Annotated in this window: 48 protein-coding genes (2 of these 48 cut by a window edge); 19 read left to right on the top strand and 29 right to left on the bottom strand. The window is 54.9% G+C overall.

Annotated elements, in window-relative coordinates; genetic code table 11:
* On the top strand, positions 1–652 hold the end of the coding sequence (gene sbcC, locus OGY35_RS13640; protein WP_286632546.1) for an exonuclease subunit SbcC. It extends 2,492 nt beyond the left edge of the window; the window shows 652 of its 3,144 coding nt (coding positions 2,493–3,144); its start codon lies beyond the left edge, outside the window; it ends in the stop codon at positions 650–652.
* Positions 653–727: 75 nt separating this feature from the next.
* On the opposite strand, the gene mak is transcribed toward sbcC, so the two are convergent.
* Positions 728–1,636 (bottom strand): fructokinase, encoded by a 909-nt coding sequence (gene mak / locus OGY35_RS13635; protein WP_152405685.1) that lies wholly within the window; start codon positions 1,634–1,636, stop codon positions 728–730.
* A gap of 126 nt (positions 1,637–1,762) precedes the next feature.
* Here mak and rdgC point away from each other — a divergent pair, with 126 nt between their 5' ends.
* Complete coding sequence (rdgC, locus tag OGY35_RS13630; RefSeq protein ID WP_042324859.1) at positions 1,763–2,674, top strand: recombination-associated protein RdgC; 912 nt, start codon at positions 1,763–1,765, stop codon at positions 2,672–2,674.
* Positions 2,675–2,709: 35 nt separating this feature from the next.
* On the opposite strand, the gene ppnP is transcribed toward rdgC, so the two are convergent.
* The 5 genes from ppnP to OGY35_RS13605 form a co-directional block, all read right to left on the bottom strand.
* Positions 2,710–2,994: a pyrimidine/purine nucleoside phosphorylase gene (gene ppnP, locus OGY35_RS13625; RefSeq protein ID WP_046476127.1), complete on the bottom strand. Its 285-nt coding sequence runs from the start codon at positions 2,992–2,994 to the stop codon at positions 2,710–2,712.
* Between the two features lie 70 nt (positions 2,995–3,064).
* Positions 3,065–3,742: an AroM family protein gene (locus tag OGY35_RS13620; RefSeq protein ID WP_152405686.1), complete on the bottom strand. Its 678-nt coding sequence runs from the start codon at positions 3,740–3,742 to the stop codon at positions 3,065–3,067.
* Between the two features lie 252 nt (positions 3,743–3,994).
* Positions 3,995–4,186, bottom strand: a complete 192-nt coding sequence (yaiA, locus tag OGY35_RS13615; protein WP_152405687.1) for a protein YaiA — start codon at positions 4,184–4,186, stop codon at positions 3,995–3,997.
* A 25-nt stretch (positions 4,187–4,211) separates the two neighbouring features.
* A complete protein-coding gene (gene aroL / locus OGY35_RS13610) occupies positions 4,212–4,757 on the bottom strand; it encodes a shikimate kinase AroL (RefSeq protein WP_286632545.1) in 546 nt (181 codons plus the stop codon).
* Positions 4,758–4,939: 182 nt separating this feature from the next.
* On the bottom strand, positions 4,940–5,398 hold the full coding sequence (locus tag OGY35_RS13605; protein WP_152405689.1) for a YaiI/YqxD family protein: 459 nt from the start codon (positions 5,396–5,398) through the stop codon (positions 4,940–4,942).
* Positions 5,399–5,546: 148 nt separating this feature from the next.
* Between OGY35_RS13605 and proC the strand changes: the two genes are divergently transcribed.
* A complete protein-coding gene (gene proC, locus OGY35_RS13600; RefSeq protein ID WP_152405690.1) occupies positions 5,547–6,356 on the top strand; it encodes a pyrroline-5-carboxylate reductase in 810 nt (269 codons plus the stop codon).
* Between the two features lie 15 nt (positions 6,357–6,371).
* Here proC and adrA read toward each other — a convergent pair whose 3' ends face one another.
* The 6 genes from adrA to OGY35_RS13570 form a co-directional block, all read right to left on the bottom strand.
* Positions 6,372–7,472, bottom strand: a complete 1,101-nt coding sequence (gene adrA, locus OGY35_RS13595) for a diguanylate cyclase AdrA (protein ID WP_152405691.1) — start codon at positions 7,470–7,472, stop codon at positions 6,372–6,374.
* 118 nt (positions 7,473–7,590) lie between these two features.
* Complete coding sequence (gene psiF / locus OGY35_RS13590; protein WP_046476107.1) at positions 7,591–7,911, bottom strand: phosphate starvation-inducible protein PsiF; 321 nt, start codon at positions 7,909–7,911, stop codon at positions 7,591–7,593.
* A gap of 128 nt (positions 7,912–8,039) precedes the next feature.
* The gene (gene phoA, locus OGY35_RS13585) at positions 8,040–9,455 is read right to left on the bottom strand and encodes an alkaline phosphatase (protein ID WP_286632544.1); all 1,416 of its coding nucleotides are present in this window, start codon (positions 9,453–9,455) and stop codon (positions 8,040–8,042) included.
* A 99-nt stretch (positions 9,456–9,554) separates the two neighbouring features.
* Entirely contained in the window at positions 9,555–9,815 is a 261-nt protein-coding gene (gene iraP, locus OGY35_RS13580; protein ID WP_152405694.1) for an anti-adapter protein IraP, read from the bottom strand.
* Between the two features lie 252 nt (positions 9,816–10,067).
* Positions 10,068–11,273, bottom strand: coding sequence for a multidrug efflux MFS transporter (locus OGY35_RS13575; RefSeq protein WP_286632543.1), 1,206 nt, complete (start codon positions 11,271–11,273; stop codon positions 10,068–10,070).
* Positions 11,274–11,441: 168 nt separating this feature from the next.
* Positions 11,442–12,098, bottom strand: coding sequence for an extensin-like domain-containing protein (locus OGY35_RS13570; protein ID WP_286632721.1), 657 nt, complete (start codon positions 12,096–12,098; stop codon positions 11,442–11,444).
* Positions 12,099–12,229: 131 nt separating this feature from the next.
* Here OGY35_RS13570 and ddlA point away from each other — a divergent pair, with 131 nt between their 5' ends.
* Positions 12,230–13,324 (top strand): D-alanine--D-alanine ligase, encoded by a 1,095-nt coding sequence (gene ddlA, locus OGY35_RS13565; RefSeq protein ID WP_286632542.1) that lies wholly within the window; start codon positions 12,230–12,232, stop codon positions 13,322–13,324.
* Between the two features lie 45 nt (positions 13,325–13,369).
* On the opposite strand, the gene OGY35_RS13560 is transcribed toward ddlA, so the two are convergent.
* Positions 13,370–13,576: a DUF2754 family protein gene (locus OGY35_RS13560; RefSeq protein WP_046476092.1), complete on the bottom strand. Its 207-nt coding sequence runs from the start codon at positions 13,574–13,576 to the stop codon at positions 13,370–13,372.
* A 256-nt stretch (positions 13,577–13,832) separates the two neighbouring features.
* Here OGY35_RS13560 and OGY35_RS13555 point away from each other — a divergent pair, with 256 nt between their 5' ends.
* Positions 13,833–14,141 carry a YaiY family protein gene (locus tag OGY35_RS13555; RefSeq protein ID WP_152405697.1) on the top strand — a complete coding sequence of 103 codons (309 nt, stop codon included), beginning with the start codon at positions 13,833–13,835 and terminating at the stop codon, positions 14,139–14,141.
* An 11-nt stretch (positions 14,142–14,152) separates the two neighbouring features.
* Here OGY35_RS13555 and OGY35_RS13550 read toward each other — a convergent pair whose 3' ends face one another.
* The 3 genes from OGY35_RS13550 to OGY35_RS13540 form a co-directional block, all read right to left on the bottom strand.
* A complete protein-coding gene (locus OGY35_RS13550; protein ID WP_286632541.1) occupies positions 14,153–15,247 on the bottom strand; it encodes a DUF1615 domain-containing protein in 1,095 nt (364 codons plus the stop codon).
* Between the two features lie 14 nt (positions 15,248–15,261).
* On the bottom strand, positions 15,262–16,482 hold the full coding sequence (gene sbmA / locus OGY35_RS13545) for a peptide antibiotic transporter SbmA (protein WP_286632540.1): 1,221 nt from the start codon (positions 16,480–16,482) through the stop codon (positions 15,262–15,264).
* A 117-nt stretch (positions 16,483–16,599) separates the two neighbouring features.
* Positions 16,600–17,133, bottom strand: coding sequence for an isochorismatase family protein (locus OGY35_RS13540; protein ID WP_286632539.1), 534 nt, complete (start codon positions 17,131–17,133; stop codon positions 16,600–16,602).
* Between the two features lie 328 nt (positions 17,134–17,461).
* Here OGY35_RS13540 and ampH point away from each other — a divergent pair, with 328 nt between their 5' ends.
* Positions 17,462–18,619 (top strand): D-alanyl-D-alanine-carboxypeptidase/endopeptidase AmpH, encoded by a 1,158-nt coding sequence (gene ampH / locus OGY35_RS13535; RefSeq protein WP_286632538.1) that lies wholly within the window; start codon positions 17,462–17,464, stop codon positions 18,617–18,619.
* Here ampH and iprA read toward each other — a convergent pair whose 3' ends face one another.
* Entirely contained in the window at positions 18,620–19,243 is a 624-nt protein-coding gene (gene iprA / locus OGY35_RS13530; protein ID WP_286632537.1) for a hydrogen peroxide resistance inhibitor IprA, read from the bottom strand. It lies immediately after the preceding gene.
* A gap of 88 nt (positions 19,244–19,331) precedes the next feature.
* Complete coding sequence (gene ehaB / locus OGY35_RS13525; protein ID WP_286632536.1) at positions 19,332–22,253, bottom strand: autotransporter adhesin EhaB; 2,922 nt, start codon at positions 22,251–22,253, stop codon at positions 19,332–19,334.
* Between the two features lie 510 nt (positions 22,254–22,763).
* On the opposite strand from ehaB, the gene hemB reads away from it, so the two are divergent.
* Both hemB and olsF read left to right on the top strand, forming a co-directional pair.
* Complete coding sequence (hemB, locus tag OGY35_RS13520) at positions 22,764–23,738, top strand: porphobilinogen synthase (RefSeq protein ID WP_178823375.1); 975 nt, start codon at positions 22,764–22,766, stop codon at positions 23,736–23,738.
* Positions 23,739–23,859: 121 nt separating this feature from the next.
* Positions 23,860–25,560 (top strand): bifunctional ornithine lipid synthase OlsF, encoded by a 1,701-nt coding sequence (gene olsF, locus OGY35_RS13515; protein WP_286632535.1) that lies wholly within the window; start codon positions 23,860–23,862, stop codon positions 25,558–25,560.
* A 178-nt stretch (positions 25,561–25,738) separates the two neighbouring features.
* Here olsF and tauD read toward each other — a convergent pair whose 3' ends face one another.
* The 4 genes from tauD to tauA are packed head-to-tail and all read right to left on the bottom strand — an operon-like array spanning position 25,739 to position 29,152.
* Positions 25,739–26,590, bottom strand: a complete 852-nt coding sequence (gene tauD, locus OGY35_RS13510) for a taurine dioxygenase (protein ID WP_286632534.1) — start codon at positions 26,588–26,590, stop codon at positions 25,739–25,741.
* Positions 26,587–27,414: a taurine ABC transporter permease TauC gene (gene tauC, locus OGY35_RS13505; protein WP_042324634.1), complete on the bottom strand. Its 828-nt coding sequence runs from the start codon at positions 27,412–27,414 to the stop codon at positions 26,587–26,589. Before tauC ends, tauD begins: the two co-directional genes overlap by 4 nt.
* Positions 27,411–28,178, bottom strand: coding sequence for a taurine ABC transporter ATP-binding subunit (tauB, locus tag OGY35_RS13500; protein ID WP_152405707.1), 768 nt, complete (start codon positions 28,176–28,178; stop codon positions 27,411–27,413). The genes tauC and tauB overlap by 4 nt, the downstream gene beginning before the upstream one ends.
* 11 nt (positions 28,179–28,189) lie before the next feature.
* Positions 28,190–29,152 (bottom strand): taurine ABC transporter substrate-binding protein, encoded by a 963-nt coding sequence (gene tauA / locus OGY35_RS13495; RefSeq protein WP_286632533.1) that lies wholly within the window; start codon positions 29,150–29,152, stop codon positions 28,190–28,192.
* 1,021 nt (positions 29,153–30,173) lie between these two features.
* Here tauA and OGY35_RS13490 point away from each other — a divergent pair.
* The 6 genes from OGY35_RS13490 to fbpC all read left to right on the top strand — a co-directional run bounded on the left by OGY35_RS13490 (position 30,174) and on the right by fbpC (position 38,037).
* Positions 30,174–30,803, top strand: coding sequence for a response regulator transcription factor (locus tag OGY35_RS13490; RefSeq protein ID WP_152405710.1), 630 nt, complete (start codon positions 30,174–30,176; stop codon positions 30,801–30,803).
* A complete protein-coding gene (locus OGY35_RS13485; RefSeq protein WP_286632532.1) occupies positions 30,803–32,344 on the top strand; it encodes an MASE1 domain-containing sensor histidine kinase in 1,542 nt (513 codons plus the stop codon). The genes OGY35_RS13490 and OGY35_RS13485 overlap by 1 nt, the downstream gene beginning before the upstream one ends.
* Before the next feature lie 60 nt (positions 32,345–32,404).
* On the top strand, positions 32,405–33,733 hold the full coding sequence (gene uhpC, locus OGY35_RS13480) for an MFS transporter family glucose-6-phosphate receptor UhpC (protein WP_286632720.1): 1,329 nt from the start codon (positions 32,405–32,407) through the stop codon (positions 33,731–33,733).
* Positions 33,730–34,761, top strand: coding sequence for an ABC transporter substrate-binding protein (locus tag OGY35_RS13475; RefSeq protein ID WP_152405713.1), 1,032 nt, complete (start codon positions 33,730–33,732; stop codon positions 34,759–34,761). The genes uhpC and OGY35_RS13475 overlap by 4 nt, the downstream gene beginning before the upstream one ends.
* A gap of 139 nt (positions 34,762–34,900) precedes the next feature.
* Positions 34,901–36,979, top strand: a complete 2,079-nt coding sequence (locus tag OGY35_RS13470) for an ABC transporter permease (RefSeq protein ID WP_286632531.1) — start codon at positions 34,901–34,903, stop codon at positions 36,977–36,979.
* 11 nt (positions 36,980–36,990) lie between these two features.
* Complete coding sequence (gene fbpC, locus OGY35_RS13465) at positions 36,991–38,037, top strand: ferric ABC transporter ATP-binding protein (protein WP_152405715.1); 1,047 nt, start codon at positions 36,991–36,993, stop codon at positions 38,035–38,037.
* 1,038 nt (positions 38,038–39,075) lie between these two features.
* Here fbpC and OGY35_RS13460 read toward each other — a convergent pair.
* Positions 39,076–43,254 carry an autotransporter outer membrane beta-barrel domain-containing protein gene (locus OGY35_RS13460; RefSeq protein ID WP_286632530.1) on the bottom strand — a complete coding sequence of 1,393 codons (4,179 nt, stop codon included), beginning with the start codon at positions 43,252–43,254 and terminating at the stop codon, positions 39,076–39,078.
* A gap of 698 nt (positions 43,255–43,952) precedes the next feature.
* Between OGY35_RS13460 and OGY35_RS13455 the strand changes: the two genes are divergently transcribed.
* The 4 genes from OGY35_RS13455 (at position 43,953) to OGY35_RS13440 (ending at position 50,007) form a co-directional block, all read left to right on the top strand.
* A complete protein-coding gene (locus tag OGY35_RS13455; RefSeq protein WP_286632529.1) occupies positions 43,953–44,729 on the top strand; it encodes an MBL fold metallo-hydrolase in 777 nt (258 codons plus the stop codon).
* A 19-nt stretch (positions 44,730–44,748) separates the two neighbouring features.
* Positions 44,749–45,705, top strand: coding sequence for a GlxA family transcriptional regulator (locus OGY35_RS13450; protein ID WP_286632528.1), 957 nt, complete (start codon positions 44,749–44,751; stop codon positions 45,703–45,705).
* A gap of 34 nt (positions 45,706–45,739) precedes the next feature.
* A complete protein-coding gene (locus OGY35_RS13445; RefSeq protein WP_286632527.1) occupies positions 45,740–46,819 on the top strand; it encodes a LacI family DNA-binding transcriptional regulator in 1,080 nt (359 codons plus the stop codon).
* Between the two features lie 110 nt (positions 46,820–46,929).
* Entirely contained in the window at positions 46,930–50,007 is a 3,078-nt protein-coding gene (locus tag OGY35_RS13440; protein WP_286632526.1) for a beta-galactosidase, read from the top strand.
* A gap of 121 nt (positions 50,008–50,128) precedes the next feature.
* On the opposite strand, the gene OGY35_RS13435 is transcribed toward OGY35_RS13440, so the two are convergent.
* The 6 genes from OGY35_RS13435 to OGY35_RS13410 form a co-directional block, all read right to left on the bottom strand.
* Entirely contained in the window at positions 50,129–50,461 is a 333-nt protein-coding gene (locus tag OGY35_RS13435; protein ID WP_286632719.1) for a type II toxin-antitoxin system RelE/ParE family toxin, read from the bottom strand.
* A 1-nt stretch (position 50,462) separates the two neighbouring features.
* Entirely contained in the window at positions 50,463–52,349 is a 1,887-nt protein-coding gene (prpE, locus tag OGY35_RS13430) for a propionate--CoA ligase (RefSeq protein WP_286632525.1), read from the bottom strand.
* 39 nt (positions 52,350–52,388) lie between these two features.
* The gene (locus OGY35_RS13425) at positions 52,389–53,840 is read right to left on the bottom strand and encodes a bifunctional 2-methylcitrate dehydratase/aconitate hydratase (RefSeq protein ID WP_286632524.1); all 1,452 of its coding nucleotides are present in this window, start codon (positions 53,838–53,840) and stop codon (positions 52,389–52,391) included.
* Between the two features lie 36 nt (positions 53,841–53,876).
* Complete coding sequence (gene prpC / locus OGY35_RS13420) at positions 53,877–55,046, bottom strand: bifunctional 2-methylcitrate synthase/citrate synthase (protein WP_286632523.1); 1,170 nt, start codon at positions 55,044–55,046, stop codon at positions 53,877–53,879.
* 200 nt (positions 55,047–55,246) lie between these two features.
* Complete coding sequence (prpB, locus tag OGY35_RS13415) at positions 55,247–56,128, bottom strand: methylisocitrate lyase (RefSeq protein WP_152405728.1); 882 nt, start codon at positions 56,126–56,128, stop codon at positions 55,247–55,249.
* A 505-nt stretch (positions 56,129–56,633) separates the two neighbouring features.
* Complete coding sequence (locus tag OGY35_RS13410) at positions 56,634–56,990, bottom strand: hypothetical protein (protein ID WP_286632522.1); 357 nt, start codon at positions 56,988–56,990, stop codon at positions 56,634–56,636.
* 427 nt (positions 56,991–57,417) lie between these two features.
* Here OGY35_RS13410 and OGY35_RS13405 point away from each other — a divergent pair, with 427 nt between their 5' ends.
* A protein-coding gene (locus OGY35_RS13405) for an HlyD family secretion protein (protein ID WP_286632521.1) crosses the window boundary here: on the top strand, positions 57,418–57,671 show its 5' end (the start). 1,000 nt of this gene lie beyond the right edge of the window; the window shows 254 of its 1,254 coding nt (coding positions 1–254); the start codon lies at positions 57,418–57,420; the stop codon falls past the right edge of the window.

Raw genomic sequence — 57,671 nt, 5'->3', positions numbered from 1 at the left:
GGCGCAGCTAAATGACCGGGTGCGAGACAATGCCACACGTCAGGGTGAAATACGCCAACAGCTAAAACAAGATAGCGATAATCGCCAACAGCAGCAGACGTTGATGCAAAAAATCGACAACGCGATGCAACAGGTTGAGGACTGGGGCTATCTGAATGCGCTGATCGGCTCTAAAGAGGGCGATAAATTCCGCAAATTCGCCCAGGGGCTGACCCTGGATAACCTGGTGTGGCTGGCGAACAACCAGTTGACCCGCCTCCATGGACGCTATCTGCTGCAGCGCAAAGCCAGTGAAGCGCTGGAACTGGAGGTGGTCGACACCTGGCAGGCCGACGCCGTGCGTGATACCCGTACCCTTTCCGGTGGCGAGAGCTTCCTGGTCAGCCTGGCGCTGGCGCTGGCACTCTCCGATCTGGTCAGCCACAAAACGCGCATTGACTCGCTGTTCCTTGACGAAGGCTTCGGCACACTCGACAGTGAAACGCTGGATACCGCCCTCGATGCGCTGGATGCGCTCAATGCCAGCGGAAAAACCATCGGCGTGATTAGCCATGTGGAAGCGATGAAAGAACGTATTCCGGTGCAGATTAAGGTGAAGAAAATCAACGGGCTGGGCTACAGCAAACTCGACAAAATGTTTGCAGTGGAATAGTGGGTGACGCCATGTCTGCGGGTGCCGCAGGCCGGATAAGGCGCACTGCCGTCGCCCTCCGGCCTCCCCCTGCCACTATTTCTGTGGCCACAGCCACGCGGCGCCACGCACGCCGCTGGAGTCGCCGTGCAGGGCTTTGCGCACCGGCGTTTCGCACTCCCCGCCGAACACAAACTGTTTAATCAGCGGCGGAATCGTTTTGTACAGGCGATCAATGTTGCTCATCCCGCCGCCGAGGACGAAAACATCGGGGTCGAGAATATTCACTACATGGGCCAGCGATTTCGCCAGACGCCGTTCATAGCGGCTGAGCGCCAGTTCGGCCAGCGCGTTTTGCGCCTCCACCAGGCGGATAATCTCACTGCCTTTAAGCGGATTGCCGCTCAGGCGATGGTAATCGGTGGCGAACCCGGTGCCGGAAATAAACGTCTCAATGCATCCCTGTTTTCCACAGTAACAGGGGACTTCTTCACGATAGCGAAGCTCATCCTCATCCATCCACGGCAAAGGATTGTGCCCCCACTCGCCCGCCGTACCGTTGCCGCCGATGTGCGCCCGACCGTTGAGCGCCACGCCTGCGCCGCAACCGGTACCAATGATCACCGCAAAAACCGTCTGCGCCCCGGCAGCGGCGCCATCGACCGCCTCAGAAACCGCCAGACAGTTCGCGTCATTCGCCAGACGTACGTCACGTTGCAGACGTGCGCTGAGGTCTTTATCAAACGGCTGACCGTTCAGCCACGTGGAGTTGGCATTCTTCACCACACCGGTATAGGGCGAAATGGAACCGGGGATGCCGATCCCCACCGTGCCCGTTTGCCCGGTGGCTTTTTCCGCCATCGCCACCAGCGTGGCAATGGTTTCGATGGTTTGCTGATAGTCGTTTCGCGGCGTCGGCAGACGATGGCGGAACCGTTGCTCCCCGGCCTCACTGAGCGCGATGACTTCCGTTTTGGTGCCGCCTAAATCAATCCCAATACGCACACGGTGTTCCTCATTTTTTAGGGAATATCAACAGAGTAGAGCGAGGCATTGGGAATGGCAATGCAAGCCCGCCGACAATTCGTTACTATACGCGCTGAATTTAACGACAAGGCCGTGGAAATTATCATGCTGTGGTTCAAAAATTTAATGGTTTACCGTCTTAGCCGCGATATTTCATTGCGTGCCGAGGAGATGGAAAAACAGCTAGCCTCGATGACGTTTACCCCTTGCGGTAGCCAGGATATGGCAAAAACGGGCTGGGTGCCGCCAATGGGATCGCACAGCGATGCGTTGACGCATACCAACAACGGCCAGATTTTGATTTGCGCGCGTAAAGAAGAGAAGATCCTGCCCTCTCCGGTGATCAAACAGGCGCTGGAAGCGAAGATCGCCAAACTGGAAGCCGAGCAGGCGCGCAAACTGAAGAAAACCGAGAAAGACTCGCTGAAGGATGAAGTGCTGCATTCGCTGCTGCCACGCGCCTTTAGCCGCTTTAGTCAGACCATGATGTGGATCGACACCGTGAACGGGTTGATCATGGTGGACTGCGCAAGCGCGAAAAAAGCGGAAGATACGCTGGCGCTGCTGCGTAAGAGCCTCGGTTCTCTGCCAGTGGTTCCGCTGGCGCTGGAAAACCCGATTGAGCTGACGCTTACCGAATGGGTGCGTTCCGGCACCGTGGCTCAGGGCTTCCAGTTACTCGACGAAGCCGAACTGAAAGCGATGCTGGAAGACGGCGGCGTGATCCGGGCGAAAAAACAGGATCTGGTGAGCGACGAAATAGCCGTCCACATTGAAGCCGGTAAAGTGGTGACCAAGCTGGCGCTCGACTGGCAGCAGCGTATTCAGTTTATGATCTGCGATGACGGTTCGATCAAGCGTCTGAAATTCAGCGACGAACTGCGCGATCAAAACGAAGATATCGACCGGGAAGATTTCGCCCAGCGTTTTGACGCGGACTTTATCCTGATGACCGGTGAACTGGCGGCGTTGATTCAGAATCTGGTAGAAGGGTTAGGCGGCGAAGCGCAGCGCTAAACAATTTTCCCTCTCCACACGGAGAGGGAAAATCATTACAGATAGCGGCAAAGATATGAGGTCGGTTCGGCGACCTGTAAGTGAAACTCGCTATGACCCGGGACGTTGAACACCTCTCCTGCGGCATACACCTTCCATTCGGTAGCATCCGGCAACAACACATTCAACGCGCCGCTCACCACCGTCATCTCTTCAGGCTCTGCGGTGCCGAAGGTGTATTCCCCTTCCAGCATCACGCCCACACTGGCACGGCCAGTACTGCTGCTGGTAAAGCCGATTGATTTTACTTTGCCGGAAAAGTATTCGTTACTTTGAAGCATAAACGGGCCCTGTCTCGTTGGTAAATTGACAACCAATATAGGGGTCAGCCCTTTGGCCTGTCACGTAAAATTAAACCAGCAGTTCTGAAGCCAGCCGCGCGATCAGCACATTAGAGAGCAGCACCGGAACATCCAGCGATTTTTGCAGGACATCGCGGTGGTGCTGATGAAAACCAAGGCAGTCGAGCATAATGACATCCGCCCCTTGCTCCAGCAGCGCTTTGCCGGCATCAATCAATTGCTGCGTGCTTCCATGTACCGGATTTGCCAAAGAATAGACAGGAGGAGACTGCAAAACCTGCCATTTCTCCGTCTGGGCCGCCATCAGCTCTTCCACCGGCACAATCACCCCCACCTGATGCCCATCGACAATCGAGGCCACCAGCGGCGGAATAATGCGCAGCGGCTCCAGCAGAATACTGTTACGCGCCGTCATGCTGTTAATTGAAGCTGTACTCATCAACAGAATGACATCGTAGCCCTGGTTATCCAGCACTTCGACGACGCTTTGCAGGTCGCGTTCCACTTTCTGGCGCGAGACATAAGCCAGTTGATTATCGTTAAGCAGAGTGAGCAGCGGCTCCTCGCCGGAATCGATTGCGTACTCAGCCAGAACGTCATCACGGCTCATTTTTCCCAGCAGGCTGTGATGGGTGATATGTTGTTCGTCGATGTACTCGGTCAGAAGCGGTAAAACTTCACTCATGGGTACAACACCGATTGTGAGGATAGCCAACGACGCACTCATTTTTTCCACCTTCTTTTTTACTTCGTCGTTTATTCCCGGGTAAATGCGCTGCACCACTGCCGACACTTACCTTTGCAAATGCAAAAAAGCGTAGCAGGTGCAGCACAAATCGCTGTGTAAAGATTCCAGATAATTCCAGTAATAGGTTGTTATTGTTTGATGTTAGTTTTCAGGTACAACGATTCTTCGGTGAAAAATGTGATGCTGGTAGGGTTTGCACTCACTCAGATTCCATTCCGAGCCGTTCAGTCATCAGGTTTTATCGGGATCTTCGTAACGGGCTTTCGCATCCATCGCTTCCTGCGCGCTGGGATGCTCGCTGATTAACGAATCCGGTTTCGGGTGATCGGCGCGCAGCTGATACCAGGTGACCGTCTGCCCCGGCGTCCCTTTCTCAATGGTGACAATATACGCTTTACGTGGATAAGGCGGTTTGGTTGGCATAGTGCTTCCTTCTGTCGAATGAAGTTTAAGTATAGACCCCGCCTTGTCTGCGCAGCGCGCACTGCGCCAGCCTGAGCTGAATTTCAGAAATCACCTGGCTGGGTGATTTTGCTGCATCAATGATGAAATGGGCCGCCTCGCGATACAACATGTCCCGCTGTTGCAGTACCTCCTGCACCTCTTCGCTCAGGGGTTTACCGGTCAGCGTGGGACGCAGCTCCTCTTCAGGCGACGCCTCAAGACGATTAACCAGCGTTGGGACCGGCGCGCTTAAATAAATGACGATGCCGTTATCACGCATAAAATGGCGGTTATAGTCGGTGAGAATAATTCCTCCCCCCGTCGCGACGACCGTCGACGGCGCGGTCACCGCCTCCAGCGCAGCCGTTTCTCTGGCGCGAAATCCCGGCCAGCCTTCACGCTCGACGATTTCCGCCACGGTCATTTGTACCTGCGACTGCAGCCATTGATCGGTATCCACAAACCGACAGCCAATTGCCGTAGCCAGCGCCATGCCAACCGTTGTTTTTCCACAGCCGCGTGGGCCAACAAGATAAAGCGGTTGCGTCATAGTGGGCGTTCCCCAGAAAGCCGCAAAGCTGCGGGATCAGATGTCATTAAAGGAATAATCATACCATCAAACTAGTACGGCGTTAAATGTAAAGAATTCATTCCACTCAAAGTAGAAATATCAATGCATGCCCTACTATATCAAGAAATGGCGCTGAGGAAAGTGTAAAAAATAAATTACATTCACGCTTTTCTGCGCTGAACTTCCAGCCACCACTTTTCCAGCTCCGCCGCAAAATGCTGGCGATCGCGCGCAGAGAGGCTATCCGGCCCCCCCGTCTGGATCCCGCTGGCGCGCAACGTATCCATAAAATCGCGCATCGTCAAACGTTCACGAATGGTCGATTCGGTGTAGCGTTCACCACGCGGATTGAGCGCAGATGCGCCTTTCGCCAGCACCTCAGCGGCCAGCGGGATATCGGCAGTGATGACCAGATCGCCTGCCGCGCACTGACGCACAATCTCGTTGTCCGCCACGTCAAAGCCCGCAGGAACGCGCAGCGTACGGATATACGGTGACGGTGGCACGCGCAGGCTCTGGTTCGCTACCAGAGTCAGCGACATTTGCATGCGCCCGGCAGCACGATAGAGGATCTCTTTAATTACGTTCGGACACGCATCCGCATCCACCCATATGGTCATACTGTCTCCCGTTTCTTGTGCAATCGGCTATTGTCTCGTGCTTTTGCGCTGCGGCAAAGTGCTGTTTATCCTTCATGCGTCTTTCAATCCGCGCTAAGCTAGGCTTTATCAAACAAAACAACAACTATCACCCATAGGGAGTGACGAGATGGAGAAGAAAATCGGTTTTATCGGCTGCGGTAATATGGGGAAAGCGATCCTCGGCGGCCTGATTGCCAGCGGTCAGGTGCTTCCCGGCCAGATCTGGGTCTACACCCCTTCCCCCGATAAAGTCGCCGCGCTGCACGACCAGTACGGTATCAACGCCGCGCAGTCCGCTCAGGAAGTGGCCCAGGTGGCGGATATTGTTTTCGGCGCCGTGAAGCCGGGCATCATGATCAAAGTACTCAGCGAAGTCACCTCCAGCCTCAATAAAGAGTCGCTGGTGGTCTCTATTGCAGCAGGCGTAACCCTCGATCAACTCGCCCGCGCGCTGGGGCATGACCGGAAAATCGTACGTGCAATGCCGAATACGCCATCGTTGGTTAATGCCGGGATGACGTCGGTGACGCCAAACGCGCTGGTTACCCCGGAAGATACCGCTGACGTGTTGAACATTTTCCGCTGCTTTGGCGAAGCCGAAGTCATTGCCGAGCCGATGATTCACCCGGTGGTTGGCGTCAGCGGCTCCGCCCCGGCGTATGTTTTTATGTTTATCGAAGCAATGGCCGATGCCGCTGTACTGGGCGGGATGCCGCGCGCGCAGGCTTACAAATTTGCCGCTCAGGCGGTCATGGGTTCGGCAAAGATGGTGCTGGAAACCGGCGAGCATCCTGGCGTACTGAAAGATATGGTTTGTTCGCCTGGCGGCACGACGATTGAAGCCGTCCGCGTACTGGAAGAGCGAGGATTTCGCGCGGCAGTAATTGAAGCGATGGCGAAGTGTATGGAGAAGTCAGAGAAACTCAGTAAGTCCTGAGTGAACAACCGGACGTCAGGCCGCCACTTCGGTGCGGTTACGTCCGGCATTCTTTGCTTTGTAGAGCGCCAGATCGGCTGATTTCAGCCATTCCCGATAGTGACCGAACTGCGGGGTTAACGGTGCAACGCCGACGCTGATATGCAAAATAACCTGCGGCGCGCAGGCCAGGCGTAGCCCTTGTAACCCCTCATGAACCCGCGACATCGCCGCTATGGCGCTCTCCGCTGGCGTACCGCACATGATCACCGCAAATTCATCGCCACCAAAACGCCCGATCACATCGCTCCCGCGCAGGGTCATTCTCAACTGCTGGGTCAGCGCCAGAATGGCTTCGTCGCCAACGTCATGTCCCCAGGTATCGTTAATGCTCTTAAAGTGGTCGATATCGATGATCAGCAGCGTGGCATCCCGATGCTGGCGACGACTGTGCTCAAATTCATTGCGCAGTAATATTTCCCAGTGCCGCCGGTTGTAGACCCCCGTCATGCCGTCACAGGTGCTCATCACCTGCAACCGACGCTTGTGCTGCGCCAGTTTTGTCGCGGCCTGATAGCTGACCCAGGAGAATAACAGCGGGTATATCACCATGACCGGCAGCGTCAGCCCTCCTTCCAGTGGTGCGCTTCTTAAGGCCAGAGAGACGCCCGTCAGCTGCAGCGTGACCAAACAAGCGATCACCATCAGGGCAAGCCCGGTGATAAACAGTCGCGCGCCGCCTGCGCCCATCAGATTCATGCACATGATCATCAACAGCGCGGTGGAGGGCAGCGCATTGGCCCCCATCAGACCTATCCACATTCCGGCGAGGACCGCATCCGTTTTTAAATTGGCAAATTCCCGACTCAGCGGATCGACGGCCCTGCTGGCGATTTGCCAGGCCAGGTGTGGCCAGACGAACGCCCATCCCACCAGCAACAGCCACCAGACGCCGGATACGGGATTCGCGACCAGCGCTGCGGCGACAGGGAAAAACATCCCCCCCAACGCCACTGCACGCGGCACTCTCACTCGCCGGGCGAATCGCAGTCCAGAGCGTTGATGGTCATTTTGCTGCGATGAAAAAGACTCTTCATCCAGGTCGACCGCTTTTTTGTAAAAGTTTTCGTCATTCATTATTTTTTGGGAACATTCTGAAACAATTTTCCCAAATTATAGAGACGGGTGTGGCGGGGAAAGTATGATATTTCGGGTGAGCGTTTTTCTTTGCTCACCCGTTAGCACTACGTCGGCGCTACGCCGCTTTCTTCAGGCAGGCACTCATAAACTTACTGCGGTCGTCACCTTTCAGCGATTGTTCCGTCGCCTGGACGTTGCATTCGCGCATTTTTTGCTGTTGCGGCGTCAGGCTTTTTTCACCGGGAGCTGACTGACTGTTTTTAAGGCAATCGCTCATGTATGTCTTACGGGCATCGCCTTTCAACGTCTTCGCCGTCGCCTGTTGATTACAGGTGGTCATGCGCTGCTGCTGCGGCGTTAATGTTTTCTCCGCCGCACCAACGGTCGTTAAAAAGATCAACCCAAACAATAGGGTAACCAGTAATGTTATTTTCATAGCACCATCCTTTTTTGAGTATTCACTCGACTATCTCCCGCAGGTAAACGCGGGGATATTCAGATAAGTCTGGCTGCTAACAATAAAAAAACCACCCGACAGCAAACGTTATCCTGTCGGGGGCTGGATTATTTCAGGCCTAACGCCGCTTTCATGGTATAGAACAGATCGGTTTGATCGGTCAGCCCGACCACGTTGGCCGCATGAGGACCGTAGGCCGCAATGCGCAGCTGGCTGCCCGTATGCTCCTGAGATTCCTCTTCGGAGTTACCGTAGCTGATTACCATCACGGCGCCATCTTTGGTGTTTAACGCCTGGGTCAGACCCGGCGCTTTTGTCTCCGGCGCGACGATCTGGCTGGCGTGGGCGTGATCGGCGGTGACGATCACCAGCGTGTTACCCTCTTTCTTCGCAAAGGCCAGCGCGCGCTGTACGGCTTCGTCCAGATCCACCGTCTCGCCAATCTGTCCGCAAGGATTGGCGGCGTGATCCTGTTTATCGATAGAGGCTCCTTCCACCTGCAGGAAGAATCCTTTCTCATTTTTACTGAGCAACTCAATGGCTTTGTCGGTCATTTGTGCCAGCGTCGGCACGGTATCGTCGCGTTTTGGATTCGGCGCACAGGTCACGGCGGGCTTATCAATATTGCCGTGATAAGACGCTTTGGGGCCTTCCCAGCGCACAGGCATGTTGCCGTCAGAGAACAGTCCCAGCAGCGGTTTGTCCTGGCTGGCTTCGCCGATTGCCGCCAGTGAGGCCGCGTCGCCGACCAGTTGGTAACCCCGGGCCAGAGCCTGTTCACGCAGCGTTTTTCCCTGCCATTCGCCCGCCGTCGCAGTTTCGGCGAACGTTTTCGCGCCGCCGCCCAGCGTCACATCCGCACGGGCATTCAGCAGTTGTTCGGTTATTGAGCCTTTGCCACCTTTTTCCAGCGCATTCGTCGGGCATTTCTCGCTCGTTACGCTCGGGCCATAGCATTTACGTGACGTGACGTGCGCCACCAGCGCGGCAGGCGTGGCATCCTGCAACTCTGCGGTTGAGACGTTACCCGTCGCCAGCCCCGCCGCTTTCGCCATTTCCAGCAGCGTCGTGTGATCTTTTTCGTGAATATCGACGCCCAGCGCGCCGTTATAAGTTTTCACGCCGGTTGTCCATGCGGTTGCCGACGCAGCAGAATCTGTCACGTAATCCGGCTTACCGGTTTTTTTATTCAGCGCATAATGGGTGTATTGACCGGTCAGCGGTAAGGCATCAATCCCTTTAAAATAACCACCTGCACCTTCAGCATAATTTCGCGCAGCGGTAATTTCTGAATCACCCATACCATCGCCAATCAATAAAATAATATTTTTTGCGGGTTTATCATTCAGTGATTCGCGCAATGCTTGTGTTTGATCGGCCGATAATCGGCGTGCTCCGCCTGGCGTTGTAATATCACCCTGCGCGGCACGGTTTTCCAGTACCGACATTGATGATGTTTCAGAATGACTAACGGGGATATACAGCAGCGGTAACAATGCAAGAGCGATAGCGCTTTGTTTCACTTTATTTTCTCCATGTACTTAATACACTTAAAATAAAAAACAAAGCGACTATAGGTCTCTGACATGACAGGTATATGACAGCGTAGAAGCTGAATAAAACTAGTAACGAGGATGCCTCAACAACTTCTGTACATACTGGCGCAGCAGCTCCGTATCGTTATCCGGAACGCTGGCATCGGGCTTTACGCCATCAAGTGCGCCCTCAACCTGATGAATCAACAGTTGCTGCTCGTTCTGAGCCATATTGCGCAGCATCGCTGTAACGATAATCTCTAATGCTTCTACCTGAGCAACCAGTTCTTTTGACTCTTCCTCTTTCTGGGCAAGCTTAAGCAACAACTCAGCTATTAGATTTTTCATGACCGCATTTCCTTATCTAAAGAAGGCTGACGGTATCACTATGAATCCATGCTGCCTAGAGGCTGAAAGTAGTATTTTTATAAGAAAGGAAAGACTTTGCGTAAATAATCACAGAATACGGTGAGCGAAACGTTTCTCGCAGAAAAACAGAACCCGAAATTAAAAGTCATGAATAAAATAGTCACCCCCGGCCATAAGTTAAAGTTATGATAAAAAAACGATCGGTTTCACTTAAGTCATTTTTTAATCGCTTTACACCTGCTTACGGATATTTCGCCGCTGGCGCAGGACAAGGGCTAACTGACAAATGTTAATCATCACAATGACCGCAGTGGCAATAAATACCCAACGAAATCCCGCCATTGCCGACACCGTTGCCCCCATTAGCGGACCCGCGACATTGCCAAGATACATAAACGATTGGTTATAACCAAAAATACGCCCGGTTATTTGGTCGCTGGAGTATTTGACCAGCAGCGTCTGGACGGCAGGCAGCATTGCGCCATCGGCAAAACCGAGCAGAAAACGTAATACACCAAGCTGGAAAGGCGTCGTGACCCACGACATGGCAAAGAACAGCACGACCGCACAAATCAGCGTCGCCATCAAGATCCTTTCGGTGCCGATGCGATCCCCAAGCTTACCAAGCCGGGGCGCAGAAATCAGTGCCGACACCCCAGGCACCGAGGCGATTAACCCACTCAAAAAGGCAATATTGTTACTGTCCGGGGCCATCGACTTAATAAATAGCGCCAGAATCGGGCTGATTGAACCATTGCACAACTGAATCACCAGCGTGGTGAAAAACAGACTGACAACCAACGCCGGATATGGCAGCGAAGCAAATACGGCTTTCCCGCTCAACCGCTCGCTCTTTTTCAGCGTCGGGCGGACACCTTCTTTAATCAAAAAGAGGGTGACCAGAAAGCTGACGACCAGCAGTATTGCGGTGATAAAAAAGACCGGACGTAATCCCACATGATCGGCAATAAAACCGCCCATCAGCGGTCCGCCAATCACACCGCTGATTTGCGCAGTCGCCAGAGTACTGAGTGCCCATCCGCTACGTTCACGAGGCACCTGAGACACCACCAGCGCCATCGCATTTGGAATATAACCGGACGTTAAGCCCATGATGCCGCGCAGCAGAAAAAGCTGCCAGACGTTGGTGGCAAAGGCTTGCAGCAGTATCGCAATGGCCATGCCAAGCGAAGCGCGCAGCAGCATCAGCTTGCGACCTTTGCGGTCTGCCAGGCTCCCCCAGAGCGGAGAGACTATCGCGGAGATTAAGAATGTGACACTGAAAGTCAGACCAGACCACATCGAGAGCGCTTCATGGGAGGTCACCCCGAGCTGCGAAATATACAGCGGCAAAAATGGCAGGATTTGACTGATTGCCAGACCGGTAAAAAAGCAGCCGAACCAGACGGAAATGAGATTAACTTTCCAGGATTCCATAAACGCTCATCGTGATAAATAGCAGAAAACGCCGGTTAGTTTAACAATCTCCGCGTCTGTCAGGGGATCCAGAGGTGCGCTGTCGCGCAATTTACTATTTTATCTTCCCGTTCACCATTTTTGTGAAATACATCACATTAAAACCCAACAAACCACAGGGCTTTATGCTTAGCGACAGAGGCCAACTCCCCGCATTCCCAGATGAAAATGGTTGGCGTGGGCGGCGTTGTAGTCCGGTCCTAAGCCGTTGCCATAGTACTGACAGCTCACGCTGAGCAGTGCCCGCAGCCACGGTGCGCTTTCCTCCTGCTTCCAGCCGCGCAGAACGGTGAAGTGCCGGCCGTCGGCAAGGCTAAAACCGCTGATATCCAGGGCCTGCGCGCTGGCGTGCTCGCTACGACGCGCGTCAGGACGATGGTAAATATTACGACAGGCGAAGCTGCCGAGATGCTCGATCCGGGTCAGCCGGCTCATCATCAGACGTTCCGTCAACGGCACAGCCTGTTGCCCGACATACAGCGCAGAACTCAGCGCTAACGGACAGGAAGCAAGGAAGCTGCTGCTCAGTTTGACGGCGCCGAAATCCCGCACCCGTACCACGTCGGTTAAGGGGCAGTCGCCGGTACTGTCGGCCACGGGCTGTGACGTAATCAGCTTCTGCTGGTTTGCCTGCAGCAACAGCGCCTGGCAACGTGCTGGCGTCAGACGCTTAAGCTTAAATTGAGTGAGCCAGTTTGGCGGGTCAGATAACTCAAAAGGGGTGAGCGGGTTGTAATAAGACGGCAGATAGCGATATCCCACGCCGCACGCCACGCCCAGAAGCATCATCAACAGCCAGCCTTTTCCTTTCACGCACCCTCCCGTGCAATTCTCCTTAACATTATGGCAGAAGCCCGCGAATCCCTCGTTTTGTCGTGGTAATGTATACGCTTTGCGTTCGGGGGAATGGGTTTAAGATGGCAAAGTTGCGGGTAGGAATCGTATTTGGTGGTAAATCAGCGGAGCATGAAGTGTCATTGCAATCGGCAAAAAATATTGTCGATGCCATCGACAAGACCCGCTTTGATGTCGTGTTGTTAGGCATTGATAAACAAGGGCAGTGGCACGTCAGCGATGCCAGCAATTACCTGCTCAATGCGAACGATCCGGCGCATATTGCGCTGCGTCCTTCTGCGACCAGCCTGGCACAGGTTCCAGGCAGACACGAGCAGCAGTTGATTGATGCGCAGAATGGTCAGCCGCTGCCAACCGTGGACGTGATTTTCCCGATTGTACACGGCACGCTGGGTGAAGATGGTTCATTACAGGGGATGCTGCGCGTGGCGAATCTGCCCTTCGTCGGTTCCGACGTACTGGGCTCTGCGGCGTGCATGGATAAAGACGTCACCAAACGTTTGTTGCGGGATGCCGGACTGAGTATCGCGCCGTTTATTACGCTGACGCGCGCCAACCGCAATACGATAAGTTTTGCAGAGGTGGAAGCCCGTCTTGGCCTGCCGCTGTTCGTTAAGCCGGCTAATCAGGGATCGTCCGTCGGCGTCAGTAAGGTCACCAGCGAAGCGCAGTACGCGCAGGCCGTCGCTCTGGCGTTCGAGTTCGATCACAAAGTGGTGGTAGAACAAGGGATCCAAGGGCGTGAGATCGAGTGCGCGGTATTGGGCAACGATCATCCGCAGGCCAGCACCTGTGGCGAGATCGTGCTCAACAGTGATTTCTATGCCTACGACACCAAATACATTGATGATAACGGCGCGAAAGTGGTGGTCCCTGCGGCGATTGAGCCTCAGATCAACGACAAAATCCGTGAGATTGCCATTCAGGCGTATCAGACGCTGGGCTGCGCTGGCATGGCGCGCGTCGATGTCTTCTTAACTGCCGATAATGAGGTGGTGATTAATGAGATCAACACCCTGCCAGGCTTTACCAACATCAGTATGTATCCGAAACTCTGGCAGGCCAGCGGTTTAGGTTACACCGATTTGATCACCCGTTTGATCGAACTGGCGCTGGAACGCCACGCTGCAGATAATGCGCTGAAAACGACGATGTAATCAGCGCTGTCCCGGTAAGCCTGATGGCGACTTTACTCATCAGGCTTATGCCGCTTCATCCTCCACGCGACGACGAATAATCAATCCTGCCAACCAGAAGCTGATGACCCAGGTCACCAGACCCACGGCATAGGTTTGCCAGCCTTTAGCTTCAAAGCCCAGCAGCCCAACAACACCGTTCAGAATGAAAATCAGTCCGATAGCAAAGGCATAGTAATGCCAGTCACGGCGTATTTTTACAGGCAGGTTCATGGCAACTCCCGAGCGAAAAAAAGCATCATTGCATATTACGGGAAACCGGTCTGTGTCGTATGCGGAATTTCTTAAATGTTGCAAAATTTAATTTAAGGTAACCAATTTGTGACAACCAACAAGAATCTGCAATCCAGGATTCATCCCAGACTGAAATTACCATCATTCTGATATTGACAAACGCGATGACCTGTCAGACTCACGGTAAGTTACTGGCATGGTGTCAGAGATGCAGAATTACTCGCGGAGGTCATTTATGGCTGATTTCACTCTCTCAAAATCCTTGTTTAACGGGAAACATCGAGAAACCGCCTCTACGCCAGGCAACATTGCTTACGCCGTGTTTGTTCTGTTCTGTTTTTGGGTCGGGGCGCAGATCCTGAACCTGCTGGTTCATGCACCGGGCGTATATGAGCACCTGATGCAGGTACAAGAGACGGGACGCCCGCGCGTGGAGATTGGGCTGGGCGTCGGGACCATCTTTGGTCTGGTGCCGTTTCTGGTCGGCAGTCTGATTTTCGGTGTCATCGCCGCCATCCTGCGCTGGCGCTACCGCCGCCAGTAATGGCCCGGCGATTACTGCCCCATACACGTCGCCCGACGATCGTCGACCCGTTTTGCAAACCAGGCCGTGGTGAGATTACGGGTGATTTTCGGGCTTTCCAGCTGAATACCTGGCAGCATTTCACGCGGTAACGCTTTCCCCGTTTTTGTCTCAGCAAGCTTAAACACGTTTTCGTAAAGCGCCGTTTCTTCAAATGCGAGACTGTCGCCTTTCTCCAGCTGCCGGCGGATCTCGTTCTCACTGAGACTCAGTTTGCCCGCCAGTTTACGCACCGCCAGCTCCGTTTTACCGGCTTCTTTACTGCCGTAAGCAATCAGATCACCATCCAGCGCCAGTTTGACGCCGCTGGCTTTACTGACCGCATTCTGAAATGCGGCGTTACGACTGGCATACCATCCGGCGTTGAAGTCGGCAAAGCGGAAAATCGGCGCACTGTAGTTGGCCGGGTAATTGAGCAGATGATAGGTTCCGAACCAGAGTCCACCGCGACGGCTGAACACTTCCTGGCGTACCGTTCCCTCCATTTTCCACGGATACCCTTTGCTGTGCTGCTCGGCAAACGCAATGCTGACCTGCATCGGGCCGCCGGTGTGTACCGGATTGAGTGAACCAAACAGCGTCTGCCCCATTGGCACCATATTGATAAAATCATCAAAAATGGCACTGAGCTGTTTTTCCGTTTTTACCGTATCCAGCCGCTCGCTGTAGCTTTTCCCGTTCGGGGACGTGATTTTCAGCGCGGTATGCACGAGGAAAACCGGGATGTGCATCCGCTCGGCTCGTCGGTCTATTTCCCGCCAGGCAATTTTGCTCAATCCCGGAACGGCCGGATCGGCCTGATAGCTGGACTCCTGCTGCGCGACCGCCAGCACCGAACAGATATTTTCCACCGTGGGCGCCAGCTTCTGGCTTTCAAAGGTTTTGGCAATATCCTGCGCCCAGCCGTCCCGATCCTTCACGCTGGCCGGCATTTTCTGGCGCACCACGCTTGCGACGTCTACCGGTTTCTCGCCTTTCTTCAGCGGTTGCGAGGGCTGACTGCTACATCCGGCCAGCACCAGCCCGGCCAGCAATGACAATGGGAAAAGACGAGACACCGCCGACATAACGTTTCCTTTTGTTAACCAAGAGTGTGGGTGACAGCCTGAATATCCTGCTCGTCCAGTTCGCGCTCAAAGCTGCGCAGACGTTTATAGATAGACATCAGTTCGACCAGCGTCGTCCACGAGTTGATCAGGTACTGGAACGCGCCCCGCACCTGGCTAAAGACGTTGTTAATTTGCGTCATCAGACCCAGGGTAATCGTACCGGCAACAATCGACGGAAACAGCAGGAACAAACCGAAAACGTTGTCCACCTGCAGATAGAGAATGCGCGCGATATTAAAATACATGTAGTGAAAATAGAGGCGGAAATAGTTCTGGCGCACCGCACTGAACAGCTCACGAACCGTCGGCGGCGTGGCGCGGTTGGCATCGTCTTCCCCGTATACCAGCTCTTTACGATAGGCTGCTTCCACTCGCTGATTTTTAAATTCCAGTCCCGGAAGTTTGAACCCGACCGCCGCCAGCATACCGGTGCCCATCAGCGACCAGACGATCGCCGCAATCACCAAGCCGTAAGGCACATGGCCGACAATCGGCAGCTCAGGCACGTGCGGAGAAAGCGCAACCAGCACCGGCAGGAAGGCGATCAGCGTCATGATGGCATTGATAAAGCCCACGCCCATGCTTTCCAGCGTTGAAGCAAAACGCATGGTGTCTTCCTGCACACGCTGCGCTGCCCCCTCGATATGGCGCAGATGCTGCCACTGCGCCATATAATATTCGTTCATCGCCGTACGCCAGCGGAACACATAGTGGCTGACAAAAAAGTTGTTCAGTACGCTAATCACCACGGCAATCAGCGCGATGCCAAGGAAGATCCCCAGTTCGTTATAGAACTGGCTCATGGTGACTTTATGCGGCGCGCTGAGGGCGGTCTGGATCAGATCGTAGAATGGCGCGTACCAGGCGTTGACGGCCACCCCCACTTCGACCAGAAACCAGGTGACGAAGATAATCAGCGAGGTGCCAAGAATCGACCAGTACTGCCAGCGATGCGGACTGTAGAAAAACCAGAACAGCGCAAATACCCCGACACAAAGCACATAGTAGGCATAAAAAATCAGGTAACTCAGCGACCAGAAGCGGGCAGCGCTAATAGGTACAGTGCCTGCGGCGCCAGTCAGTCGCGCAATCCAGTCCCCCCCTCCAGCCTGCCAGAAAATAACCGCAACTAATGCCCAAATAAAAGCCGAAAGGAAAAAAGGACCCGGCTTTGGGAAAAAAGACTTAAACATGATGCTCTCCTGCTAACTTCTTATCGTTATGACAACTGCTGTGTTTTTCCACCGCGCGGGTTGAAAATAAACGGTCACAACAGGCGAAACCGCCCATTGTGACCAACATGGTGGCGCTTAGTTCGTTTTCCAGTCCTGAATAATTGTTTCGACGGGTTTCACCCACACCGGATTGTCCGGTACGATCAGATTGCGCCAGACATCATTATGGTGCGCAATCAGCGTCTGGGCCGGTGCGGCCGGGCGATGGGCGGTGGTATGGGCATCTTCCGCAACCGTAATACGATAACCCCGACTGGCACCGTTTCTGATGGTGGTATCGACGCAATAGTCCGTCGCACAGCCGCAGATGACAAAGTGCGAAATCGCCTCATCGTGCAGTAACTGTTCGAGGGCCGTTTTGTAAAAGGAATCGCACGCGGTTTTCGTGACATATTTTGCATTCGCTGGCGTGTTCAGTTCTGGCAGCAGTGCGAACCCCGCACACCCCTCTTCCAGCCCTCCCGCCTCGGTATGCTGAATAAAAATCGTGAGATCTGCCGCCTGCGTGAGCTGATTAATGCGTTCCACGCACGCTTCCCGGCGAATACGCGGCGTGGCAAACACGCCGATTTGCATATCAACAACCATCACAACCCGTTTTTCAGACATCGTCAGCCCCATCAAAGAGTGGTAATGAAAGATTATTGCACGCCCAGGATCACAAAAGCGGACTTTCTTTCGCGGCAAAAATGGCGCGTTTACGTGCCGTTACGTTTTTCTCACTATCCTTGCTCTAATTAGCGCTTTGCAATGTGCCGTTGCGTAGTATAAATACGCATACACATCATCCTTCAGGCTGTCTCTTTGTTGGCAATGCTCATAACCCCCAGTCACATAGTTTACTATGCTGCTGGAGATTTACTCGCTTGCCGCCTCGAAGCATCCCGAATGATTTCGTGTAAAGGTTTTCACTTCATCTCATTCATGGACATCACCGTTGAAACGTAGTCTGCTTTTTTCTGCCGCGCTGTGTGCGGCGTCATTGACCTCAGTCCAGGCGGCTCAACCTGTCGCCGACCCAGTTTTTGCGTCTGATATTGTCGAGCGTTATGCCGATCATATTTTTTATGGCAGCGGTGCGACGGGGATGGCGCTCGTCGTGATCGACGGCAACCAGCGCGTCTTTCGCAGTTTCGGCGAAACCCGACCGGGCAATAACGTGCGCCCACAACTGGATTCGGTCATTCGCATTGCGTCACTCACCAAGCTGATGACCAGTGAAATGCTGGTGAAACTGCTCGATCAGGGTACGGTTAAACTGGACGATCCGCTGAGTCAGTATGCCCCCGCCGGCGCGCGCGTACCGTCATATGAGGGAAAACCGATCACGCTGGTCAATCTGGCGACGCACACCAGCGCGCTGCCCCGTGAACAACCTGGCGGCGCGGCAAAGCGTCCGGTGTTTGTCTGGCCGACGCGGGAGCAACGCTGGAGTTACCTCTCCACCGCGACCCTGAAAGCCGCACCGGGGTCGCAGGCGGCCTATTCCAACCTGGCGTTCGACCTGTTGGCCGATGCGCTGGCAAATGCCTCCGGCAAACCTTATACCCAACTGTTTGAAGAGAAGATCACCCGCCCGCTGGGCATGAAAGACACCACCTATACCCCTTCTCCCGATCAGTGCAAACGTCTGATGGTAGCGGAAAAAGGGGCCAGCCCGTGTAATAACACGCTGGCAGCCATCGGCAGCGGCGGCGTTTACTCAACGCCGGGTGACATGATGCGCTGGATGCAGCAGTATCTGTCCTCTGATTTTTACCAGCGCAGTAATCAGGCCGACAGAATGCAGACGCTGATTTATCAGCGCGCGCAGTTAACGCGGGTAACGGGCATGGATGTTCCCGGCAAAGCCGATGCGTTGGGATTAGGCTGGGTCTATATGGCACCGAAGAATGGACGCCCGGGAATTATTCAAAAGACCGGCGGTGGCGGTGGGTTCATCACCTATATGGCGATGATTCCGCAAAAAAATGTGGGCGCGTTTGTCGTCGTCACTCGCTCTCCGCTCACCCGTTTTACCAATATGAGTAACGGTATTAACGATCTGGTCGTCGAACTGAGCGAAAATACACCGCGCGTGGTTCCGGCATCTTAATCAATATTCAGAAGGCAAACGGTTGATACCCATCAGTTTGCCTTTATTCATTTCGATATAGCCGCCTTTACGCAATGCAGCCAACACCTCAGCCACCACGGAACGAGAAATGCATGTGCGCTGGTGAATATAATTCATGACGCCAATGCGGGAACGTAATCCGTCCTCCCATTCAATCATTGAAATCAGTGTCGAACGGATCTGTTCATAAGAGTTTTTACCGATTAACTGCCCATCTCGTTGTTCCATCATACGGTTCTGCCATGTCAACCAGTAGAATGCTTCACGCCACAACTGGCATTCTTCAATAATTGCAACGGTTTGTGAGGAAGAGAGGTAGTATCCCGAACATATTCCCTCGCTAACGAGATCGTACTGAACATCATTTTTCATCACCCCATTGGTCAGTCCCATAATAAAAGGGGCCTGCCCAATACCAACCAGAATATGTTCATTACGTCTTAACGAGATAATCCCTTCCAGAATCACTAATGTCGTGTCAGGGTTCTTTTCCGTGGAATAAAGAAGATGCTTTTCATTAGTATATGAAAAATGGGTGCCATATTGAGACAAGGACTTATCGAGCTGATCAAATTCTTTTAACGGTTTATTCAGAGATAACATCTGCGCGTTCCTTGCATTAATGCCCGTCAAATCCTTGACGGGCATTTTTTAGATTAACTACGCTATATCCATTTCCGTAAGGGAATAATTACCAGGTATATTTAACGCCCGCGTTGGCCGCCCAATTCTGATCAACATCGCCACCACCGAGGTAGTTCGCATCGGTATAGGCACTGAAGTTCTTGGTAAAGCCGAACTGCGTACCCAGACCAACACGAACCGCTGAACCTTCGGTGCCGTTGTCGATAGAGTCGCCGTTGACATCAGCATTGTTGTTCGCATCGTCATACACGTAGGCCAGTTTGAAGTAAGGCGTCAGCGCCTGATCCTGGCTGTAGGTGAAGGTATAACCGGTATCTACACCCAGTTCATAGCGCATGCTGTCGTAAGACTGACCATCAGCCTGCATATTGTTGCTCAGGCGATAACCATCGTCAGACTGGAACAAGCCAGACACGCTGCCGTATGGAGTAACATAACCCGCATCACCCACTTTCCAGTCGTAACCCAGTTTCAGACCGAAGCCCCACGCATCCGCAGAGGTGCTGCCATCAACATACTGACCGTCGCTCATATTGGCAGACAGATCGTTGTTAAAGTGAGAGTAGCTCAGGTTGCCATCTACAAAGATGTCATTGGCAAAGCGAGCTGAAGAGTAGAGGTAGGCAGACTGGCTGTCCTGATCCACTTGACCGGTATGGTCGCTCATGTCGCCTTTCGCGAAGCCCGCCGCTGCACCGACAATCCACTTCGCGTTATTACCATCAACTTTGGTATCCACACCCACCATGATGCCGTTGACATCCTGATCGTAGTTAATGGTGCCGTTATCGCCGTTGAAGTTGCCGCCGAAGTAACTGACCCATGCGCCGCCGTTATCCGCCAGACCATGACGAGAGTTGGTCAGACGCGTCCCAACCGTATCTTGCTCCAGGTTCCAGATATTGGTATTCGCAGACGGAATGCTCAGCGCCATGTTAGCGTAGTCGGTCAACTCCATCTGTTGCATAACAACGGTGTTGCCCTGCTGCTGGGCCTGATAGGTGTACGCGCCCAGGTCTGCTTTGTTCGCGGCAGAGAAGGTAGCGGTGCTGTGCTTATCGTTAACGTAGATCAGCTCTTTGTCTTTGTAATCCGCGATGGCGCCTTCACCGGTGGCGTTGTTGATACGCACTTTGTAGTTGCCGGTTGCCGCAGCAACATTGTCGCCCGCATTGTCCACTTCAGACTGATCAGCGCTGTATGCATCACCGTTACCGTTAATGGTCAGGTGACCATCGGAATTCATGGCGATCACACCGTAACCATAGTTAGACTTCGTGGTGTCTGCGGTACGATCGTTGGTCAGATCGGCATCCAGCACATAGTTGTTACTGTGAATATCAAATACACCGGCATGCACATTGCCATTCGTATCGGTCGTGCTGGTCAGATTCAGGGTATCCGTCTGCAGCGCATAGTCCGCACTGTTACCGACATCCAGAACACCGTCATTTGTGACCTTAATGGTGTTGGCATACAGTGCAGCATCACCTACGCTCCAGCCTGCAGCCACATCATCAGCGATGGTGACAGTACTGTTGTCGACAGTCAGAGTATCCGTTGCCACATGACCGTCTTCACTGATGTTCAGCGCGGCGCCACCGGTCAACGCAATGGTGTCAGAAACCAGTGAAGAATCGGCAACATTCACCACAGAACCGCTGTTGATGCTCAGAGTATCAATCAGAGAAGCTTTAGTGGTATCCCACTCAGAACCGCCGTTCAGCGTGACATTGAACAGGCCGCTTTGATAAACCTCGTTGCCAACAACGTGGCCATCTTCATCATAAGCGGTGTCGCCATTGTCAATGCCATAGGTAGACGATGGCCACAGGCTGTTCGCGGTAATGTCGATCAACGTAGCGGTAGCATCGGTACCCGCTGCAACACCGTCGTAAACGCCGTCACCATCGGTGTCCACCTGATGCACAGACATCGCCGCACCGACCCATTTGCTACCGTTATTCAGGGTAACATCCATGCGGTCAGTACCATCCCAGCCGTTAGTATCGACAGTCGAGTCGGTATCACGATAGCTGTCCGCGCCGTTCGGGAAGAAGTTTTCGTCGAAGTTGCTGGAGAAAACCACATCGCCCATCAGGGTCGAATTACTGAGATTAACCGTCGTCTGCATTGCATTATCTGCAGACGGATTCGCAATGGCGGAAATCGCAACGTCATCAGCCGTCGCAGTATTGCTGTAGTCGCTTGCGTTACCGTTATTGCCAAACCAGCCTGAAGTCCCTTCATCTGACCATGAACCAGAGGTCACGGTAGAGTCCTTCACCGTAATGGTGCTATTGAACACTTCATTGCTGTTTACGCCCGTGCTAACGGTGTTGTCGTCAACATCACTCCACTCGTAACCCTGAGTCAGCGTAATGCCTGCCACGTGAGAGTTGTTGGTAATAGACAGGTCAACTTCCTGATCCAGGGTGATCGCAGTGCCCATGTTGTAGACATCAACAACGTGCGTATCTGCGGTGCCGTCAGTATTGGTACCGTTGTAGGTATAATGTTCGTAGTTATCGTCGATCGTTGAGTTATCAACGGTGAGCGCCAGACGATCGTAAACATAGCCGGTATCACGACCATCAGCGCATTCGCTCGTCATGCACTCAGACGTAATCATTCCGTGTACAGTGCTGTTTTTAATCGTCAGGCTGTTGCTATTGGTGTTGGTAGAAAGACCATCATCCAGATAGTAAGTTGAAATCACACCGTTTACGGTTGCGTTATTGATTACCGGATAGATATCTCCGTTATACACGCTGTCGGTGCCGTAGTTATTCCAGCCGACGTAACCATCGTAGTACACACCATCCGGGTTCGTCGCATCGTTATAGTGGTCAAATGTGGTGTAAGTCTTGCCAGAAATATCCGTTGAAGCATTCGCCTGAGAAGTGATTGCCAAAGTGCAGGCTAATGCTAATTGTGAGACTACAAGTTTCTTTTTCCAGGAGTGCATTTGTCATCCCTCCTCAGGGACGTAATAGTGTTGATCCATCAAATATCAATGCATAGAAAACATTATGTTTCGCAAGGAGGATTATGCGGTGTCTCCAGTGAAAGGTTCAATTATTCTTTCCCTGCAGTCCGAAAACGGACAATAATAAAAACCAGGAAAACGCTTAATTGAAAAATATAAAAATCCATACAAATCAATATAATAAATCAAAATGAAAAGCAGAACTCATATAGTAAATCAATACTTAGCACAGCGATAATTGACAATAATTAATAAATAAAAACCCACTAAACTTAAATATCAGCACATTTAAATAAATAGATATTTAAAATAAACAAAGAAAAGAAATAAAATATTCAAATATAAATATTTAGCTATTCATATAAAAAATTGCCAGGCTATCCCATTTATTTATCAATAAAACAAAACCATAAGGCCCATTTTCGTAAAACACTCGCACACGGCTTCAGGTATACTATGGCCTTCAATTTCACAAACATCAGGCATCTCATGACAGACTTAATCCATCGCCCTCGCCGTCTGCGCAAATCTGCAGCGCTGCGCGCCATGTTTGAAGAGACAACACTCAGCTTGAACGATCTGGTGTTGCCGATCTTTGTTGAAGAAGAACTCGACGACTACAAAGCGATTGAGGCCATGCCCGGCGTCATGCGCATCCCGGAGAAACACCTGGCGCGCGAGATCGAACGCATTGCCCACGCCGGCATCCGTTCCATCATGACCTTTGGCATCTCTCACCATACTGATGACACCGGTAGCGACGCCTGGAAGGAAGACGGGCTGGTGGCGCGGATGTCGCGCATTTGCAAGCAGACCGTACCGGAAATGATCGTGATGTCAGATACCTGCTTCTGCGAATATACCTCCCACGGTCACTGCGGCGTGCTCTGCGAGCACGGCGTGGATAACGATGCAACACTGGCAAACCTCGGTAAGCAAGCCGTTGTCGCCGCAGCAGCAGGCGCAGACTTCATCGCCCCTTCTGCCGCAATGGATGGACAAGTGCAGGCGATTCGCCAGGCGCTGGATGCGGCAGGCTTTACCGACACGGCCATCATGTCCTACTCCACCAAATTTGCCTCTTCGTTCTATGGTCCGTTCCGTGAAGCGGCAGGCACCGCGCTGAAAGGCGATCGCAAAACCTATCAAATGAACCCGATGAACCGTCGTGAAGCGATTCGTGAATCGCTGCTTGATGAAGCGCAGGGCGCGGACTGCCTGATGGTAAAACCGGCGGGTGCCTATCTGGACGTGCTGCGTGATATCCGCGAGCGTACCGAGCTTCCCCTCGGCGCGTATCAGGTCAGCGGCGAGTACGCGATGATCAAATTTGCTGCCATGGCAGGCGCCATTGATGAAGAAAAAGTGGTTCTGGAAAGTTTAGGTGCCATCAAACGCGCTGGCGCGGATCTGATCTTCAGCTACTTCGCGCTGGATCTGGCAGAGAAGAAACTCCTGCGTTAATTTTTCCGTTACCTTGCCGGGTGGTCTCGCCATCCGGCCCTTCCCCAAAACGTCACCCAAACGTCATACAAGCGACACTTGCCGCTTCTACTGTCAGCACAGAACAGAAGGAGATGCGGCTATGTTTAGTCTCGATAACGTACTCAACGACCTTTGGCCTGAGGCGAGGCCCGCGCCCTGGCAAAAAAAGATGCTTCAGCGCGTATTGTATGAAAAAGAGTTCCAGCAGTTTGCCGCCCGCCACCGTCATCTGAAAGGCGTCGATATGGTGGAACAGGTCCTGGAGCATCTGCAAATACGCTGTGAAATTCCCGAGCATCACATCGAAAACATCCCCGAAAATGGCCCCCTGGTGATTATCGCCAACCACCCCACCGGCGCGCTGGACGGACTGGCGCTCATCTATGCCCTCTCCCGCGTGCGTCGTGATATCAAAGTGGTGACCAACCGACTGCTTTCTCATCTGGAACCCCTGCGCTCGCTGTTCATCCCGGTAGACAATATTCAGGGACGGACGCCGAAATCGTCGTTACAGCAAATGGATAGCCACCTGCAGGCTGGCGGCGCGCTGGTTTTCTTCCCGGCGGGTGAAGTCTCACGGCTGACGCTGCAAGGGATCGCCGAGCGCCGCTGGCATTCCGGGTTTATCCGCATGGCGGAAAAGTACCGGACGCCGCTGCTACCGGTGCATATCCAGGCTTACAACAGTCCACTGTTCTATGCCTGCGGGCTGGTTTCTTCCAGCGCCACGCTGCTGCTGTTAATGCAGCAAATGTTTCGCCGTCGCGATAGCACGCTGCCCGTACGCATCGGTCAACAGATTGCCTGGACACAGTGGTCCGCGAGCAAAAGCAACGTTCGCGAACAGGCGGAAAAGTGTCGAAAGCATGTAATTGCGTTGGGCAAAGGCCAACCTGGCGTTTTTCGCACCGAATCGACGATCGCCCCACCGGAAAACAGAGTCCGGCTGAAACGCGAGCTGGCACGAACGGAATGTCTGGGGCAAACCGCCGATGGCAAGCAGATTTACCTCTGGCAGCGCAACGGGCAGGAGGAAGCGACGATCCTGCGCGAGTTGGGACGACTGCGTGAAATCGCTTTTCGCGCCGTCGGTGAGGGTAGCGGCAAACGCAGGGATATCGATCGCTACGATGATGACTATCTGCATCTGATCTTATGGGACGAGGAAGACCTTGAGATCGTCGGTGCTTACCGGTTCATTCCCTGTGCGCAGCAGCAGAAAAAGCAGGGGCTGGAGGGACTCTACAGCCACAGTCTGTTTGATTACGACGAGCGGATGTCGGACATCATGCAGCACGGTATTGAACTGGGACGCAGCTTTATTCAGCCGCGCTATTGGGGACGTCGCGGGCTGGATTATCTCTGGTCTGGAATCGGTGCCTGGCTGGCACGTAACCCGCAGTATCGTTACCTGTTCGGGCCGGTGTCTATCTCCGGGGGATTGCCGCCGGATGCGCGCGATCTGCTGGTGGCCTTCTATCGACTATGGTTCCCGCCGACGCATCCGCTGGCCGTTTCGCGCCAGCCGTATCCCGCTTCGTTGCCGGATGTGCTGGCACAGTTTGCGGGCAACGATTATCACGACGATCTGACGCGGCTGAAGTCGCTGCTGGGCAATCTTGGCTGCGGCATTCCACCGCTCTATAAACAATACTCAGAGCTCTGCGAACCCGGCGGCGTGCAGTTTATCGATTTCGGCAGCGATCCGGATTTTAACCACTGTGTAGATGGTCTGGTGCTGGTGGATTTAACGTATCTGAAGGCTAACCGCTATCAGCGCTATATTGGTGAGCACCTGTGATTTTTGCCGGGTGGCGGCTTCGCCTTACCCGGCCTACAGTTTGTAAGTCTGATAAGCAAAGCGCCATCAGGCAATCAACGCTACAATTTCACAGGCCTGATAAGCAAAGCGTCAGCAGGCAGTCAGCCCGCGCGAAAATAAGTTTCGTAGGCCTGATAAGCAAAGCGCCATCAGGCAATCAGCCCGCGCGAAAATAAGGTTTGTCCCCCAGGATCGTCGCCCGGTGCATGATGCGCCGCTGTGGCAGGTAATCCGCATTTGCATAATGCTGCGTCACGCGGTTATCCCAGATAGCCACGTCATTTGGCTGCCAGCGCCAGCGCACCTGAAACTCTGGTTTCGTAATATGCGCGAACAGGAAGCCGAGCAGCGCCTCACTTTCTTTTTCCGTCACATCGACAATGCGCGTGGTGAAACCTTCGTTGACAAACAGCGCCTGCTTACCACTCACCGGATGGGTTCGAACCACCGGATGCAACAGCGGCGGATGCTTCGCCACCGCTTCACGCCAGCGCTGATGCTCCTCTTCTGTCTTACGGTACTTGTATTCCTGGAAGGATTTACGGAAGTCATGTTCCGCCCGCAGACCGCTCAACAGCTGGCGAAACGGTTCCGACAGCGCCTCATACGCCGCAATGCCGCTGGTCCACAACGTATCGCCACCGGTTGACGGTAATTCCTTAGCCGCCAGAATCGCCCCGGCAGGCGGTGTCTCAATAAAGGTGACGTCGGTGTGCCAGTTGTCGTTATCCGGTGGATTATCGTTGTGCGTATCCAGCACGATAATCTCCTCCACGCCTTCGGCATGGGGATAGACCGGATGAATGTGCAGATCGCCAAAGCGCTGAGCCAGCGCGCGCTGCTGCTGTGGCGTGATAGCCTGTTCACGCAGGAACACCACCTGATGTCGCAGTACCGCATGGTAAAGCTGCTCAAACTGATTGTCGCTCAGCGGACGGGTCAAATCCGCTCCCGCGATCTGCGCGCCGATGTACGGCCCCAGCGGGGTAATGCTCAGACGTTCACTCATTGGACTTCTCCATGCCAGGGCGTCAGGCGGCGCTGAAGCGCGCGCAGACCCAGTTCTAAAATAAAAGCGATAATCGCAATCACCGCGATCCCTGCCAGTACCACATCGGTCGCCAGAAACTCACCGGCCGACTGCACCATAAAACCTAACCCTCTCGTTGCCGCAATCAGCTCCGCCGCCACCAGCGTTGACCAGCCCACGCCGAGTCCAATGCGTAATCCGGTGAGGATCTCCGGCAGCGCGCCCGGCAGGATAACCAGCCACAGCACCTGCGCCCGGCTCGCGCCCAGCGATCGGGCGGCGCGGATCCGCACCTGCTGGGCGCTCTTCACGCCGGCCAGCGCAGACATCGCGACCGGGGCAAAAATCGCCAGGTAGATCAGCAGGATCTTGGACGTTTCACCAATCCCGAACCAGATCACCATCAACGGCAAATAGGCCAGCGGGGGTACCGGACGATAAAGCTCAATTATCGGATCGAGAATGCCGCGTAGCGTCGGGCTGAGCCCCATCGCAATCCCGACCGGAATGCCGAAAGCCACCGCGGCCAGCAGCGCCAGCACGATGCGGGTCAGGCTGGCGGCCAAATGCTGCCACAGCGTGGCATCCATAAATCCTTGCGGTCCGGCGATGGTGATAAGCTTTTGCAGCACCTGGTCCGGCGGCGGCAAAAACAGGGGGCTTATCAGTTGCAGCGCCGCAACCGTCCACCACACCGCCAGAATCACCGTCAGCGTCGCAAGGCTCAGGGTTATCTGGCGCGAGAACGGCCAGCGCCACTTCAGCGGCCGTTGGCGCGGTTTGTCGTTGATCACCACACTCATGAGAAGGCCTCCCGTTGTTCAAAGACACGGCTTAAGACGTATTCGCGGGTCGCGATAAACTGTGGATCGGACTTAATGCTGCGGCTCGCTTCACCTGCCACAAAACGGCGGGCAAAGGTCAGCGGCAAACGCTCCAGTACCCGGCCAGGTCCTGGGGACAGCAGTACGAGTTCGGTCGCCATAAACACCGCTTCTTCAATATCATGCGTAATCAGCAGCACCTGCTTGCCGGTCTCATGCCAGAGTTTCAGCAGCAGGGTTTGCATCTGTTCGCGGGTAAAGGCATCCAGCGCGCCAAAAGGTTCATCCAGTAACAACAGTTGCGGATTCGCCGCCAGCGCGCGAGCAATACCAACGCGCTGGCGCTGACCGCCGGAAAGCTGCCAGATAAAACGTTTTCCCGCCCCCTCCAGCCCCACTTTTTTCAACATTTCCTGCGCGATGCTGACACGCTGCGCTTTCCCGATGCCGGCCAGTTGCAAGCCCAACGCGACGTTATCCTGCACGTTGCGCCACGGCAGCAGCCCTTCATGCTGAAACACCACGCCGCGCTCCGCCCCCGGTCCGTCGACGCGTTTACCTGCCAGTTGAATACTGCCGTGCTGATACGGCACAAATCCGGCAATCAGGTTCAACAGCGTCGTTTTGCCACATCCCGACGGCCCCAATACCACCAGCAGTTCACCGCTGTCGAGCGTCAGATTAATATCTTCCAGCGCCGGTTTACCGCCGTAATCGGCATACAGATGAGAGAGTTGCAGCATCAGCGCCTCCTTTATTGCACGAAGCGATCGGTGACGTACTGGCTATAATCGCTTGCCACCGCAGGCACCTTGCCCTGCTCTTTCAGAAACTGCGCGGTGTCGATAATCGCTTTGTTCACCGGGCCGGTCAGCTCCGCCGTCTGCTGCTGAGGTGTGAGATAGGTATTACCTTTCACCAGTCCCGGCACATCGGCTTCCGGCACGCCGCTCAGGCGCGACAGCTTGCTGATGTTCTCCGGCTGTTTCAGCCATTCGTCGGGATTCGCAATATAGGGCTGCTGCGCGTCGATGGCGCTTTTCGCGAAGGCTTTCACCACCTCCGGATGCTTCTCGGCAAAGTCTTTGCGCACCACCCACACATCGAGAGTCGGAGCTCCCCACTCGCCAACTTTTTCCGAGTCGGTCAGCACCTTGCCGTCTTTTTCCAGAGCGTTCACAGCCGGCGCCCAGACGTAGGCACCGTCAATATCCCCGCGCTGCCAGGCGGCGATAATCGCCGGCGGCTGCAGGTTCACAATCTCCACCTGACCGGGTTTGATCCCCCAGTGTTTCAGTGCCGCCAACAGGCTGTAGTGGGTGGTGGAGATAAACGGCACGGCGATGCGTTTGCCGATCAGGTCCTCGGGTTTGCTGATACTTTTCTTCACCACCAGCGCTTCGGAGTTACCGAGTTTTGACGCCAGCAGGAAAACCTCGATCGGCACCTGCTGACTGGCGGCAACCGCCAGCGGACTGGAGCCGAGATTGCCGATCTGCACATCGCCGGAGGCCAGGGCGCGCACAATGCTCGCGCCGCTGTCGAATTTACGCCAGTCGACGGTAGCCCCGCTCTCTTTGGCGAAGGTGTTATCCGCCTGCGCCACTTTCGCCGGCTCGGCGGAGGTTTGATATGCGACGGTGACGTTCACCGCCTGCGCCTGAAAGGTGATGAATGCCAGTGCGGCAAGAAGTGTATTACGCGATGAACGTGCCATATTGTCTGCTCCCTTGTCTTGTTATGGAGGCAGTATTTCGTTGCGACCGGATTTGATAAAGGAATTAAAAATTCTTGCTAAGAACAAAGCGTTTTTAGAAAAAAAGCGGGAATGGTTAGCGATTTTGCGCATGTTGAGGCAGATGTAGTGTCGTAGGCCGGATAAGCGTAGCGCCATCCGGCATGGGCTGTTGACATGCGTCATGTCGTTTCTGGGAAGTGTTCCGTTCGTCTTATGTTTCTTACCGTGGGTCAGGTGTTTTCATGTCACTTCATCAAAGGGTTCCGTTCGCCCTACGAACCGTGATTCTCTGGACGTAAATTTCCCGCGAACGTGTTAAGGAGGCTCGTCGCCGCCTCCTTAACAATCCTGGCTCCCGGCAGGAAAATTGTCGCTTCGCGATACCCTCCGCTTATTCCTTCAGGCTACCGGGCCGGGCACGACTCAGCATCCCTGCTTCGCGCGCCCTGAACCCGCATCCTTGCGGGTTCTCCCGGCCTTACGGAAACGCGTCGGCAATTTTCAGCCGGCCCCATCCACACCTGCCCCTCTCTGCGGTTTGCTTTTTTTACAGCGAAATGAATTTTCCTGAAAGGCAGAGAATCGAAGCGATGCCGTTGGTCCGGCGTGAAAATCGATGAGCCGTTGACGGCTGACCGGGTCCACCCGCAGGGAAGCGGGCGGAGGGGACGGCCTGCAGGGATGCAGGCTCGGCCCCGACCCGAAAGGCTGACGGCATAAGGCGAATGGACCACAACGTGGCGATTTTCCTCGCCGGGAGCCGGGATTGTTAAGGGCGTGGCGGAGAACGCCCTTAACACGTTCGCGGGTGAGTGAGTTCCAAAGAAACAATGAACATAAAGCGAACGGAACCTTTTACCGAAGTGACATGAAAACGCCTGCCCCCTGCGCCCCCAAATATTGCCATTTTGTTACATTCATTCCATAACTGTACCTGATTGATTGCCAGCGCAGCGGCGCCAGGCATCATAGAGTCATTATCCGGCAAGAGAGCAAAATCATGATACGTGTGGTGCTGGTGGACGACCATGTGGTGGTGCGTTCTGGCTTTGCGCAATTACTCAGTCTCGAAGAAGACCTCGACGTCGCAGGCCAGTTCAGCAGCGCAGCGGAAGCCTGGCCTGCTTTACTGCGCGACGACGTTAACGTTGCGGTGATGGATATCGCCATGCCGGACGAAAACGGTCTGAGCTTACTGAAACGCTTGCGGGCACAGAGGCCGCAGTTTCGCGCCATTATTCTCAGTATCTATGACACGCCGACCTTCGTGCAGAGCGCGCTGGATGCGGGTGCCAGCGGCTATCTGACCAAACGCTGCGGGCCGGAAGAGTTAGTGCAGGCCGTTCGTTCCGTTGGCCTGGGCGGGCATTATCTCTGCGCCGATGCGCTGCGGGCGTTGCGCGGCGGCGAGCCATCATCACCCGTGCTGGCGGAACTGACCCCGCGCGAACGGGAAGTGTTTGATTTACTGATCAAAGGCGACAGCGTTAAGGAAATCGCCTTTAAACTCGATCTCAGCCATAAAACGGTGCATGTCCATCGTGCCAACGTGCTGGGCAAACTGAACTGCCACAGCACCATTGAGCTGGTCCATTTCGCCCTCGACCACCAACTGCTGGCGGGGCATTGATGTCACGCAACCTCCGCCACGCCGTCATCTCGCTGTTTATTATGCTGGCATGGGGCACCGGCTGGCTGATGCTGTGGACGCTCGGTTTTTATCTGACCCATAACGGCCAGCAGGCGGCGCTGTTCCTGCCGCACGGTGTCTATCTGGCGCTGTTGATCCTGCTTTCACGCCGCTATTGGCCCGCGCTGGTGCTGCCGCCGATGCTGATGCTGCTCTGGCTGCACAGTGAGCAACTGCTCAATGGCTATATTCTGCTGGCCACGCCGCTCATCAGCGTGATCCCTGCCAGTCTCACGCAGACCTTCTGGTACCGTTTCCCCCTTTACTGGCAGCGGCTGACGCTGCTGCTGGCCACAGTAACGGCGGCCTCATTGCTCAACGCCGCCCTGCTGTCACCGTTTGTCAAAAGTCCGGCGATGCTGCTCGGCCTGGCGTCATTTACCGGTGGAGTACTGCTGACGCCGTTTGTCTATCTGATCTTCGAGTTTCTGCGCCAGCAGCATCGCTATCACCTGCTGGGGCTGGACACCAATAACCCGCCGTTGCGTACCTCGTTAATCATCTGGTGCAGTCTGTTTTTTATCATTGGCATTGGTACCCAGATGGTGCTGTCGCCAGAGATTGAGCGCCTGCTGCTGATCGTGGTGTTTCTGCCCAATGTAGTCATGGCGTGGAAGTTCGGCTGGCAGGGCGGCGTGCTCTCAGGGCTGCTGGGCAGCATGATGATCACCATCGCCCGCCAGGTCGGCGTGGGGTTCAGCAACCTGGTTGAACTGGAGATCTTTCTCGCGACGCAGTCGCTGCTCGGTATTGGTCTGGGGATCGCTATCAGTCGTCAGCAACATCTGGCGCAAAACCTGCACCATTACCGCCAGCGCCTGGAGGCGGAACTGGCGGCGCGGCGGGCGCTGGCCGAGAAGCTGGTGCATACCGAAGAAGATACGCGCAAGAGCCTGGCGCGCGAACTGCATGACGAGATTGGACAGAACATCACCGCCATTCAGATCCAGTCGCAGCTGGTGAAACGGGCGCACGATCCGGCGCAAGCCCAGGCCGCCGCCAGCCAGATCAACGATCTCGCCCGACGGATCCACCACTCTACCCGCCAGTTGTTGCGCCAGCTTCGCCCCCCCGCGCTGGACGAACTGTCGTTCAAAGAGGCGTTGCTCCATCTGCTCAACGAGTTTGCCTTTACAGAGCGCGGTATTCGCTGCCAGTTTGATTATCAACTCACCGCCACGCCCGAAAATGAAACGGTGCGCTTCACTCTCTACCGGTTGTTACAGGAGTTGCTCAACAACGTCTGTAAACACGCCAGAGCCAGCGAGGTGCGGATTGTCCTGCGTCAGCAGGGAGAGGTGCTGCATCTGGACGTGACCGACAACGGTGTGGGGATCAGTGCCGACAAAATGGCCGGTTTTGGCATTCAGGGGATGCGCGAGCGGGTCAGCGCCCTCGGGGGCGAACTGGCGCTGGAGTCGCGGCACGGTACGCGGGTAAGTGTTAACTTGCCCACAAATTTGCAACAAATCGCCTTCTGACCAGGAAAAAGTCCTAGTCACTCCGGACTTTCTCTCATCCCCTTTTGATTTCTCTTTCTTATAGTCAGCAAAACGGAGACGGCTATGCACGCAGGCGCAGCATCTGAAATCAATCAACGTTACCGCACGCTGCGTCCGCGACTGCTGATGTGCATGGTCATCGGTTACGCCGCGTTTTATCTGACGCGTAAAAGCGTGAACTACGTGCTGCCAGCGTTGCAAACCGATCTTGGGCTGGATAAAAGCGACATTGGGCTACTGGGTTCCCTGTTTTATCTGACCTACGGCCTGTCGAAATTTACCGCCGGACTGTGGCATGACAGCCACGGACAGCGTGGGTTTATGGGCGTTGGCCTGTTCGCCACCGGCCTGCTGAACGTGGTGTTTGCCTTTGGTGAGTCGCTGACGCTACTGCTGGCGGTCTGGACGCTCAACGGATTTTTTCAGGGCTGGGGATGGCCCCCCTGCGCTCGCCTGCTGACCCACTGGTACTCGCGCAACGAACGCGGCTTCTGGTGGGGCTGCTGGAATATGTCTATCAACATTGGCGGGGCGATTATCCCGCTAATCAGCGCCTTCGCCGCTCACTGGTGGGGCTGGCAGGCCGCGATGCTGATGCCAGGGATAATCAGCATGGCTCTGGGAGTCTGGTTAACGCTGCAACTAAAAGGCACGCCCCAGGAAGAGGGGTTACCGTCCGTCGGCAACTGGCGTAACGATCCGCTGGAATTGCGCCAGGAGCAGCAGAGTCCGCCGATGGGGCTGTGGCAAATGCTGCGTACCACGATGCTGAAAAACCCGATGATCTGGCTGTTGGGCGTTTCGTATGTACTGGTCTATCTGATCCGCATTGCGCTCAACGACTGGGGCAACATCTGGCTGACGGAAAGTCACGGCGTCAACCTGCTCAGCGCCAACGCCACGGTGATGCTGTTTGAAGTTGGCGGTCTTCTCGGCGCGCTGTTTGCCGGCTGGGGTTCGGACCTGCTGTTTAGCGGTCAGCGGGCGCCAATGATTTTGCTGTTTACGCTGGGACTGATGGTCTCCGTCGCCGCACTATGGTTGGCGCCGGTTCATCATTACGCCCTGCTGGCAGTCTGTTTCTTTACGGTGGGCTTTTTTGTCTTTGGCCCACAAATGTTGATTGGCCTGGCGGCGGTGGAATGTGGACACAAAGCGGCGGCAGGTTCAATCACGGGTTTTCTCGGCCTGTTCGCCTATCTGGGGGCAGCGCTGGCGGGCTGGCCTCTGTCGCTGGTCATTGAACGCTACGGCTGGTCGGGAATGTTCAGTTTGCTCTCGGTCGTCGCGGTACTTATGGGTTTACTGCTGATGCCGCTGCTGATGGCGGGCATCACCACCACTCTCAGTCAAAGGATAAAACAATGAAAATGACCCTTACCTCTACTCTGATTGCCTCCGCCGTTGCGCTGGCGACCTTATCGGGCGCGGCGCACGCCAAAGGTCGTCTGGTGGTCTATTGCAGCGCCACCAACGAGATGTGCGAAGCAGAAACCAAAGCCTTTGGCGATAAATATGACGTGAAAACGTCGTTTATCCGCAACGGCTCCGGCAGCACGCTGGCGAAGGTCGATGCCGAGAAGAAAAACCCACAGGCTGACGTCTGGTACGGCGGCACGCTGGACCCGCAGTCGCAGGCCGGTGAAATGGGTCTGCTGCAGCCGTACAAATCCCCGAACCTGGAACAGGTGATGGAGAAATTCCGCGATCCGGCGAAAGTGAAGGGCAACCTCTCGTCGGCGGTCTACGTGGGGATCCTCGGTTTCGGCGTCAATACCCAGCGCCTGAAAGAGAAAAATCTGCCGGTGCCGAAATGCTGGAAAGATCTGACCAAACCGGAATACAAAGGCGAAATTCAGATTGCCGACCCACAAAGCTCCGGCACTGCCTACACCGCGCTGGCGACGTTTGCCCAGCTGTGGGGGGAGGATCAGGCCTTTGATTACCTGAAACAGCTGAACGCCAACGTCTCGCAGTACACCAAATCCGGCATTGCCCCGGCGCGTAACGCCGCCCGCGGTGAAACGGCCATCGGCATCGGCTTCCTGCACGACTACTCGCTGGAAAAAGAACAGGGTGCGCCGCTGGAGCTGATTTCTCCGTGTGAAGGTACTGGCTATGAGATCGGCGGCGTCAGCATCCTGAAAGGGGCACGCAACCTCGACAACGCCAAACTGTTCGTCGACTGGGTACTGTCGAAAGACGCACAGGAACTGGCGTGGAAGAAAGGTAAGTCCTATCAGATCCTGACCAACACCACCGCCGAAACCTCGCCGAACTCGCTGAAACTCGACGACCTGAAGCTTATCAACTACGACATGGATAAATACGGCTCAACTGACGTCCGTAAGGCGCTGATCAATAAATGGGTCAGCGAAGTGAAGATGGGTAAATAAGCTCACACGATGACTTCCTGACGTTAAGGTTACGCAGGCCGGGTAAGGCAACGCCGCCACCCGGCAATCATCGTCACCCTGAATGCCGGATGGCGCTCACGCTTATCCGGCCTGTTCGGGATTGAACAGCGGAAAACGTATGTCACACACACTTGCACTCCATCCCGTGAAAAAGCGGGATGCGATATTCCTTTGGGTCTTACTCGGCTGGCTGGCCTTCGTTCTGCTGCCGAGCTGGAGCCTGGATTACGGTCTGCTGGAGTCCACGGGCGATGAAATCCTCGAGGCCTACGGCTGGTCACAGTTCAATATCAGCTGGCTATGGTATCTGCTGCCAGGCCTGCTGCTGGTGCGCCCGTTCCACGAAGCCCGGCGCGAACAGCGTAGCCGCCACTACTTCGATGCCAGTTGGGCCTTTTTGTGCATCGCTTTTATCGTCATCAGCGCGACCGTTGAAGGGCGCGGTTTAGGCTACGCCACCATCGTGCTGTTTGTCGCACTGGGCGCAATCATGACCCTGGCGCTGACCCGTCTCGAATGGCTGGGCGGCGACCGGTTTGTGATTGGTTCGCTGGTCACCATCGTGGCACTCATCGGTATCTTTATCGTCTGGCCGAGCATCGCCATTTTCATCCCGATGTTCACCAATGACGCGGGGGCGTTCGCGCCGCTGGCGTTTATGAATGTGCTATCGCAGGCGCATATCATTCAGGTGATCCTCAACTCTATCGCCCTGTCGATTGCCGTGGGCGTCGGCTGTACCTTCTTCGGCCTGGTGCTGGCCATTTACACCACCCGTATCGCCCAACGCAGCGCCGTTATTGGCCGTATCTTCTCAATCCTGCCGATCGTCACGCCGCCATTTGTCGTGGGGCTGGGCGTTACGCTGATGATGGGCCGTTCTGGCTACGTGACCGAACTGATGGTGGAGTGGTTCGGGCTGACCAATACCAACTGGCTGTACGGGTTTACCGGTATCTGGCTGGCGCAGGTGCTGGCGTTTACCCCAATGGCGTTTATGATCCTCGATGGCGCAATCAAAACCATTCACCCGTCGCTGGAAGAGGCGTCATACACCCTGCGCGCCAGTCGCTGGCAGACGTTTAACGGCGTGTTTGTCCCACTGCTGAAACCGGCGCTGGCGAATGCGTTCTTAATTGTTATTGTCCAGTCGCTGGCCGACTTCAGTAACCCGCTGGTGCTCGGCGGCAACTTCGATGTGCTGGCGACGCAAATTTACTTCTACATCACCGGTTCACAGCTCGATTACCAGGCTGCCAGTACCCTCGGTGCCTTCCTGCTGCTGTTCTCGCTGTTGGTGTTCTGCGTACAGTACATGTGGATTGGCAAGCGCTCTTACGTCACCGTCTCCGGGAAATCATACCGTGGCGACGTGCAGCCGCTGCCGGTCACCCTGGTCTGGAGCGTGGTCGCTATCCTGGCGATATGGATTGCCTTTAACGCCCTGCTCTACGGCAGTATTTTCTACGGCAGTTTCACCGTGAACTGGGGCGTGGACTACACCCTGACGCTGGATAACTTTATCAAGCTGTTTGGCCAGGGGATGAGCGACGGCGCATGGCCTTCGCTGCTCGATACCCTGCTGTATGCCGGAATTGCCGCGCCGATCACCGCCGCCTTCGGCCTGCTGATCGCCTGGGTTGTGGTGCGCCAGCAGTTCAAAGGCAAAAAGACCATCGAGTTCACCACCATGCTGTGTTTTGCCGTACCGGGCACCGTGGCGGGCGTCTCTTACATCCTTGCCTTTAACAGCGCCCCGGTGTACCTCACCGGCACCGCGGCCATTGTCATTATCTCGATGGTGATGCGTAACGTGCCGGTCGGTATTCGCGCCGGGATCGCCGGACTCGGCCAGATCGATAAATCACTGGATGAAGCCTCGCTCAGTCTGCGTGCCGGGAGCTTACGCACCATTACGCACATTCTGCTGCCGCTACTGCGTCCGGCTATTCTCTCGGCGCTGATCTACAGCTTCGTGCGCGCCATCACGACCGTCAGCGCTATTGTCTTCCTCGTCACGCCAGACACCCGCGTGGCAACGGCCTACATCCTGAACCGCGTGGAAGACGGCGAATACGGCGTGGCGATAGCCTACGGGTCGATTCTGATCGTGGTGATGCTGGCGATTATTTTCATCTTTGACTGGCTGATTGGGGAAGCGCGTATCTCCCGGTCTAAAGCCAAAAACCAGGCGTAATGGAGCGCACTATGAGTCAGAAAAATTTCGTTGAACTGCGCAACGTCACCAAACGATTCGGCAGTAACACGGTCATCGACAATATCAATCTCACCATCCCGCAAGGGCAGATGGTGACGCTGCTTGGTCCGTCCGGCTGTGGCAAGACCACGATTCTGCGGCTGGTCGCCGGTCTGGAAAAACCAAGCGAAGGGCAGATTTTTATTGATGGCGAGGACGTCACCCATCGCTCTATTCAGCAGCGTGATATCTGTATGGTGTTCCAGTCGTATGCCCTGTTCCCGCATATGTCGCTGGGAGAAAACGTCGGCTACGGTCTGAAGATGCTGGGCGTGTCGCGCGCCGATGTGAAGACGCGGGTAAAAGAAGCGCTGGCGATGGTCGATCTGGAAGGATTCGAGGACCGCTATGTGGATCAGATTTCCGGCGGCCAACAGCAGCGCGTGGCGCTGGCGCGCGCGCTGATCCTCAAACCGAAGGTGCTGCTGTTTGACGAACCGCTGAGTAACCTCGACGCCAACCTGCGCCGCAGCATGCGCGATAAGATCCGTGAGCTGCAAAAGCAGTTTGATATCACCTCGCTGTACGTTACCCACGATCAAAGCGAAGCCTTTGCGGTTTCCGACACCGTGCTGGTGATGAACAAGGGGCATATCATGCAGATCGGATCGCCGCAGGATCTTTATCGTCAGCCTGCGTCCCGCTTTATGGCCAGCTTCATGGGCGACGCTAACCTGTTCCCGGCCCATTTTAGCGATGACGCGGTCGATATCTACGGCTATCGCCTGCCCCGCCCCGCGCACTTTGCAGCCCAGGGTAAGGGTACCGTGGGCGTACGCCCGGAAGCGATTACCTTAAGCGATCGCGGCGAGGAGAGTCAGCGCTGCGTGATTCGGCATGTGGCCTATATGGGACCGCAGTATGAGGTGACGGTGGAGTGGCATGGGCAGGAAATTCTGTTACAGGTCAACGCCACTCGTCTGCAACCGGATATTGGCGAGCAGTATTTCCTCGAAATCCATCCGTACGGGATGTTTGTGTTAGCGGACGCCGCGTAGGTTTTCGATGTTTTCGATGCCGGAGAAGCGTAAGCGCCATCCGGCAACCGCTGTATATGTTTACCAGGGAGATCTTTCCGTTCACCTTATGTGCGTCGCCTCTCTGGAATTATCGTGTACGTGAACGGGCAAGGGAGGCTCGCCGCCGCCTCCCTTGCAACCCAGGCTCCCGGCCGGGAAAATTGTCGCTTCGCGATACCCTCCGCTTATTCCTCCGGGCTACCGGGTCGGGCGCGACTCAGCATCCCTGCTTCGCGCGCCCTGAACCCGCATCCCTGCGGGTTCCCCCTGCCCTCCGGAAACACGTCGGCAATTTTCAGCCGGACCAATCCACACCTGACCACCTGAGCAGTTTACTGTTGCTCAAAGCGAAAAGAATTTGTTTGTAGAGCAGGAAATTGAAGCGATGCCGTTGGTCCGGCGTGAAAATCGATGAGCCGTTGACGGCTGACCGGGTCCGCCCGCAGGGAAGCGGGCGGAGGGGACGGCCTGCAGGGATGCAGGCTCGGCCCCGACCCGAAAGGCTGACGGCATAAGGCGAATGGACCACAACGTGGCGATTTTCCTCGCGGGGAGCCGGGATTGTTAAGGGCGTGGCGGAGAACGCCCTTAACACGTTCGCGGGTGAGTTGTTTCCAGAGAAGCAATGAACATAAGGCGAACGGAACCCTTCTCAGAAATGACATGACGCATGCCTGATGGCGCTACGCTTATCAGGCCTACGTTGATCCCGTTAACCCTGTACCAGCCGCAGCCGTCCGCGCGGCGCGCTTAATAGCGGGAATGGGTTAACAATAAGGAACAGAATAGGTCGCCAGCTCATAACGCCTCCAGATCAGGGGGTTATCTATACTCTGGCAGTGGCAAAGCAGAGCGACACTAAGACGAAAGTAGGAATGCTGCGCAATTGTTCATACAACGGAGTGATAACAGAAAGGTATTCGCAAATTTCAGTGAATATTTACCGCGCAACGTGGCGGTAAGAATAAAACGTCAACCCGGCTTCTCAGCCGGGTTGACGGGAGGCATATCGGACGGTTAGAACTGGTATTTTATCCCCAGCACACCGCTCGTGTCGTGAAAGCCGTTATTACCCATTTGTTGAGCCACGTTGCCCCACACGCTGAGATCCCGGGTCAACCGCCCCTCGACGCCCACTTTCACCTCAGCGACGTTTCGACTTCCCTGCAGGGAAGTACTCGTGTCATTCATCGTGACGCCGTACTGCTTCGTGTTGTGTATCCAGTTCGCCTCGATAAAGGGTTCAAACTCGCGTACGGTTCCTTTTTCCGTGGCGCTTTTTCCATTGGCGTAAAGGCGCATGCCCAGACGGGTCTGAATATTATTGTCACCCTGGCCCTGAACCCGTGTACCATTTTTCTCGGTATGGTCGTTAGCCTTCACCCCCATCCAGGTGACCTGCGCCTGTGGGCGAAGATAGACGTTACTTTCTATGTCGCCTGCCGTCGTGAATGATCCCATGTGGAAAGCGTAACCCGACTCCAGCGACGCCGTCAGCCCCTTGCTTTTATAGCGCTCCTGAGCAATCTCATCACCTTTAACCGTATTATCAAACCAGTTATAGAGTACCCAGGAATCGACATACAGCCCGGTTTTATCCACGGCGTTCTGGTACCAGGTTCCGTACAAACCGGCGCTGTAGCCGCTCACCTCGCCACGAGAACCGTAGCCTGAGAGCCTGTTATGGGTGTCGTTATCCTGCTTACCATAGCCCGCCATTGCGCCCAGTTGATAGCTATCAGTACCGTTTGTGCTGCCCTGATGCAACGCGCCGCCGACCTGCACGACAACGCGGTTGGACGAGGATGTGTTCTGATCGTCAGACATCCGGCTCTTGTTGCGCCCGCCTGCCGTGCGCAGCCACAAGCTGGTCATATGGCGTTCCCCGGTAGCGGGGTCGGTATACCATGCTCCTCCCTGACGGTCCTGCAGCCGGGTGTTAAACAGCGTATTCGCTGCCGCCAGGTTGCTGGCATAGCTTCCGGCCTCAGGGCGATAGATGTGGACTGCATCAGAGGAATCGCCTGGTGCAGGCCGATCGTTATTGACAACCTCAGAGGAGTCGTCAGGATCAGGAGTGTCCGTCAGACTGGTTAAATACCAGTTATTCCTGTCATTACCGGAAGCCGTTCCCTGCTTCACGTGATATTCATAGCTTCCCGCCACGATACGGCCTCGTTGTACAAAGGCATCTGCCGTAGAACTCCCGGTCTCAATGATTTTAATCCCTTCATGCAGCAATGCCCCTGAGCCATTCTCATTGCTAACCTGCACATAGGTCGTACCGGTCGCGTTGCCGGTAACCACCAGCTTATCCGTCAGGCTGCTGTCACCGCCGAGAACGGTGCCCAGCGAAAGATTACCGCCGTTACCCACATAGTCGCCATTGATGGTCAGCGTATTCCCGGCGCTGGTTGCGCTGTTGTTGAGAATAATATTGCCGCTGTTAGTCACGTCGCCAGTCAGCATGACGCTAAGAGGGGAAGAAGGCGGAACACCATAGTCATCAATCAGCAGGGTTCCCCGGTTATCCAACGCGTTGACAGTCTGGCTGTTGCCGTTCAGGTTAAGCGTCCCTTCCTCGCCGACGGTTACGCCGGAGGTATTGGCGAATGCATTCGCCGTCGTCGTCTTCAGCATGCCTTCGCTGACATAGGTCGACCCCGTATAGCTATTTTCCGCTGACAGTATCAGCGTGCCTTCTCCTGCTTTGGTCAGGCTTTTACCGTCCCAGGCCGGGTTGACGTGCGCCGTATTGTCAGCCAGGGCGACGCCGAGATCGAAGGTTCTGCCCTCATCAAGCGTGAACGTCCCGTGCGCATCGGCGTCCAGACCGTTCCAGTACAGGGAGTATTGAATGATCCGAGAGCCAGCGTTGATATAGGCAAAGTCCGGTTGGCTCATGCCCGCGACGAGGGCATTACTGTAAGAAAACGCGCCCGTAATACCGTTCGTGGTTTCAACCAGAAGGATGTCGTGCATATCCCAGTGGGTGATATTGGCATTAATCGACGCGTTATCGCCAACCGAGAGAGACGCCGCCTTGAGGCTGACGCCTTCGCCAAGGGTGAGCGACGACTCGTCGGCAAACGACGCGTTACCGGAAAATTCAATCGGTTGTTCTGCCAGCGTGACGCTTGCCGCCTGACCCACCGTCAGATTACCGTTGATGGCCCGGTTTACCTCGTCATTACTGACTATCTGCAACGTTGTCGCGCTGTCGCTCGCGCCGTCGGCCAGCCGGATATCACCGGTGATAGCCGAGCCGGTATTCAGCGTCAGCAGATTACTGCCGCCGGTAAGACTGAGAGCCGCGCCCGCTTCGCCACCGCTCCGGTAGGGCGCACCGCCAGTAATAGTGTGGTTATTTATGATCGCCAGATTACTGCCGGATATCGCTGCGCCACCTGCGCCGTTAGCGCCGCCGTTGCTGCCGTAACTGCCTTTGCCCCCGACGACAGAACCGCTGTTGTTAATCCTCAGGCTGTCACCGAATATTCCGACGCCGCCGTTGCCGCCGTCGCTGGTGTTAGTATTATTTCTGCTGCCGCTGTAATTGCCCTCTCCGCCAGTGATGGTGCCGCCAGCCAGATTGCTGATGGTCAGGTTGTGACCGGATATAGCCGTGCCGCCGTCCGCGCCGTCCGGGCTTGTCGTATCACCGCTGGCATAGGCGCCTTCGCCACCGGTGATGGAACCACCGTTGGTGATGGTCAGATTATCGCCAAGTATTCCCGTACCGCCAGCGGTAGGCATTCCGGCGCCGCCGAGGCCGTCCAGGCCGCCACTGCCGCCTTCACCGCCGGTAATAGAACCTCCGGCTAAATTATCAAGGACGATCTCGCTACCAGATATGCCAGCGCCAGCATTTCCGCCATTGCCTCCGCTGCCAAACCCCCCTTCGCCACCGACAATGGATCCGCCGTTGGTGATTCTCAGACCGGTACCCGATATCGCATCGCCAGCCACGCTTCCGGAACTGCCTTCCCCTCCCGTAATTGACCCACGGGCAACATTGTCAATGACCATATCGCTGCCGGATATTCCCGCCCCGGCATTACCGCCACTGATGCCATTCTCATCGTCGTCTATCCCTCCCGCACCACCGAGAATAGCGCCGCCATTGGTTATGGTCAGAGCGGAACCCGATATGGCATCGCCCCCTAAGCTTCCGGAACTGCCTCGACCACCCGTAATTGACCCACGAGCAATATTGTCAATGACCATATCGCTGCCGGATATTCCCGCCCCGGCATTGCCGCCGAGCGCTCCATAGCCAAACCCTCCCGAACCACCGAGAATAGTGCCACCATTGGTTATGGTCAGAGCGGAACCTGATATGGCATCGCCCCCTAATTTTCTGGAATTGCCTCGCCCCCCAGTAATTGACCCACTGGCAATATTGTCAATAACCATATTATTGCCGGTAATTCCGGCACCGGCATTGCCACCTTCAACCCCATCGTAGCCATATCCCCCTCCGCCGCCGAGAATAGCGCCGCTGTTGGTGATGGTCAGCGCGGAACCCGATATGGCATCGCCTCCCTCACCACTGGAATCACCGTCACCACCGGTAATACGGTAAGTATTAATAATCGTCAGATCGGTACCGGATATGCCAGCGCCGCCAATGCCGCCCGTACCACCGTTGTCATCAAATCCGTAACTGCCATCGCCTCCGGTAATCGCGCCATCGTTGGTTATCATCAGGCTGTCACCAGAGATACCCGTACCGCTAGCGGAACGTCTATCCCCTTCGCCACCAGTGATGGAGCCAGTACGAGAATTGGTTATCGACAGGTCAGTACCCGATATTCCCACACCGCCTGCACCAATGCCGCTAACGCCATAGCTACCTTCACCGCCAGTAATCGCACCGCCGTTAGTGATTGTCGCATTGTTACCGGACATTCCGTCGCCGCCGTCGCCGCCCGCGTCACCATCACCGCCGGTTATTGTGATGCCACTACCGACGCTTACGCTGTTATCCGCTGCGGTAGTTTCCGGGTTCGGCGATAAGACATACCCGGCTCCGGCGCCTTCACTGCCCCCGCTCGTCCCGTGAGTCCCTGTGTTGGATTGCGCCGTATAAGGAAATGAACCATCGACATGAATCGTGGCGCCTGTTGCCGGTGCGGATGATATGAAGATCGATGCGATCAATAAGGCTATCTGGTTTCTGCGAAAATGTTGCATGAATAACTCCCTTGCTAATCTTCACAAAATTAAGTTAATTTCTTACTCTTGTTAAATCGGTAAACAAAGTAGAAAAAAACAGGAAACAAAAAATTAGCAATAAAAATTAAATTAAATTCAAAAGAAAATAAAGATTGTATTGGAAGCTATCAAAACCATATCGAAGAGTAAACGCAGTAAATCATTTCAAAAAAATCTTAAATTATTTACCCGCTAACCATTTCACACCATTAAATCAACAAAAACAATAATATAAGAGACACCCATGCAGCAATGCATTTAATATCAACATGGCTATTTAAAAAAACAGACAAATTAATTTATGATGAAAACAAGGCGTTACCCTCGTCGTCAACGAGATAAATCCGTCAATGTTTAAATCTTTATATTTTTCTTTATTTCATCTTAAGACTGCTTAATAAGATGAGATGTTTAAGAGTGATGTTCAGATTTTTATTATTATGTTCGTAAAGGATTCTCAATTACGGTTACTGACTAAAGATATGCCGTCTCCTGGCTATCGCGCGGTAAATATCTCTGCGACGCCACGGAAAAGCCACATTGCACTCTTCTGTTTTACTGCGGGGTCTGGTCTACCCTGTTGGCCCAATCCCATCGTTATTCGCCCATTTTCCCCTATTCAGTTTCTGGTCAACACGCCAGGATGAGACCACTGGCCCCTCACGTGGAGTATCACTATGAACATCACCCATATTCGCAACGCCACCCAGTTGATTACCTTTGGTGGTAAAACCTTTCTCGTCGATCCGATGCTCGCCCCGAAAGGTGCGTATCCCGGCTTTCCCGGCACGGCGCGGGCCGAAATCCGTAATCCGACGGTAGAACTCCCGTGCGACATCGACACCCTGTTGCAGGCTGATGCGCTGATCGTCACCCATCTCCATGCAGACCACTGGGACGACGTCGCCGCAAAGGTGGTGCCGAAAGAGAAACCGATTTATGTACAGAACGAACAGGACGCGCAAATCCTGCGGGCGCAGGGTTTTAGTCAACTCATCCTCCTGACGGACAATACCCGGTTGGGTGAGATCACGTTGCGTAAAACAGGCGGCCAGCACGGAGCCGACCGGCTGTACGCCATTCCTGCCATGGCTGAGCGAATGGGCGATGCCTGCGGGATTGTGTTCCAGCATCCACAGGAAAAAACGCTGTATCTGGTCGGCGATACTATCTGGCGCGATGAGGTCGAAGCCAACATGGTCACATTCCAGCCTGATGTAGTGGTACTGAACGCCGGGTTTGCACACGTGATCGGTTTTGGTGCCATCATCATGGGGGCAGAAGATGTGCTGAAAACCCACTTCGTACTGCCTGATGCGCAGATTGTGGCGATTCACATGGAAGCGATAAACCACTGCCTGTTGACGCGTACCGCGCTCAGGGAATACGCCCGCGATAACCAGATTGCAGAATGTGTCCGGGTACCGGAAGATGGGGAAACCCTGACGTTCTAACCCCCAGCCGAGGAAAAGTATGCGCCCTGTCACCGTCGCGATCGTCGCCGTTGAAGATTTCAGTCCGTTTCACTTCTCGGTGCCGTGCATCATGTTCAGTGAAAAAGCCGCGGCAAAGAAACGCTTTGAGGTGCAGGTTTGCGCTGAAATCCCAGGTGTTGTCACCTCCCGGGAAGGCTTTTCCGTCACGGCTACCCAGGGACTGGAGGCGGTGACCGCAGCCGATATCGTGATTGTCCCCTGGTGGGGAACGCCCTCTCTTCGTCCGCCGCAGTCGCTGCTCGATGCGCTGGTTCAGGCCCGACAAAACGGCGCGCAGGTGGTCGGATTGTGCCTGGGGGCATTTGTCCTCGGCTATGCAGGACTGCTGGACGACAGGCGCGCCGCCACCCACTGGGAGTTTGAAGCCGATTTTCAGGCGCGTTTTCCCGACGCGCACCTGGACATCAACGCCCTGTACGTCGACGATGACGGTATCATCACCTCGGCAGGCACCGCCGCCGCGCTCGACTGCTGTCTGTATCTCATCCGCCAGCGGTTTGGCAGCACGGTGGCGAATCAGATTGCGCGCCGGATGATTGTGCCGCCGCATCGCGAGGGCGGTCAGGCGCAGTTTATTGCCCAGCCGGTGGCGAAAAACACCCAGGATCAACGGATTAACAGCCTACTGGACTATCTGCGCCAGCATAGCCATGAACAGCACGACCTGGATTCGCTGGCGAAAAAAGTGATGATGAGTCGCCGCACGCTGAGCCGTCATTTTATGCAAGCAACCGGCTCAGGCGTTGCCCAATGGTTGATCAATGAACGCCTGCGCCGTAGCCAGGAACTGCTGGAATCCACCTCGCTTCCCGTTGAGCGTATCGCCGGGGAGGTCGGTTTTCTGTCCCCGGTGACCTGGCGTCAGCATTTTAAGTCTCGCTTCGGCGTCAGCCCGGCTGAATGGCGAAAAACCTTTCAGGGTGTGGCATCATAGCGCGCAGAACATATTGAATTCAGGGGAAAGGATTGTGAAACCGGTAACGCTATACGATGTCGCAGACCACGCAGGCGTCTCCTATCAGACGGTATCCCGCGTGGTAAATCAGGCGAGCCACGTTTCCGCGAAAACCCGGCAAAAAGTTGAAGCCGCCATGGCGGAGCTGAATTACATCCCCAACCGCGTCGCCCAACAACTGGCCGGAAAACACACGCCGCTTATCGGCGTAGCAACGTCCAATCTGGCACTGCATGCCCCTTCGCAGATTGTCGCGTCCATCAAGTCGCGCGCCGACCAGTCCGGCGCCAGCGTGGTGATTGCGATGGTTGAACGCAGCGGTGTCGACGCCTGCAAAGCGGCAGTACATAACCTGCTGGCGCAGCGGGTAACGGGGCTGATTATTAACTACCCCCTTGATGAAGAACATGCCATCGCCGTCGCCGCCTCCTGCGGTACGGTACCCGTTTTGTTCCTCGACGTGTCTGATCTTTCCCCGATCAACAGTATTATTTTCTCGCACGATGATGGTGCCCGACTGGGTGTTGAACATCTGGTCCAGCACGGACACCAGCGCATTGCTTTGTTAGCGGGCCCCCGCACTTCCGTTTCGGCGCGCCTGCGCCTGGCGGGCTGGCATAAATACCTTGCTCGCCACCAGTTGCAACCGGTCGCAGAACAAGAAGGCGACTGGAGCGCGATGTCCGGTTTTTTGCAGACGCAGCAAATGCTCAGTGCAGGCATCATCCCCGGCGCAATGCTGGTGGCAAACGATCAAATGGCGCTGGGCGCGATGCGGGCCATCAGCGAATTTGGTCTGCGCGTGGCAAGTGACATTTCGGTAGTGGGTTATGACGATACCGAGGACAGCGCCTGCTACATCCCGCCGCTCACGACCATCAGGCAAGATTTTGCCCTTCTCGGCCAGACCAGCGTCGATCGCCTGCTGCAACTTTCCCGCGGCGAATCGCCCCTCGGAAATCAACTGCTGCCGGTCACGCTGGTGGAGCGAAAAACCGTTCTGCCCCCTGAAAAACAGCACACCTCCCCGCAGGCGCTGGCCGACTCGCTGATTCAACTGGCGCGTCAGGTCGCGTTGTTAAATCGGTCGTAATAATGTGAGTCAGTTCACTCATTAGGCTCCTCAGGCTTTACAGCTTTCTGGCTTCCCTCGTATGTTGAATAAAATTGTGAGCGAATAACAATTATCAACAGGATACAGCCATGACATTCACTACGGACTCACTCGCCGCCGTACTGGCTCGACGTGACTGGGAAAATCCCGGCGTCACACAGCTTAACCGTCTGGAGGCACATCCTCCTTTTGCCAGTTGGCGCGACGCGACTGAGGCGCGAGACAATCATCCCTCATCATCGGTTCGTAGCCTGAACGGTGCGTGGAAATTTAACTGGTTCGCCTCGCCGGAAGCGGTGCCGGAAAGTTGGCGACTGAGCGATCTGGATACTGCCGATACGATCGTTGTGCCATCAAACTGGCAGATGCACGGCTATGACGCGCCAGTTTATACCAACGTAACCTATCCGATCCCGGTCAATCCGCCGTACGTGCCTCATGAAAATGCCACAGGTTGTTATTCGCTCACATTCAATATCAACGAAGCCGAACGTCGCGATGGACAGACGCGAATTATCTTTGATGGCGTGAATTCCGCCTTTCATCTCTGGTGCAACGGACGCTGGGTGGGCTACGGTCAGGACAGTCGCCTGCCGTCCGAATTTGATCTCAGCGCATTTCTGGTCAGCGGTGAGAACCGTCTGGCGGTGATGGTGCTGCGCTGGAGCGATGGCAGCTATCTGGAAGATCAGGATATGTGGCGGATGAGCGGCATCTTTCGCGATGTCTCCCTGCTAAATAAACCCGCCACCCAAATCAGCGATCTACGCATCACCACCCACCTCAACGAAGATTTCAGCCGGGCAATATTGGCAGTCGACGTCAGCATGCGCGGTGAGTGGCGTGACTGTCTGCGGGTGACCGTTCAACTGTGGGATGGCGACGTGATGATGGGCGAAAGCACCGCGCCTTTTGGCAGTGAGATTATTGATGAGCGCGGTGCCTACGGCGATCGCACGACTCTGCGTCTGAATGTTGACAATCCTTCACTGTGGAGCGCCGAAACGCCGCATCTTTATCGCGCGGTCGTACAGCTGCATACCGCTGACGGCACACTTATTGAAGCCGAGGCCAGCGATGTCGGCTTCCGCCGGGTGAGCATTGAAAACGGCCTGCTGTTGTTGAACGGTAAACCTCTGCTGATTCGCGGTACCAACCGGCATGAACATCACCCTGAAAACGGCCAGGTGATGGACGAAGAAACGATGGTGCAGGACATCATTCTGATGAAACAGAATAACTTTAATGCCGTGCGCTGCTCCCACTATCCGAACCACCCGCGATGGTACACGCTCTGCGATCGCTATGGTCTGTACGTGGTGGATGAGGCCAACATCGAGACCCACGGCATGGTGCCGATGAATCGCCTGAGCGACGACCCGACCTGGCTGCCCGCGATGAGCCAGCGCGTGACGCGAATGGTACAGCGCGATCGCAACCATCCGAGCATTATCATCTGGTCACTGGGGAACGAATCGGGTCACGGCGCCAACCATGACGCACTGTACTGCTGGCTGAAATCAGAAGACCCGTCACGCCCGGTGCAGTATGAAGGCGGCGGCGCGGACACTGCGGCGACGGATATCATTTGCCCGATGTATGCCCGTGTCGATCAGGATCAGCCGTTCCCGGCGGTACCGAAGTGGTCAATCAAAAAATGGCTGTCGCTACCCGGTGAGCAGCGCCCGCTCATCTTGTGCGAATACGCTCACGCGATGGGCAACAGTCTGGGAGGGTTCGCCAAATACTGGCAGGCGTTCCGTCAGTATCCACGTTTGCAGGGAGGTTTCGTCTGGGACTGGGTCGATCAGTCGCTGATTAAATACGATGACAAAGGCAACCCCTGGTCCGCGTACGGCGGCGACTTTGGCGACACGCCTAACGATCGCCAGTTCTGTATGGATGGACTGGTGTTTGCCGACCGGACACCGCATCCGTCGCTGTATGAAGCGAAGCACGCGCAGCAGTTTTTTCAGTTTACGCTTCTACCGGGTGCCGAACGTAAGATTGAGGTCACCAGCGAATACCTGTTCCGCCATAGCGATAATGAGATCCTGCACTGGTCGATTGCGCTGGAAGGCAACCCAATAGCCACCGGGGAGATCCCGCTTGATATCGCTGCGCAGGGCCGTCAGGTTATCACCCTCCCCGACATCGCGCAGCCTGACAGCGCGGGTCAGCTCTGGCTAACGGTGCGCGTGGAGCAACCGCAGGCAACCGCATGGTCGCCCGCCGGTCATGTCAGCGCCTGGCAACAGTGGCCGCTGGAGGAAAAACTGAACATCATCTGCTCGCCGCGAGCCCGTACTGCGCCGCAACTCAGCGTCACTGACGCGGCCTTTCACGTGACACTTCGCACGACGCGTTGGGAATTCTGCCGTCAGCAGGGCACGTTAACGCAATACTGGATTGGCGATGAAGCCCAGTTACTGACACCGCTGAGCGATCGGTTCACCCGTGCGCCACTGGATAACGATATTGGCGTCAGTGAGGCGACCCGCATTGACCCCAATGCCTGGGTCGAGCGCTGGAAAGCCGCCGGGCATTATCAGCTCCAGGCGGTACTGCTGCAGTGCGATGCCGACGCCCTTGCCGACGCGGTACAGATCGCCACCGTTCACGCCTGGCAGTATCAGGGCAACACTTTGTTTATTAGCCGTAAAACCTGGCGTATTGACGGCCACGGCGAAATGCAGATCGCCGTTGATGTCGATGTCGCCAGCGGTACGCCGCATCCGGCACGTATCGGCCTGACCTGCCAACTGGCGCAGGTTGCAGAACGGGTCAACTGGCTGGGGCTCGGTCCACATGAAAACTACCCGGACCGCCTGTCTGCCGCCTGTTTTGACCGTTGGGATTTGTCACTGGATGAGATGTATACGCCGTATGTCTTCCCGAGCGAAAACGGCCTGCGCTGTGGTACGCGGGAACTGAAGTACGGTGCGCACGTCTGGCGTGGCGACTTCCAGTTCAACATTAGTCGCTACAGCCAGAAGCAACTGATGGAAACCAGCCACCGTCACCTGCTGCAACCGGAAGCCGGGAGCTGGCTGAATATTGATGGTTTCCATATGGGCGTCGGTGGAGACGACTCCTGGAGCCCATCGGTGTCGCCGGAATTCCAGTTGAGCGCCGGGCGTTATCACTATCGGGTTAGCTGGAGTTAAGTGTCTGATGGCGCGGCTTGTTCTGTAGGCCGGATAAGGCGTTTACGCCATCATCCGGCAACGGCACCATAGCGTTGCCTGATAGCGCTATGCTTGTCTGATCCGCGCAGGGATCCGGGAATTAGACGATAATCAGCCGCTTGAACAGCAGTTGCTGCACATCCTGCCGATGCGCCAGAATCGCATGGGCAGTGACGTGCGTTCCTTCGATGGAATACAGAACGCGGTAACTGGCTGCGTGATTGAATTCGCGATACTTTGCGCAGCCGATCTTTAACAGCTCAGGGCAAATCAGGCTCCCCGCAGAAAACTGCCCCACGACCTTTTCAAACTGCGTAAGAATATCGGTAATCATCGGGCGCGGCTCAATCTCTGCCCGACGGAGGTGAAGAACAATATCGTCGATGCAGAGTCTGTCTCCTGGCCCGGCGGCGCTGCACCACCGGGCCCTCAGGTTACTCTTCCATCGCCTGGCGTATTTGCTGCAGCGCCGCCGGATCGTCAAGGGTAGTGAGATCGCCCGGATCGCGGCCTTCACAAATCGCCTGGATCGTGCGACGGAGCATTTTGCCGGATCGGGTTTTCGGCAGTTGCGAAACAAACCAGACGTGGGCGGGACGTCCAAAGTTGCCAATCTGACTGTCCACCAACGCCATGATCGCCTTCTCTTCCGAATGCGCCACGTCCGGATCTTCGAGGCTATCGCTCTGTTTGGGAATGACAAACGCCACCGCCACCTGCCCTTTCAGCGCATCTTTCACCCCCACTACCGCCACTTCCGCCACGTTCGGATAGCTGGAGATACTCTCCTCGATTTCCCGCGTGCCCAGTCGATGCCCGGCGACATTAATCACATCATCCGTACGTCCGAGGATGAAGTAGTAGCCGTCGGCGTCGCGAATCCCCCAGTCAAACGTGGCATACACCTGACGGTTAAACAGCGACCAGTAGGTATTCACAAACCGCGCGTCGTCGCCCCAGATGGTCTGAATACAACCGGGTGGCAACGGCCCTTCGATGACCACCATCCCCTTCTCGTTGGCACCGCAAGGTTCGCCGGTTACCTCATTGAGCAACTGCACGTTATAGCCGTACATCGGCACGCCGGGGCTGCCGAGGCGCGATGGACGGTCATCCAGCGCACGGGCCAGCGCCATAATTGGCCAGCCGGATTCGGTCTGCCAGTAGTTATCGACCACCGGCACACCCAGCGTTTCGGTCACCCAACTTGCGGTCGGTTTATCCAGCGGTTCACCCGCCAGATAGAGCACCTCCAGTGAAGAGAGATCGTGATTGCGGATCTGCGCGGTTGGAAACTTCTTCAGCACACGAATGGCGGTCGGTGCCGAGAACATCCGGTTGACCTGATATTTTTCGACGATTTTCCACCACACGCCGCAGTCCGGATACGTCGGCAGCCCTTCATACACAATCGTTGCCATCCCCGCTAACAGCGGCGCATAAACGATGTAGGAGTGCCCCACAACCCAACCGATATCCGACGCGCAAAAAAACACGCCGCCCGCTTTGCCGCCAAAAATGGTGTCCATTGAGGTCGCCAGCGCCACCGCATAGCCACCGACGTCTCGCTGCACGCCTTTAGGTTTGCCGGTGGTGCCAGAGGTATAGAGAATGCAGGAGGTTTCGTTGGACTCCAGCCACGTCACCGGCACCGTGGCACCGAGATGCTGCTGGCGCAGAGTGGCAAAATCGAGATCGCGACCGGCCACGCGCGCCATTTTCGCCAGTCCCCGGTCCACCAACAGCACCTGTTTCGGCTGATGCTGCGCCTGATCGATAGCCTCATCGAGCAGCTTTTTGTAGGGCAACACTTTACCGCCGCGCGCTCCCGCATCGGCGGAGACAATCAGCACCGGCTTCGCGTCATCGATCCGCGCCGCCACGCTATGCGAGGCAAAACCGCCGAACACCACCGAGTGGATCGCGCCAATCCGTGCGCAGGCCAGCAGCGTGATATGCGCCTCGGCAATCATCGGCATGTAGACCAGCACCCGATCGCCGCGCTGCACGCCAAGCGATTGCAGCATCGACGCCACCACGTTCACTTCGTCATATAACTGACTGAAGGTGAAGGTGCGCTCCTCTTCGGTCTCGGATGAGACGGCTACCAACGCCAGCGCATCCGGTTGTCTGTCCAGCCAGCGGTCAATGGCGTTATGACACAGGTTGGTGGTACCGCCGCAAAACCAGCGGGCAAACGGCGGATTGCTGTTTTCCAGCGTCCGGGTAAACGGCTGCTGCCAGTCGATGCGCCGGGCCTGCTCGGCCCAGAACGCCTCCGGTTGCGTAATGGAACGCTGATAAAATTCGCTAAAAGACATAACGCTCTCCTGTTGAACTTACGCCTGATGAGGCGGGCTCTAGATGACATAAAGGTCCATATATTCATTGACCGGCATCTGCTCCAGGCGAGTTCTGTCCAGGGAGACATCCAGGATGCGCTGCTGTTGGCGGGTCGGGAACTGACGCGCCAGGTTAATTTTGAATTTTTCGATAAGTTTAGGGATCCCATCGGTACGACGACGCGCGTGACCAATCGGATACTCCACCGCCACCTCGTCAAAACGCGTGCCGTCGGTAAATTCAAGAGTAATGGCGTTGGCGATGGCGCGTTTTTCCGGGTCGTGATAGTCCGCGGTAAACGTCGGATCTTCAAAGCAGTTCATCTTCTCGCGCAGGGAATCGATACGTTTGTCCTGCGCCACATCATCCTCATAGTCTGCCGCCGTTAAGCGTCCGAACAGCAGCGGGATCGCCACCATGTACTGAATACAGTGGTCGCGATCGGCCGGGTTATTCAGCGGCCCCTGCTTGTCGATGATGCGAATGCAGGCTTCGTGCGTGCGAATGGTCACCTTCTCGATATCCGCGGCGCACTTACCTGCCGCCTGCATCTGTGCGTACAGGGTCATTGCCGCTTCGACCGCCGTCTGAGAGTGGAACTCCGCCGGGAAAGAGATTTTGAACAACACGTTTTCCATCACGTAGGAGCCGTACGGACGCTGGAAGCGGAACGACGCCCCTTTGAACGAGACATCATAAAAGCCCCAGGTTTTCGCCGTCAGCGCCGAGGGATAGCCCATCTCACCGGTTTTGGCCATCAGCGCCAGACGCACCGCGCGCGAGGTCGCATCGCCTGCCGCCCAGGATTTACGCGTGCCGGTGTTCGGCGCATGGCGATAGGTGCGCAACGACTGCCCGTCGACCCACGCCAGCGAAACCGCATTGAGGATCTCATCACGCGTCAGTCCCAGCAGTTCGGCGACCACGGCGGTAGAGGCCACTTTGACCAGCAGAACGTGATCAAGCCCCACGCGGTTAAAGGCGTTTTCCAGCGCAATACAGCCCTGAATTTCGTGGGCCTTGATCATCCCGGTCAGCACCTGTTTCATCGTCAACGGTGCTTTACCCGCCGCGACCGCGTTGCGCGACAGCCAGTCCGCTGTCGCCAGGATCCCGCCGAGGTTATCGGAAGGATGGCCCCATTCCGCCGCCAGCCAGGTGTCATTGAAGTCGAGCCAGCGGATCATCGCGCCGATGTTAAACGCGGCCTGTACCGGGTCGAGCTGAAACTGGGTACCCGGCACGCGCACGCCGTTGGGTACGACGGTTCCCGGTACAATCGGGCCCATCAGTTTTTTACAGGCCGGATACTCCAGCGCTTCCAGACCGCAGCCCAGCGTATCAAGCAGGCAGTAGTGGGCGGTGTCATATGCCACCGTCGAGGTGACTTCGTAGTTCATCACGTAATCAACGATATCAACGATTTCACGATCGAATTCCGGGCGAACATTCATTACTTGAGCTGACATTAGCGATATTCCTGTTTTTTATCGTTTGAAGGAGAATTAGTTACGCTGATCCAACGCGACAAATGCGCGGTCTTCCGGGCCGGTGTAATTGGCGGAAGGACGGATAATTTTGTTGTCCTGGCGCTGCTCGATGATGTGCGCCGCCCAACCGGTGACGCGGGCGATAACAAACAGCGGGGTAAACATTTCGGTGGGAACACCCATCATGTTGTAGGAAACCGCCGAGAACCAGTCGAGATTCGGGAACATCTTTTTCGTTTCCCACATTACCGTTTCCAGACGATCGGCAATGTTGTACATCTTCAGCGACCCGCCTTCTTCGGAAAGCTGTCTCGCCACCTTCTTAATGACCTGATGGCGCGGATCGGCAAGGGTGTAGACCGGATGACCGAAACCAATCACCACCTCTTTGTTTTCCACGCGTTGACGAATATCGGCCTCGGCTTCGTCCGGCGTTTCATAGCGCTGTTGAATTTCCAGCGACACTTCGTTCGCCCCGCCGTGTTTCGGGCCACGCAGTGCGCCAATCGCGCCGATAATCGCCGAATAGACGTCGGAGCCAGTCCCGGCAATCACGCGGCTGGTAAAGGTGGACGCATTGAACTCGTGCTCGGCGTACAGCACCAGCGAAATGTGCATCGCTTTTTCCCAGCTCTGCGACGGCTTTTCGCCGTGCAGCAGATGCAGAAAATGGCCGCCGATGGAGTCGTCATCGGTTTCTGGCTGGATACGCTCGCCGTTGTGGCTGTAGTGATACCAGTAAAGAAGAATGGAACTGAGCGAGGCCAGCAGCTTGTCGGCGATATCACGCGCGCCGGAAACGGTATGCCCCTCTTTTTCCGGCAGCGTACAGCCCAGGGCCGATACGCCAGTGCGCATGACGTCCATCGGGTGCGACGCCGCCGGCAGCGCTTCCAGCACGGTACGGACATTGGCCGGTAATCCGCGCAGCGCTTTGAGTTTGATTTTGTATGCCTGAAGTTCGTCACGGGTCGGGAGTTTTCCGTGAATCAGCAGATGCGCCACTTCTTCAAATTCGCACTGTTGGGCGAGATCGAGAATATCGTAGCCGCGATAGTGGAGATCGTTACCGCTTTTGCCAACGGTGCACAGCGCGGTGTTGCCCGCCGGTACGCCGGACAGCGCGACGGATTTTTTAGGCTTAATGACATGGGTATTATTTTGCAGGATCGTTGTGTCGCTCATGTTGTCCTCGTCATTATTATCATGTGTAGGGTATTGAGGGTTTTCGTCCAGGCCTGATAAGGCGCAGCCGCCTTCAGGCACTGCCGGATGGCACTGCGTTTATCCGGCCTACGGTTTCAGGTTCAGGGCATCCCGTTGTGTAGGCCTGATAAGGCGCAGCCGCCATCAGGCACTGCCGGATGGCACTGCGTTTATCTGGCCTACGGTTTCAGGTTCAGGGCATCCAGCTTCTCTTCGTACTGGTAGTAATTGATGCTTTCGTACAGTTCGTTGCGGGTCTGCATAATGTCGATAACGCTCTTTTGCGTCCCTTCCTGGCGCAGCACGTTGTAGACCTTTTCCGCAGCCCGGTTCATGGCGCGGAATGCCGAGAGCGGATAGAGCGCCATTGCCACGTTAGCGCTACGCAGTTCGTCGGTCGTGAACAGCGGCGTGGCGCCAAATTCGGTGATATTGGCGAGAATGGGAACCTGCACCGCATCGGCAAACTGGCGGTACATCGAAAGCTCCGTGATCGCTTCCGGGAACAGCATGTCGGCGCCCGCTTCGACATAGGCCTGCGCACGATCGATCGCCGCCGCTAAACCTTCTACGGCCAGGGCATCGGTACGCGCCATGACAACAAAGTTGGGATCGGTACGGGCATCCACCGCCGCACGAATGCGATCGACCATTTCTTCTTTCGACACAATCGCTTTATTCGGACGATGGCCGCAGCGCTTGGCACCGATCTGATCTTCGATGTGTAGCGCCGCCGCCCCGGCTTTGATCATCGACTTCACGGTGCGCGCGACGTTAAACGCCGAAGCGCCAAAGCCGATATCGGCATCCACCAGCAGCGGCAGCGGACACACGTCGGTGATGCGGCGAATGTCGGTCAATACGTCATCCAGGGTGGAGATCCCCAGATCCGGCAGTCCCAGCGAACCGGCCGCGACGCCGCCGCCAGAAAGATAAATCGCCTGATACCCGGCACGCTGGGCCAGCAGCGCATGGTTGGCGTTGATGGTGCCGACAATTTGTAAGGGGTTTTCTTTGGTGAGTGCAGCGCGAAACGCCTGACCCGGAGAATCCAGAGACATAGTCCATCCTCGTGTTATCAACTTGTTATTACCGTTGATTCACATAAAGCAAGGGCTATGCCAACACAAACATAACGGGAATTATTCATTTTAAAACAATGAATTAAATATTTTAATGACAGAGGAAGTGAAAAGATTAATGTCTATTTGCGTTTCATGAAACGCATACCGCATGTTTCATGAAACAAGGATGAAACACAACGAAAACAATTTTCGATATCAGTGATTTGCCTCTCTTTCAGATAGAGCTTCATCTAAATTTATTGGTTAATTTTAAAAACAATTGGCTAAAGAAAAACATTGTAGCAATGATTAATATAAATTTTGAAAATGCTTCTGGCGCTGAATACCAGGTATCCGGAAATGCAACATTTGCGCCGCTCAGAATCGAAGAGGACACGAATACAGACAATAGAATACAAAGCGCCTTTTTTATACTTTCCATTTGATTATCCAATACGTTATTTTCGTAATGGAGGAGTCACCTCCCCCATTAAACTTAAAACTACCGACAGGTACCACCAATTCCGCCTGAATTGCAATTATTGTTAGACCCTTTGCCTCCCCCATTACCATTCCCATTGGAAAAACATCCCCCAGCAAATGCCCCCCCCGCTATACCAACAGCGACTCCTGCGATCCCTCCCAGTGAGCCTGCAATAGCGCCACCAATAATACCATTATTGCAATTTGTCACATCCTGACCTAAACTACCATAAAACCCTGAATTACCATTCTGTCCCTGATTGTTGGCATTGCGGCCTCCGGAGCTAGAAGTATTCCTACCATTTTCATAATTAGAGTTGGCATTACCTCCTGAAACAAAACTTATTTCCAATATCGATAACTCACGAATATTCATACACTCTCCTTTTTTAAAATAAGTATTAGCGCACACCTCATCTCCCTTTCTTTATATTTCACTACATTTCAAAATGTATATGTAAAAATGTTAGATTTGAGATCTTGCTTGCAAAATATCTCAATCAATCAGTTAATAATATATATCTATACAAGAACATAAACAAATCACATAATCAATAGAAAGCTATAATAAGAACCATATATCATTCGTTGAAATTAGAATAAACTTTAATATCATTGTTCATACCCTCTCTATCTCATCCAAACCTAAAAATAGCAAATATATAAAAAGTCATCCAGATCTTGACAAAACTTAGTTTTGTTAGTTTATTAATAATGACAGGCGAAGACCTAAAGTTAAGTGCAAATATTAAATTATCAATAAAAATATCAAATACCCTAACAAAAAAACATAAGAATCACGAATGAAACTATTCAGAAAGGAAGTTATTGACAATTTAAATAGCACAACAAATGGAGGTGTGATTATCTCCACCTCATTCAATCTGTTCTTAAGTACAATCGCAACTATAATATTAATGATTTTAATATCCATCTTTCTTGGTTTTGGTGAGTACACCAGGAAAGCGCGGCTTACTGGAATTGTAATGCCATCATCTGGATTAATAAAAATAACGCCACAATATAGTGGCTATGTAACTAAATTAACAGTCCAGGA

This window comes from Citrobacter sp. Ct235 (assembly GCF_030332305.1).
In the GTDB taxonomy this organism is placed as follows: Bacteria; Pseudomonadota; Gammaproteobacteria; order Enterobacterales; family Enterobacteriaceae; genus Citrobacter_A; species Citrobacter_A telavivensis.
The sequence above is the reverse complement of the archived record's forward strand: the minus strand, read 5'-3'. Positions and strand labels throughout refer to the sequence as shown.

What these genes read in the sequence shown, in the direction of transcription:
- fbpC (WP_152405715.1), top strand. Translation starts at nt 36,991, where the DNA reads ATGAGTCAGAAAAATTTCGTTGAACTGCGCAACGTCACCAAACGATTC.
- OGY35_RS13475 (WP_152405713.1), top strand. Translation starts at nt 33,730, where the DNA reads ATGAAAATGACCCTTACCTCTACTCTGATTGCCTCCGCCGTTGCGCTG.
- OGY35_RS13440 (WP_286632526.1), top strand. Translation starts at nt 46,930, where the DNA reads ATGACATTCACTACGGACTCACTCGCCGCCGTACTGGCTCGACGTGAC.
- psiF (WP_046476107.1), bottom strand. Translation starts at nt 7,911, where the DNA reads ATGAAAATAACATTACTGGTTACCCTATTGTTTGGGTTGATCTTTTTA.
- prpE (WP_286632525.1), bottom strand. Translation starts at nt 52,349, where the DNA reads ATGTCTTTTAGCGAATTTTATCAGCGTTCCATTACGCAACCGGAGGCG.
- ehaB (WP_286632536.1), bottom strand. Translation starts at nt 22,253, where the DNA reads ATGCACTCCTGGAAAAAGAAACTTGTAGTCTCACAATTAGCATTAGCC.
- OGY35_RS13575 (WP_286632543.1), bottom strand. Translation starts at nt 11,273, where the DNA reads ATGGAATCCTGGAAAGTTAATCTCATTTCCGTCTGGTTCGGCTGCTTT.
- olsF (WP_286632535.1), top strand. Translation starts at nt 23,860, where the DNA reads ATGTTTAGTCTCGATAACGTACTCAACGACCTTTGGCCTGAGGCGAGG.
- OGY35_RS13485 (WP_286632532.1), top strand. Translation starts at nt 30,803, where the DNA reads ATGTCACGCAACCTCCGCCACGCCGTCATCTCGCTGTTTATTATGCTG.
- OGY35_RS13540 (WP_286632539.1), bottom strand. Translation starts at nt 17,133, where the DNA reads ATGTCTGAAAAACGGGTTGTGATGGTTGTTGATATGCAAATCGGCGTG.
- OGY35_RS13560 (WP_046476092.1), bottom strand. Translation starts at nt 13,576, where the DNA reads ATGAACCTGCCTGTAAAAATACGCCGTGACTGGCATTACTATGCCTTT.
- OGY35_RS13455 (WP_286632529.1), top strand. Translation starts at nt 43,953, where the DNA reads ATGAACATCACCCATATTCGCAACGCCACCCAGTTGATTACCTTTGGT.
- rdgC (WP_042324859.1), top strand. Translation starts at nt 1,763, where the DNA reads ATGCTGTGGTTCAAAAATTTAATGGTTTACCGTCTTAGCCGCGATATT.
- OGY35_RS13410 (WP_286632522.1), bottom strand. Translation starts at nt 56,990, where the DNA reads ATGAATATTCGTGAGTTATCGATATTGGAAATAAGTTTTGTTTCAGGA.
- sbmA (WP_286632540.1), bottom strand. Translation starts at nt 16,482, where the DNA reads ATGTTTAAGTCTTTTTTCCCAAAGCCGGGTCCTTTTTTCCTTTCGGCT.
- OGY35_RS13460 (WP_286632530.1), bottom strand. Translation starts at nt 43,254, where the DNA reads ATGCAACATTTTCGCAGAAACCAGATAGCCTTATTGATCGCATCGATC.
- tauA (WP_286632533.1), bottom strand. Translation starts at nt 29,152, where the DNA reads ATGGCACGTTCATCGCGTAATACACTTCTTGCCGCACTGGCATTCATC.
- OGY35_RS13470 (WP_286632531.1), top strand. Translation starts at nt 34,901, where the DNA reads ATGTCACACACACTTGCACTCCATCCCGTGAAAAAGCGGGATGCGATA.
- adrA (WP_152405691.1), bottom strand. Translation starts at nt 7,472, where the DNA reads ATGAATGACGAAAACTTTTACAAAAAAGCGGTCGACCTGGATGAAGAG.
- OGY35_RS13605 (WP_152405689.1), bottom strand. Translation starts at nt 5,398, where the DNA reads ATGACCATATGGGTGGATGCGGATGCGTGTCCGAACGTAATTAAAGAG.
- iprA (WP_286632537.1), bottom strand. Translation starts at nt 19,243, where the DNA reads ATGTTATCTCTGAATAAACCGTTAAAAGAATTTGATCAGCTCGATAAG.
- OGY35_RS13555 (WP_152405697.1), top strand. Translation starts at nt 13,833, where the DNA reads ATGGCTGATTTCACTCTCTCAAAATCCTTGTTTAACGGGAAACATCGA.
- OGY35_RS13490 (WP_152405710.1), top strand. Translation starts at nt 30,174, where the DNA reads ATGATACGTGTGGTGCTGGTGGACGACCATGTGGTGGTGCGTTCTGGC.
- ddlA (WP_286632542.1), top strand. Translation starts at nt 12,230, where the DNA reads ATGGCAAAGTTGCGGGTAGGAATCGTATTTGGTGGTAAATCAGCGGAG.
- yaiA (WP_152405687.1), bottom strand. Translation starts at nt 4,186, where the DNA reads ATGCCAACCAAACCGCCTTATCCACGTAAAGCGTATATTGTCACCATT.
- hemB (WP_178823375.1), top strand. Translation starts at nt 22,764, where the DNA reads ATGACAGACTTAATCCATCGCCCTCGCCGTCTGCGCAAATCTGCAGCG.
- OGY35_RS13550 (WP_286632541.1), bottom strand. Translation starts at nt 15,247, where the DNA reads ATGTCGGCGGTGTCTCGTCTTTTCCCATTGTCATTGCTGGCCGGGCTG.
- OGY35_RS13620 (WP_152405686.1), bottom strand. Translation starts at nt 3,742, where the DNA reads ATGAGTGCGTCGTTGGCTATCCTCACAATCGGTGTTGTACCCATGAGT.
- iraP (WP_152405694.1), bottom strand. Translation starts at nt 9,815, where the DNA reads ATGAAAAATCTAATAGCTGAGTTGTTGCTTAAGCTTGCCCAGAAAGAG.
- aroL (WP_286632545.1), bottom strand. Translation starts at nt 4,757, where the DNA reads ATGACGCAACCGCTTTATCTTGTTGGCCCACGCGGCTGTGGAAAAACA.
- tauD (WP_286632534.1), bottom strand. Translation starts at nt 26,590, where the DNA reads ATGAGTGAACGTCTGAGCATTACCCCGCTGGGGCCGTACATCGGCGCG.
- OGY35_RS13570 (WP_286632721.1), bottom strand. Translation starts at nt 12,098, where the DNA reads ATGCTTCTGGGCGTGGCGTGCGGCGTGGGATATCGCTATCTGCCGTCT.
- proC (WP_152405690.1), top strand. Translation starts at nt 5,547, where the DNA reads ATGGAGAAGAAAATCGGTTTTATCGGCTGCGGTAATATGGGGAAAGCG.
- ppnP (WP_046476127.1), bottom strand. Translation starts at nt 2,994, where the DNA reads ATGCTTCAAAGTAACGAATACTTTTCCGGCAAAGTAAAATCAATCGGC.
- tauB (WP_152405707.1), bottom strand. Translation starts at nt 28,178, where the DNA reads ATGCTGCAACTCTCTCATCTGTATGCCGATTACGGCGGTAAACCGGCG.
- prpB (WP_152405728.1), bottom strand. Translation starts at nt 56,128, where the DNA reads ATGTCTCTGGATTCTCCGGGTCAGGCGTTTCGCGCTGCACTCACCAAA.
- OGY35_RS13450 (WP_286632528.1), top strand. Translation starts at nt 44,749, where the DNA reads ATGCGCCCTGTCACCGTCGCGATCGTCGCCGTTGAAGATTTCAGTCCG.
- OGY35_RS13425 (WP_286632524.1), bottom strand. Translation starts at nt 53,840, where the DNA reads ATGTCAGCTCAAGTAATGAATGTTCGCCCGGAATTCGATCGTGAAATC.
- tauC (WP_042324634.1), bottom strand. Translation starts at nt 27,414, where the DNA reads ATGAGTGTGGTGATCAACGACAAACCGCGCCAACGGCCGCTGAAGTGG.
- prpC (WP_286632523.1), bottom strand. Translation starts at nt 55,046, where the DNA reads ATGAGCGACACAACGATCCTGCAAAATAATACCCATGTCATTAAGCCT.